Source organism: Amycolatopsis australiensis, from assembly GCF_900119165.1.
GTDB lineage: Bacteria > Actinomycetota > Actinomycetes > Mycobacteriales > Pseudonocardiaceae > Amycolatopsis > Amycolatopsis australiensis.
Map to the genome: position 1 here is coordinate 6028317 of NZ_FPJG01000006.1, position 56228 is coordinate 6084544.

Genomic DNA, 56228 nt, shown 5'->3' on the forward strand with positions numbered 1-56228 from the left:
CCAGCAGGTCCGCGGCCGCGACCGCGGCCAGCAGCCGGTTCTGCAGCGGGCCGGCGGGCACCACCCACAGCTCGTGCCGCCGCCCGGCCGCGTCCGAAGTGGACAGATCGGGCAGGCCGAGGCCGGCGCAGGCCCGTTCGACCTGCTCGGTCAGCAGGTCGCCGCCGGTGGCCGGGACGAGCATCGCCGCGCTCGTCGCGCAGCCCAGCCCGGCCAGCACCGCGGCGCGCTCGGCCACGACGTCGGCGTAGACGTCCTCGGTGTGCCGGACCCGCGCGGCGCCGTCGTCGGTCACCGCCGCCGGGTCGACCAGGCACAGCAGGCCCAGCGCCACACCGTCCGGGCCCTCGATCCGGTACGGCGCGACGATCTCGCGCACCGGCCGGTAGAACCGCCTGCGGAGCCGGTCGAGCACCGCCCGGGCGGCCGGGACCGCCGACGCCAGGTCGAGCCCGCGCGCCAGCGCCGCGGGCGTGCGGGCCGGGTGCTGCACGGCCAGGAGGCTGTCGGCGGCACCGGGCGCGGCCAGCGCGGCCACCACGCGGTCGGGTTCGGCGAATTCGTCGACGTCGGGGCCGGGCACCGCGTCGCGGACCACCCAGCCCCGCCCGATCGGCCGGATCCAGTCGCTCATCCTGCCCATCTTGCGGGATGACCGCTGTGACGGAAATTCGCTGGGGTGCGGCGGGCCCGGATGGAATGCTTAGGGCAGCAAAGTAGTTGACCCCGGTCATGACCGCCCCGAGGAGCACGCCGCCGATGACGACCACCGCCGCCACCAGCGTGAAAGGGGTCGGCTTCCGATCGGACCGCGGACCGGTGCTGATCGCGGTTATGCTCAGCACCGCGCTCGTCGCGCTGGACAGCACGATCATCGCGACCGCCGTCCCGTCGGTGGTGCGCGACCTCGGCGGGTTCTCGCAGTTCCCGTGGCTGTTCTCGATCTACCTGCTGACGCAGGCGGTCACCGTCCCGCTCTACGGCAAGTTCGCCGACGTGCTCGGCCGCCGTCCGGTGATGTTCTTCGGGATCGCGGCCTTCCTCGTCGGCTCGGTGCTGTGCGGCGCCGCGTGGAGCATGCCGGTGCTGATCGCGGCGCGGGCGGTGCAGGGCATCGGTGCGGGCGCGATCCAGCCGATGTCGATGACGGTGATCGGCGACCTGTACACGGTGGAGGAACGCGCGCGCGTGCAGGGCTACGTCGCGAGCGTGTGGGGCATGGCCTCGGTGGTCGGCCCGACGCTCGGCGGCGTGTTCGCCGAGTACCTGGACTGGCGGTGGATCTTCTTCATCAACCTGCCGCTCGGCGCGATCGCCGCGCTGATGCTGCACCGGAACTTCGCCGAAAAGGTGGAACGCAAGGTCCACAAGGTCGACTACACGGGCGCGGCGCTGCTGACGGTCGGCTGCTCGCTGGTGATCCTCGGCCTGCTCGAAGGCGGCGTCGCGTGGGCGTGGGGCTCGCTGCCGAGCGTGGCGATCTTCGCGGCCGGCGCGGTGCTGCTGGTGGCGTTCGTGCTGGCGGAGAAGCGCGCCGCCGAGCCGGTGCTGCCGCTGTGGGTGTTCACCCGCCGGATCCTGGTCGGCGGCAACCTGCTGGCGGTGGTGGTCGGCGCGGTCCTGATGGGGCTGACGTCGTACCTGCCGACGTACGCGCAGGGTGTCCTCGGCGCGGGCGCGCTGGTGGCCGGGTTCGCGGTGGCGGCGCTGACGGTCGGCTGGCCGATCGCGGCGTCCCTGGCCGGCAAGATCTACCTGCGCATCGGCTTCCGCGACACGGCGCTGATCGGCAGCGTGTTCGTCATCGCGGGCGGCGCGCTGGTGGCGATGCTGGGCGCGACGTCGACGATCTGGGCGGCGGCGGCCGCGGCGTTCGTCCTGGGGGTCGGGCTGGGCCTGACGTCGAGCCCGACGCTGGTGGCGGTCCAGTCGGTGGTGGGCTGGGACCGCCGTGGCGTGGTGACGGCGACGAACCTGTTCAGCAGGTCACTGGGCAGCGCGGTGGGCGCGGCGGTCTTCGGCGCGATCGCCAACGCGACGCTGGCCTCGCGCTTCGCGAGCCCGCCGGCGGAGGTGGCGGGCAAGCTGCCGCCCTCGGTGGACGCGACGAGCCTGGTGCTGGACGGTCACCCGGACAACTCCCCGGTGGCGGCGTTCGTCCGGAGCGCACTGGCGGAGGCGACGCATTACGTGTTCGTCGGGCTGCTCGTCGTGGCGGCTGTGTCGGTGGTTGCCCTGCTGCTCATGCCGCGGAAGACCGAGCAGCTGGAGTTCTAGGCTCGCGTGGCCGTACTGCCCGGCGCCAGGAGCCGGACGGCCACGCTGCGGCAGCGAACTCAGTTCTGCAGCGGCACCAGCTCGGCCTGGAACTTCTCCAGGAACGCGTCGAAGTCACCGTGCCCCGGCCGGATGACGAACTTCGACAGGCCCGCCTCGATGTGCTGCTCCACCAGCCTCCGCGCCTCCGGCCAGCTCGTCGCCACCAGGTCCGCCAGCGGCACCCCCGGCCGCCTGCGGGCCGCCGTCTCCGCCAGCTCGGGCGGGATTCCCTTGTCCGCCACCAGCAGGCTCAACCCGAAGTGGTCCTCCTCGATCTCCCGGCCCGCCTCCGCTGCCGCCCGCTGGATGGCGATGCGTGCCTGCCGGGCCTGGGACGGGGTGTGGAAGCTGCCCAGCCAGCCGTCCGCCAGGCGGCCCGTCCGGCGCAACGCCGCCGGGGCCGACCCGCCCAGCCAGACGTCCAGGCGCTTCGCCGGGCGCGGTCCCAGCGACACGTCCGACACCTGGAAGAACTCGCCGTCGAACGACACCGAGTCCTCCTCCAGCAGACGGCGCAGCAACGCCAGTGACTCGTCGAAGACCGCCGCGCGGCGGCCCGGCGGGACCGGGAACAGGTCGTGCTCCGCCTGGCGGGCCGGGCGGAGGCCGAACACCGGCAGCACCCGCTTCGGTGCCAGGCCGGCCAGCGTCAGCAGCTGCTTGGCCACCAGCACCGGGTGACGGCCGGGCAGGATCGCGACGCCCGTGCCGACCTTGAGCTTCGCCGTCCTCGCCAGCGCGTGCGCCATGCCGATCATCGGGTCGACCTCCGGCGAGTAGACCAGCTCGGACAGCCACAGCGAGTCGACACCGGCTTCCTCGAGCCGTTCCGCCAGCCCGGCGAACCCCGCCGGCCCGGTCCCCGTCGCCGGCGCGACGCCCAGCCTGATCTTCAGCACAGTGGCCCCCTTGCGAGTCGGTCCCCCTCCGACCACAACGCGCCGGGCGCGGCGGCATTCCTCAGGCGGTCGCGTCGATGACCCGGGTCAGCACGGCGTGCAGCGCCTCCAGCTCGGCGACGTCCATCCCGAGCGTCTGCACCACGCGGTACGGGATCTTCTCGGCCTCGGCCCGCAGCGCGCGGCCCTTCTCCGTCAGCTCGACCGTCAGCCGGCGCTCGTCCGACCGGCTGCGCGTGCGCGTGACGTACCCGAGCGCCTCGAGCCGCTTGAGCAGCGGGGAAAGCGTCGCCGGCTCGTGCCGCAACGTCGTGCCGAGGTCCTTCACCGACCGGGGCGACTTCTCCCACAGCGCCAGCATCACCAGGTACTGCGGGTGGGTGAGCCCGTGCGGCTCCAGCAGCGGCCGGTAGATGCCGATGACGCTGCGCGAAGCCACCGAAAGCGCGAAGCACACCTGCCGGTCCAGCTTCAGCGGGTCCTCGCCGAGGTCGATCATGTCGCGATCCTAACACTAAAGATTAGTGTCCTAATCATTAGTGTAATCTCGAATCTCGAGTGAAGGAGGACGCATGGAACGCCCCGGTCTCCTGCGCTGGTTCGGCTATGCCGTCGGCGTGAAGCTGCCGAGCCGCTACGCGGACTGGGCGCTGCACGACGCGACGTCGAAGCACTGGCGCGCCCGGTACGTGCTCCAGCGGTCGGTCGGCATCGTGCCGCTGTGCGCCGTGTGGCTGCTGCTGCCCGGCTCGATCTGGCTGCGCCTGTCGCTGGTCCTCATGGCGGCGCTCGTCGCGTACTTCTACTCCTGCGCGTACATGGAAGAGAGCGTCGAACACCGGCTCGGCCGCCAGGGCTTCCCGCACAACACCGGGCGCCGCATCCGGGCGGCGGCGGCCGAGGCGAAGAACGCCGAGGTCACCGCCCGCTACCTCGCGCGCTACCGGACCGGCGATTAGCTACAGTCGGGAGACGATGAGACGCAAGCTCCGGCCACCGATCCCGCCTCGCCACGGGCTGGAGCCCGCCCGGCTGAAACTGCCCGACGGCGAGTGGCCGACCCTGCTGGCGCACCTCGTCGACCGGTTGCCGCGGGTGACGCCCGGCCGCATCGAGCAGATGCTGCGCGAGGAGCGCATCCACGGCACCGACGGCCCGCTCGGCGTCGACACGCCCTACGCACCCGGCTCGTTCATCTGGTTCCACCGCGACCTGCCGGACGAGGTCCCGGTGCCGTTCGCGATCCGGGTCGTGCACCGCGACGAGCACCTGCTGGTCGCCGACAAGCCGCACTTCCTCGCGACCATCCCCCGCGGGCAGCACATCCTGGAGACGGCGCTCGTCCGGCTGCGGCGCGAGCTCGGCCTGCCGCACCTGTCCCCCGCGCACCGGCTGGACCGGGTCACCGCCGGGCTGGTGATGTTCGTGATCACCCCGGAGCTGCGCGGCAAGTACCAGACGCTGTTCCGCGACCGGCGGGTGCACAAGGAGTACGAGGCGATCGCGCCGTACGACCCGGCGCTCGACCTGCCGCGGACTTTGCGCAGCCGGATCGTCAAGGAACGCGGTGTGCTGGCCGCCCGCGAGGTCCCGGGCGAGCCGAACGCCGAAACCCGCGTCGAGCTGCTCGAACACCGCGCCGGGCTGGGCCGGTACCGGCTGGTGCCCGCGACCGGCCGGACGCACCAGCTGCGCGTGCACCTCAGCGGCCTCGGCATCCCCATCCTCGGCGACGACTTCTACCCCGAGCTGCGGGAGAAGCCGCTCGGCGACTTCACGAAGCCGTTGCAGCTGCTGGCCAAGGTCCTCGAGTTCGACGACCCGGTCACCGGGACCCACCGCCGGTTCACCAGCGGGCTGCGGCTGGCCGCCTGGGACGACCCCGTGGCGTGGGCGGCGTCCCCGGCGTGACCCCGGGGACGCCGCGCGCGTCACTTGTGCCAGAACTCGATGCCGCTCCACTCCACCGTGATCGGCCCCGCGCCGCTCGCGGTGCGGTAGCTGCCGAACTTGTCGTAGTAGCTGCCGCCCGGGCTGGCGACCGAGTCCTTCAGCGAGCCGTTGATGTACACCCTGTGCGTGCCGCCGACCTGGTTGATCGTGTTCACCCGCACGCTCGTGCCCACGGTCGCGCCGGTCGCGATCGTCTCGCCGCCGTGCACCGCGTAGAGCCGGCCGCCCTTCTCGACCGCCAGCAGGAAGAACGGCCCCGCGTCCGAGCCGTCCCGGAACGTCTGCTTCAGGCTGATCCGGCTGCCACCCATGCTGGTGATCTTGAACGAGCCCTCGAACTGGTGGGTGCCGCCGGTGTAGGTGTCGTACCGGCGTTCGGCCCGTTGCTCCCCGCTCGACGACGAGCACGTGAGCCGGAAGGTGAGGCCGGAGACCTGACCGCACCCCTTCTGCTGCGTCTTGTAGCCCGGCGAGTCCGGGATCCACGGACCGCTCCCGACCTGGGCTTCGGCGACCGGGGTGAGCACCGCGAGCCCCGTCGCGACCGCCGCGAGCACGCCCGCACCGCGAAGTCTGCGCACCGTCCAACCTCCTGTACTCCTCGAGGCGGCGGTGACCGGAAGGTCCAGACCTCTGTCCGGCGTGGGGATGACTGTACGAGTCCGGGCGGCTACGGACAAGTGCGCCGCAAAATTTCCCGGGAGCTGTCTGATCGGGGCCTCGCCGTTCGACAGATTCGTGTAAGCACGCAGCAACCACGGAGGAGCACCCCATGCGCACCCTGATCGCCACCGCCTTCGTCTCGCTGGACGGCGTCGTCGAAGCCCCCGGCGGGGAACCGGGCTACCGCAACGCCGGCTGGACGTTCAAGGACATCGAGTTCGATCCCGCCGCGTACGAGATCAAGGGCCGTGAGCAGCAGGAATCCGCGGCGATGCTGATGGGCCGGGTCAGCTACGAGGTGTTCGCGCCGGTGTGGCCGGGGATGACCGAGGAGTTCGCCGGCTACAACGCCATGCCGAAGTACGTCGTGTCGACGACGCTGGCCGAGGGGGACCTCGTGACCGACTGGGGCGAAATCACCGTCCTGCGGTCCCTCGACGACGTCGCCGCGCTCAAGGAGACCGACGGCGGCCCGATCATCGTCCACGGCAGCGCCACCCTGAACCGCGCACTGGCCGACGCCGGCCTGATCGACCGCTACCACCTGCTCGTCTTCCCGGTCCTGCTCGGCGCGGGCAAGCGGCTGTTCAGCGACGCGGACAAGGACAAGCAGCTGCTGAAGGTCGTCGAGAGCGAGACGTACTCCAACGGCATCCAGAAGCTCGTCTACGACGTGATTCACTAGAACAGGTGTTCGATCTTGGTGTAGACTGGGCCCCATGAACCCGGGTCTCCAGTCTTCGCTGTTCGGCACTCAGGGCTCGATCGCGCTGCGGCCGCTCGCGCCCGAGCGCACCGACCTGGGCTCGGGCGCGTGGGTCGACATCCAGCCCGGCTGGCTCGAGGGCGCCGACGAGCTGTTCGCGACGCTGGCCGAAGGCGTGCCGTGGCAGGCGGAGAAGCGGAAGATGTACGACCGCGTCGTCGCCGTGCCACGGCTGCTGAGCTACTACCGCGAGAACGTGCCGCTCCCCCATCCCGTGCTGGCCGCGGCCCGGGATGCGCTGAGCAAGCACTACTTGCGGGAGCTGCGGGAACCGTTCCGGACGGCCGGATTGTGCTACTACCGCGACGGCCGGGACAGCGTGGCTTGGCATGGTGATCGGATCGGGCGTGGGGCTCGTGAAGACACCATGGTCGCGATTCTGTCCGTGGGGGCGGCTCGGACGCTGGCGTTGCGTCCCCGGGGTGGCGGGAAGACCCTTGCCCGGCCCTTGGGGCATGGTGATCTGCTCGTCATGGGTGGTAGCTGTCAGCGGACTTGGGAGCACTCGGTTCCCAAGACTGCCAAGGCGGTCGGACCTCGGATCAGTGTTCAGTTCCGGCCTCGTGGGGTGAACTGATCGATCCGGGGCCCCGGGGGAATGCGGGATGGGATATCGGGGGTGGGTGCCGGTCCCGGAGGTCAAGCGCGGGAGCCGCTCGGTCAGTTCACCAGGACCGGGAGTTCGTCCAGGCCGTACACGATGGACACCTTGCGGAATGACAGCTTCTCCGGGGGTACCGCCAGGCGCAGGTTCGGGAAGCGGCTCACCAGTGCCGGGTAGGCCGTGCGCAGCTCCATTCTTGCCAGCTCTGCGCCGATGCAGCGGTGGATTCCGTAGCTGAACGCCAGGTGGGATGTCGGCTCGCGCGTTGCGTCGAACTTGTCCATCTCCCTGCCCAGCTTGGGGTCGCGGTCCGCTGCCGACAGCGACACCAGGACGATGTCGCCCTCCGCTATGTGTACTCCGCCTATCTCCATGTCCTCCTTGGCGAACCGCGGGAACGCCATCTGCACCACCGTCAGGTACCGCAGCAGCTCCTCGACGAAGCGGTGCACCGATTCCGCGTCGCCGCGGACCGCCTCCATCGCCTTCTCGTCGCGCAGCAGCACCAGCGCTCCCAGCGCCAGCATGCTCGCCGTCGTCTCCAGGCCTCCCGTCAGCACGCCGTCCGCCAGGCCCGCCAGCTCACGGTCGTCGATCTCGTCGCCGTGCTCCTTGATCAGCATGCCCAGCAGGCCGTCGCCCGGCTGCTCGCGCTGCTTCTTGACGATGTCCAGCAGGTACGTCAGCGACTCCGACATCGCCCCGAGCGACGCGCCCGCGCCGCCGAACAGGTCGAACCTCGCCGTGCTCAGCCGCTGGAAGTCCGCGCGGTCCTCGTACGAGACCCCCAGCAGCTCGCAGATCGTCAGCGACGGGATCGGCAGCGCGAACGCCTGCCACAGGTCGACCGGCCCCTCCGTCTTCGCCATCGCGTCCAGCTGCTCGGTGACGATCTCCTCGATGCGCGGCGTCAGCCTGCTCAGCCGGCGCATCGTGAACTCCGGCGTCAGCAGCTTGCGCAGCCGGGTGTGCACCGGCGGGTCCGCGAAGCCGAGGCCGCCCGGGTTCTGGTCGGCCGTCACGCCCGCGTTGCCCACCAGGTTGCCGAAGTCGCTGGAAAACCCGCTCGCCCGGCCCAGCACGGCCTTCGCCTCGTCGTACCCGGTGACCAGCCACGCGTTCATCCCGAACGGCAGATCGAGCTTGCCGATCGGCGCCTCGGCCCGGCGCGCGGCCATCTCCGGCACGGGGTCGAGACCGTCCCGCTTCAGCGGCAGCAGCGCCGATTCCGGCAGGATCGACGACATCTTCTCGAGGTCGAAGCCCTTTTTCGACTGCCGCGCGAGATACCGGCGGCCGACCCAGCCCAGGACCCGTGAGCGGAGACTCCCCATGCGTCCGACACTACCGCACTAGCCCGATCGGGTGAGGCACCCGAGACCGGACTCACCTCGCCGGGTCTGCGCGACGAAAAGTGGCGTGGGTCGTCGGACACCCGACGGTCGTCGAGGACGACGGGCGCCCATGCGTCCGGCTCGGAGCGAGGGCGAGGAAGGCCGCGATCCCGCGGGAACCCGGCTCGCCCCCACCGCCGAGCGCTGCCGCGGGCCGCGGTGTTCCGGCGCGTCACCTCCGCGGCGGGAACTCCCGGTTCTCCGTGATCCGCCCGTGCTCGGTCGCGACGTAGTGGAAGTACGGCCGGCCCAGGTCGTCCGGGCCGGCGAACGACGTGCGCGAGCTGCCGTCGGCTTCCGTGTTGATCCCGTTCGTCCGGGCCAGCACGCCCGACGACGTCAGCCACTCCCGCGACGCGCGGGCCGGGCGCCAGTTCCGGCCGTCGCCGGTCAGGTCGCCGAGGATCCGCGTCATCTCCACCGCGCCCGAGATGCGCAGGTTCTGGTCGTCGGTGATGTTCGCGGTGGCGTCGGTCGTCAGCGGGTAGGACCACGTGTGCCGGGCGGCCGTCCGGACCCTTCCCTCCACAGTGGACACCGATGTCTGCTGTCCCGCGTCGCCTTGGACCACGTGCTGGGTGAAGCCGCCGCCGATGACGTCGTCGCTGTTGCGGTAGTCGCGGGTCCGCTCGACGCGCGTGAAGACGCGGCCGGCCGACGTGTCGACGTAGCCTGCCGTGACGTCGTCGCGCTTCGCCGTGACAGTGACGTTCACGCCGCCCTCGATGTCCTTCACCGTCGTCTGCCGCGCCGGCGCCGCGGCGACGTCGTCCTGGGTCAGGGCGCCGGACGTGCGGGCCGCGTTTTCGTCGGTGTGCAGCAGCAGGGTCGGCACGACGGTGAACTCGCCGCCGATGTCCGGGAAGGAGAAGGAAATGTCGTGCGCGCCGCCGTCCACGAGCCGGCCCGCGAACGGCGTGACGTCGTAGGTTTCGGCCTGCAGGCTGAACGTGCCGATCGCGACGACCGGCCGCCACAGCTGCGGCACGATCCCGCCGGAGTAGATGTGCGGGAAGGTGAACGCGCTGCCCGCGGGTGTCCCGTCGATGGCGAAGTTCGCTTCGCGGTAAGGGCCCTTGCCGCACAGCCCGGCCGCCGGGTACTTCGCCGAGACCTCGTCGGGCACGTCGTCGAACCACTGCTCGTCGCAGGCGTGGCCTTCGAGGGTGACCTCGAGGTAGGCGCGGGTGATGTTGCGCGGCAGGTCTTTCGCGGTGAAGTGCACCGTGGGCGCCGCCGGGGTCGCGTCGGCGTGCCCGAAGCCGGCGACGTGGCCGGCGGTTTCGGGCGCCGGGTGCCGCCGGTCGGCCTGGTAGTAGGTCAGCGTCACGGTCTGGGTGTAGACGCCGGTGTAGACCGGCGAGTTGTAGTTCTCGATGCCGCCGTGGAACGGCTGCGGCGTGCGCAGCAACGCGGTGTAGGGGGTGAGGTCCTTGTCGAAGTGGTAGGTGATCGGGCGCGTGCCCTCGCCGCTGGGCTCCTCGGTGGTGCCCCACCAGACCTCGGTGCCGCCGATGCGCAGGTCGCCGATCCGGTCGTACTGGCGGCCGCCCACCGTCACGGTCTGGTCCATGACGACCTTCGCCCACGGGCCCGGGCAGGCCTCCGGCGGCGCCAGCGTGCCCTCGTAGAACCGCGGTGTGCCGTCGGGCGCGTTCGAGCGGAAGGCGTCGGCCAGCGTGACGCTGCAGTGCGGGGTGTCCGGCCGGGTCACCGCCGGCGCGGCGGTCACCGGGTCGTCGGTGTCGTGTTCGAGCACGGGATCGGCCGCGGCCACCGCCCCGGAGAGCAGCCACGCCAGCACCAGCGACACGACGAGCGTGAAGATCCGCACCCGGACTCCTCCCAGCGGCAGGCACACTGCCGCGAAGCCTAGTGCCGCGATCATCCGACGAACGGCGGGAATCCGGGGCTTCCGTCTCGGCACGGGGCACTCCGGCCGAACCTGCTCGCGACCCACGGCCGCCACAGCGGCTCGCGGCCGGCCGGGCGGAACCCGGCGGTGGCGCGGCCGGAGCTGACGCCGGTCGCCCCGATCGACGACGCCGGCCTGGCGGCGGCCCGCCAGCCCGGCGTCCGCCGGCGCCGGGCGCGGTCGACGACGCCGCTCCCACCGCGGAGCAAGGAGCGGCGCTGACCGCGTTCCCGCCGCGCCGGATCATGACGGTCACCGGATGCGGCGCATCGGCACCACGCCCGCGCAAGCCCCCGCACTGAAACGTTTCATACCCGTGGTAGGCTCACCCCCTTCTCAGCGAGGGGGTGCGGTGGTCGGCATCAAGGACGTCGCGAAGCGGGCGGGCGTCTCGATCGGCACGGTGTCCAATGTGGTCAACCGGCCGCACGTCGTCGCGGCGGCCACCCGGAACCGGGTGCTGTCGGTGATCGAAGAGCTCGGCTACGTCCGCGACGAGTCGGCGCGGCAGCTGCGGGCCGGCCGCAGCCGGATCATGGGCCTGCTGGTGCTCGACCTCGGCAACCCGTTCTTCGTCGACGTCGCCCGCGGCGCCGAGCAGGCCGCGCACGCCGAGGGCCTCAACATCATCACCTGCAACAGCGGGCAGCGCTCCGACCTCGAGGCCTCCTACCTGGCGATGTTCGCCGAACAGCGGGTCCGCGGCGTGCTGCTGAGCCCGGTGTCGACGTCCGGCGAGGCCCTGCGCGCCTTCCGCCGCAGCGGGACGCCGTACGTCTTCGTCGACCGCAAGGCACCCACGTCCGAGGCGAGCTCGGTCGCGGTGGACGACGTCGCGGGCGGCGCCCTCGCGGCCCGGCACCTCCTCGAAACCGGCCACCGGCACATCGCGTTCGTCAACGGCCCGGCGATCCTCGCCCAGTGCCGCGACCGCGAACAGGGCCTGCGCACGGCACTGGCAGGCTCGGCGGTGGAGCTGACGGTGCTGGAGGCGATCGGCCTCGACGTCGCCTCCGGCCGCGACGCCGGCGCGCGCCTGCTCGGCACGATCCCCCGCCCGACGGCGGTGTTCTGTGCGAACGACCTCCTGGCCCTGGGGGTGCTGCAGGCCATGGTCGGCGCGGGCGTGCGCGTCCCGGACGAGATGGCGATCGTCGGGTACGACGACATCGAGTTCGCCGGCGCCGCGGCGGTCCCGCTGACCTCGGTGCGCCAGCCGGCCCAGCGCCTCGGCCGCACGGCGGCGGAGCTGCTGCTGGCCGAAACCGGCGACACGGCGGCCGAGCGCCAGGCCGTGGTCTTCACCCCGGAGCTGGTCGTCCGCGAGTCGACCCGCGTCCGCCGCTAAACCGGTTGGGCCGCGCGCGGCTTTTCGGCAGACTGGCGATCATGGGGGCTGTGGGCGTGACGAACAGGTGGGTGCGGCTGCAGGCCGTGGCGGTGTCCGGTTCGTCGGCGGAAGGCCTGATGCTCGCGGCGCTGCCGCTGCTGGCCGTCTCCGTCACCACCGATCCGCGCGAGGTCTCACTGGTCGATGTGGCGGGCCAGGCGCCGTGGCTGCTGCTGTCGCTCTTCGCCGGGGTGCTCATCGACCGCGTGCGGCGGACCGCCGTGCTCGCCTGGGCCTACGCCGTGCAGGCCGCGGCCGCCGTCGCGCTCGCCGTCCTCGCCTCCGCCGGGCTGCTCAGCCTGCCCGCGCTGCTCGTGGTCGCGTTCGTCGTCACCTCGGCGCAGGTGCTCGGCGACGGTGCCAGCGGCGCGCTCGTCCCCGAACTCGTCGAGCCGGCCCGGCTGGCGCACGCCAACGCGCGGCTGCAGGTCATCGACCGCGGTGTCGTGCAGTTCGTGGTGCCGCCGCTGACCGGCTTCCTGGTCGCGGTCAGCGCCGGGGCGCCCGCGTGGCTCGCCGCGGTGTTCGCGCTCCTCGCGCTGGTGCTGGTGCGGCGGATCCGGTCGGAGTCGGTCGTCGCCGCGCGGACCCACCCGCTGCGGGACCTCTCCGCCGGCCTCCGGCACCTGGTCCGGACCCCGCTGCTGCGCTCGATCACGGCCAACGTCGCGCTCGGCTCGTTCGCGGCGAGCGCGGGCAACTCGATGTTCGTCCTCTACGCGACCCAGGTGCTGCACGTCGGCTCGGTCGGCTACGGCCTGCTGCTCGCCTGTCTCGCCTTCGGCTGGATCGCCTCGTCGTTCGTCGTGCAGAAGGTCGTGGACCGCATCGGCTACTCGTGGTCGATGCGGATCGGGCAGAGCTTCGGCGTGGTGGCGCAGCTGCTGATCGCCGTCCTGCCGCCGTGGCCGCCGGTGATCGCGGTCGTGCTGGTTTCGCTGACCGCGACCGTGCTGCTGTGGAACGTCTGCTCGCAGTCGAGCCGCCAGCGCTTCACCCCGGCGCCGCTGCTCGGCCGGGTGCTGACCAGCCACCGGGCGCTCGCCTGGGGCCTGACCCCGCTGGGCGCGCTGACCGGCGGACTGGTCGCGGCGCACTGGGGGCTGCGCGCGGTGTGGGTGGTGGCCGCGGCGGTCCAGGCGGTGAGCGCGGTGCTCGTGTGGCGGACCCTCTCCCCCGCGGCCTTCCGCCGCGCCGAGCTGGCAACGGCGGAAGCCCAGCAGGTCTGATGCCGGGTGGCGCGCCGGGTCGGGGCACCGGCGCGCCACCCGGACGCCTAACCGCCCAGCGCCAGCGCCACCGCACCCAGCAGCGCCGCGTCCTGGTCGAAGCGGGCCGACACCAGCTCCGGCGGGAACGGGACCGCGTGGGCCAGCCGGTCCGCCAGCGCCGGCAGCAGCACGTCGGCCGAACGCACCAGGCCGCCGCCCACGGCGATGCGCTGCGGGTCCAGCGCGATCGCCAGGTTGGCCACGTGCATCGACAGCTCGTCCAGTGCCGCCGTCACCAGCTCCTTGGCCTCGACGTTCTCCTTGGCCAGGGCGAACAGCTCGCCGGCGGTGACCGGGCGGCCGAGCAGTTCGCTCGCCCGGCCGCCCAGCCCACGCCCACCGACGGCTTCCTCGAGCGGCGCCGCTCCGCTCGCGAAACCCTCGGTGTCCTGCGGCGAGCGCAGGTTGTACCCGATCTCGCCCGCAGCTCCGTTGGCGCCGGTCAGCAACCGGCCGCCGATCAGCACCGCCGCCGCGATGCCGGTGCCCAGCGACAGGAACACCGCCGGGTCGGCCCCGTCCAGCGCGCCCCACCGCCATTCCGCCAGCGCCGCCGCCTTCGCGTCCGTGCCCACGGAGATCGGCACGTCCGGGAACTCGGCGGCGACCAGCTCCGCCAGGTGCAGCTCCTCCCAGCCCGGCACGTTCGGCGCGAGGAGGATCCGGTCCGGCAGCACGATCCCCGGGCTGACGACGCCGATCGCGGTGGGGGTGACGCCGGCGTCGGCCAGGAGCGCCCGCGCCCCGGCCAGCGCCCGCACCACCACCTGCTCGGCCCCCGCCTGCGCGTCGGTGTCCAGCCGGCGCGTGGCCAGCAGGTTCCCGTCGCGGCCGGCGAGCCCCAGCGCCACCTTCGTGCCGCCGAAGTCGATCCCGAGAATCCGTTCCCCGCTCACTCCGAATACCCTCCGGTCCCCCGCACCACGATCCGTCCCGTGGTGAACCCGTCGACGCTGACCACCGGCGACGCGCCCCGCAGATCGGACGGCCGGTAGGTGGCGGTGAGCGTCTGCGACTGGCCCGGCCACAGCGTGATGTCGTTGTCGTCCCAGGTCGCGTTCGCGAGCTGGTTGTCGCCCGGCGCTTCCCGCCCGTCCGGCGTGCCGCGCCGCACGTCGGCCCGGAGGAAGAACGCCGCGCCCGGCGTCTTCGCGGTGTTCGTGACCGTCACCGTGGTGACGAGCGTGCCGCCGGGTCCCGGCTTCGTCGTGGCGACCGCGCCGACCTGCGACTTCGGCAGGTTCTGCAGCGCCTGCAGGTTGGCGTACTGCGAGAGCGTCGCCTGCGGGTTGCCGAGCGTCTTGGCCCAGTCGACGACGTCCTTCTGCGTGGAGAGCCAGTAGACGTTCCGGTCGACGACCTTCCCGTCCTGCTTCACCTGCAGCTCGACGAAGTAGACCTGCGCGGGCGCCGGCGCCTTCGTCTCGGCGGGCACCTTCGGCTTCAGGACGCCGGTCTTGACGCCCTGGCTGCCCAGGCTGATGCCGGACGCCGTCCGGTCGTCCAGGACGTTGCCCGCGGTGTCGATGACGCGGGCCTGCACCGAGAGCCCGGACTGCGTCGCCGCGCCGAGGTTGTCCAGCGTGACCGTGCCGTCGTCGTAGCCGTAGATCGCGTGCAGCGGCTTGTTCGCCTTCTGCGCGCCGAAATAGGCGCCCGGCTGGTCGCCGTCGTCGTTGTAGAGCGACCACAGCAGCGTCGGCCAGCCCTTGTTGAGCTGCCAGTAGACGACGCCGGTCGACGGGTTGGCCCGGTCCGTCGAGTGGTCGAGGAACGCCTCGAACTGCGAGCGGGTGTTCTCGTAGTTCGCGATGTTCGCGAGGTCCACATAGGACTCCAGCGAGTTCCACTTCCCGTACCGCTGCTGGATGGACTGGTCGAGCGTGTACAGCGTGCCGAACGCGTAGCCGCCGTGCCCTGGCTCGAAGTTCGCGTGGTACTGGTTGTACGCCGGGTCCTGCCACAGCTTCGCCTGCTCGGCCGGGGACAGGAACCGCTTGATCGAGTCGAGCGTCGGCACGGTGTGCCCGGCGCTCTGCTCGCTCGCGAAGCCCCACGCGCCGCCCGCGTTGGTCCGGCTGTCGTCGGAGGCGTCGAAGTGCGAGCGGTCGTACCAGTACGACGGCGGCACCCAGTCGTACGGGCCTTCCTTCTCCCCCGAGTTGCCCAGCGTGGGCGTGCTCTTGTACTCCGCCGAGGCGATCACCGGGACCTGGAAGTCCTCCTGCGCGAACGCGGAGAGCACGGCGTGCTCCTGGTTCGGGAACGGCTCGTTGTCGCTCCAGCCGTAGTTGAACACGCTGGGGTGGTTGCGTTCGCGCTGCGCGATGCTCACCGACGAGTCGTGGATGATCCGCAGGTCCCGCTCGCCCAGCTGCCCGGCGGTGTCCGGCTGCCAGGCGTCGCAGCACAGGAACCCGCCGATCACCAGCAGGCCGGCGCGGTCGGCCTGCTCGTAGAAGTCCTGCGGCATGTCGTGACCTTCGAGCCGGACGCCGGACAGGCCCAGGTTCTTGATCAGCGCGAGCTGGTGGGCGGTGTCGGCGGAGTCGTAGCGCAGGAACAGGTCCGGCGCGAAGCCGCCGCCGCGGAACACGAAGTCCCGGCCGTTGATCGTGAACTGCCGGGCGCCCGCCGGCAGCGCCGCCGACTTCCCGACCAGGCGCGAGGTCACCGTGCGGATGCCGAAGGTGCTCTTCGACGACGTCGACAGCACGCCGTGCTGCGAGACCGCGGTGGTCAGCGTGTACAGCGGCTGGCCGCCCATCGAGTACGGCCACCACAGCTGCGGGTGCGCGATCTTCACCGGCGCGAAGGTCACCGTCCGCTTGGTGCCGGCCGGGATCGTCACGCGCTGCTGCACGACGATCGGCGCCCCGGCAGGCGGGGTGATCGTCGCGGCGACGTCGCCGGTCTGCCGGCTGGCCGCGTTGTTGGTGACGTCGACCTTCACCGTGAGCGAAGAGCTGGACAGGTCGGGCGCGTTGTCCTGCACGACATGCGCGTTCTCGCCGGTCAGCGCGTCCGAGACCTGCAGCGTCGGGGCGAACTGGATGCCGGTGTTGTTGTCCGGCGGGATCTGGCTCCAGTCGACCTGGTCGAGCGTGTACATCTTCGTCGGGTCGTTCGGGTACACCTTGATGGCGAGCGTGTTGCGGCCCGGCTTCACGAGGTCGCTGACGTCGAAGGTGTGCCCGGCGAAGGCACCGCTGACGACGTCGCGGGTGGCGACGAGCTTGCCGTTCACCCAGACATCGCCTTCGCCGACGATGCCCGGGATGGTCAGCTTCGCGTACTGGCCGGGCCGGATGTCGGGGGTGAAGTCGGTGCGGTACCACCACGGGTCCGAGAACGGCTTGGTGACGACCGGGCCGAGCTTGTCGACGTAGCCGAAGCACTGGCGCATCCGGTCGGAGACGAACACGTCCGGGCACTTGCCGTTCTGCAGCAGCGCGGTGATCTCGGTGCCGGGCGCGCCGGCGTCGTCCGGCTTGACGCGCAGCCAGCCGCCGGTGGCGTAACCCGGCGTCGAGACCTTGTCACCGCCGTCCTTGACGTTCGCGGTGGTAAGGACCTGCCACCCGGACTGGCCGATCGTGCTGAGGCCGTGCGGGCTCGCCGTTTCGGCCCGGACGTCCTGCGCGGCGGCGGGTCCGGCCACGCCGACGACCCCGGGCACCAGCAGCAGTGCCGCGAGCAACGCGAGTTTCCGGCTCATGCCGCCGTCCCTTCGGTGAAGGCTTCCTTGATCTCCTTGGGCCCGAACGGCCACGTGCGCTCGGCGCTGGCGTAGAGCAGGTACGCCACGACGCCGAGGATGATCCAGCCCACCGAGAGCGCCTTCGAAAGCCAGTCGGCCGAGAAGTAGATGTAGACCCAGCCGACGAGCGCGATGAGCGTCGGGACCGGGTAGAACCGCTGCCGGTACGGCCGCTTGAGGCCGGGCTGGCGGCGGCGCAGCACCACGATCGCGGCGACCTGCGCCAGCGACTGGATGATGACCAGCGTCGCGACGGCCGCGTTGATCACCGTGGTGAGGGTGAACAGCGAGCCGAGGATCGTGATGGCGCCCATGGTGAGCACGCCCGCGGTGGGCAGGTGCAGCTTCGGGTGCAGGTTGCCGAACATCGGCAGGAACACCTTGTCGCGCGCGGCTTCGAACGGCACGCGCGAGCCGCCGAGCAGGCCGGCGAACACCGAGCCGATCGCGGCGATGACGATGAGGACGGTGATCGCCTTGGCGGCGCCGGTGCCCCACACCTGCTCGAGCACCGACGAAGCAACCGACTTCGCTTCCTTCAGCTGCTCCAGCGGGATCGAGCCGAGCACGCCGACCTGCAGCAGGAAGTACAGGCCCATGATGCCGAGGATGGAGAAGATGATCGACCGCGGCAGCGTCCGGCCCGGGCTGCGGACCTCGCCGCCGAGGTAGGCCGTCGTGTTGTAGCCCAGGTAGTCGTAGATGGCGATGATCAGGCCGGCGCCGAGGCCGCCCCAGAACGTGCCGTCGCCGGCGGAGCTGAACGCACCGGGGGTGAAGGCGAACGCCTGCGTGGCGCTGAAGTGCGAGAACGCCGCGACGATCGTCGCGAGCACGGCGGCCAGCATGACCACGAACAGGACCGTGGTGAGCTTGGAGATCTGGCCGATCTTCCGGAACAGCGCGAGGATGATCACGAGCGTGATGCCGACACCGATGATCTTGCCCAGCGGTGTCGTGCCCGCGTCGTCGGTGACGCCGGGGATCAGGTAGCCGAGGTACTGGACGAGGCCGATGATGCCGGTGGACATGATCAGCGGGATGAAGAGCACCGCGCTCCACACGAACAGGAACGGCATCAGCCGCCCGGTGCGGTACTGGAACGCCTCGCGCAGGTAGAGGTAGGTGCCGCCGGCGCCCGGCATGGCGGCACCGAGCTCGGCCCAGATGAGCCCGTCGGCCAGCGCGACGATCGCCCCGATGATCCAGCCGAACATCGCCTGCGGGCCACCCATGGTGGCGACCATCGCGGGAATCGTGACGAACGGGCCGATACCGCACATCTGGGTCATGTTGATCGCGGTGGCCTGCAGCGGGCCGATCTTGCGTTCAAGGGCCGGTTGCGCGGGAACCGCGGCTCCGGGGTCCCCTGAACGAGTGGGTGAACTCACGACGTGCCTCCGTCCGGTAGTTAGTAAAGTTTCTTAACATAGAACGGCCGGAGCCGGAAGGGTTCCGGCGATAACCATGCGGCAACGCAGGAGGGCCAGTGGGGCAAAACGGGCCGCAGGTCGGAACTCCGGCGAACATGCGGGCGCTCAACCAGCGTCTGGTGCTCGACCGGTTGCGCGCACACGGCGAGGCCACGCGGCCGCAGATCGCGGCGGGCACGGGGTTGTCGAAGCCCACGGTGGGCCAGGCGCTCCTCGACCTCGAGCAGCATGGATTGGTCCGGACCACGGGCCGCAGCCTGGCCGGGGCCGGGCGTGCCGCGGTGGTCTACCGCGCGGCGCCGGACGCGGGACACGTCGTGGGCGTCGACATCGGACGGCGCGCCATCCGGATCGCCGTCGCCGACCTGGACGGCAGCATCGTCGCGCGGCTCGACGAGCCCAACCGGTGCCGCTCCGCGAGCGCACTGGTGCGCACGGTAAGCGAATCCGTCGGCCGCGCGGTGGCTTCGGCGGGCTTGGCCGCGCACGACGTCGTCGCGACGGTGGTGGGCACACCGGGCGTGCCGGACCCGGCGACCGGCACGGTCCACCGCGCGCCGAACCTGCCCGGCTGGGAGCGCCGCGGGCTGCTGCACGAGCTCGTCGCGGCGCTGGCCGGGTCGGGCGCGGACGTGGTGGTGGAGAACGACGCGAACCTGTGCGCGGTGGGCGAGCACGCGCTCGGGGCGGCGCTGGGCGTGGACGTCGTGGTGTGCCTGACGGTCGGGACGGGGATCGGGATGGGCCTGCTGGTGAACGGCCGCCTGTTCCGCGGCGCCCACGGCGCGGCGGGCGAGATCGCGGACCTGCCGTACGGCCCCCTCCCGGCGGCGGCACCGGCACGCCGGCCGGGCCCGATGGAGACGGCGGCGGCGGGCCAGGCGGTGGTGGCGGCCGCCCACGCACTGGGGCTGGCGAAGGCGCGTACGGCAAAGGACGTCTTCCGGCTGGCCCGCGCGGGCGACGACCGGGCGCTGCGGGTGGTGGCGGAGGAAGCGGAGAAGCTGGCGTACGTGGCGTCGGCGGTGACGGCGGTCCTGGACCCGCAGCTGATCGTGTTGGCGGGCGGGATCGGCGGCAACGCGGACCTGCTGGTCCCCCCGATGCGGCGGGCCCTGGCGGCGACGGTGCCATCGGTGCCGGAGATCGTGGCGGGTCAGCTGGGCGAGGACGCGGTACTGGCGGGCGCCATCGCGACGGCGTTGGAGACGGCGCGGGACCTGGTGTTCGACCGCCGGGGCCTCCCGCGAGCGGCGGGAGAGGGGTAGCTCGCGGGCTGTCGGGCACCGGACGCAGGCTGCGGCCTGGCGGACGGGAGCTGCGGATTTCCGCGCGGAGCCGCCACACCCCCGCGGCCCAGCGCACGCGAGCCGGGAACTTCGCCGCCGACCCGCCACCGCCCGCATCACGCGAGCCGCGACCTCAGCCGCCGAGCCGCCACACACCCCCGCCGCCCAGCGCACGCGAACCGGGAACTTCACCCGCCGCCGCCCGCATCACGCGAGCCGCGACCTCAGCCGCCGAGCCGCGCGCCGTCGCCTCGGCCGCCGGGGCTCAGTCCGATGGGCCCCGCAGCGTCAGCACCACGCGCAGCACGTGCTCCACCGCCGTCGGGAACGGGGCTCCTCGCAGCTCGCCGCGCTCCGCCAGGTTCGCCGCCGCGAACTCCAGCACGCGCTCCGGGCCGCCTCGGCGGACCACCAGTGCCGCCAGTTCCTCGAGGTCCAGGTCCGGGTGGTCCAGCCGGGTCAAGGCGAACTCGACGATCAGCTCCTCCGCCGTCATGTCCACCTCCGTCCCCCATCCTAGGCGCTTTCCTCTTAACACTTGATCGGCCGGACTGCGAGCCCCGATGCGGTGACGTCCGGGCCGATGGCAGGCACCGAAAGCAGGCAGGTTTAGGCCGTTTGGCGGGTATCGCCCGCAATCGGGTACAGCCGGGTGAAGATCCGCCGATCCGGACGATCCGGTCAGTCATGATGCAGGACCCCACCCGGCGGCGGATCGGAGGCGACAATGGGCGCGCATCGGCAGCAGACCCGGCCGGGGATCCGGCGCCCGCGGCACGCCCTGCCCGCCCGTTGGTGGCCGCCCGTCCTGCTGGCCGGCTCCGTGGCCGCCGTGATCCCCGGGGACACCGTCGGCGGGCTGCTGGCCGGCACGATCGTCCTCGTGGCCCTGACCGCGCTCGCCGCCGCGCGGCGGGCTCTCGGGCACGCCGCCGTGCGCGTCGATCTCATCCTCGCCGAGGAACTGGCGGCCGCGCCGGAGCGCTCCGGTTTGTCAACCCGCGGATAGTGTTGGTAAATCACCACTTTCGCCGCCCTACGTAAGTCGGCTCCGGGACGGCCGGGCAACGCGGTAGCTTCTCGACAGCGCGCGCAAATCCGGCAAATCCCCGTCCCCACGAGGAGTCTTCCGATGTCGAAAAAGTTCGCCCTGGCCGGCGCCGTCGCGCTCGCCCTGACCATGACCCCGCTCGCCGCCGGGACCGCGTCGGCCGCCACCGAGCAGCAAGCCGCGGTCACCACGGTCTACTACAGCACCGCGAACGCGCCGACGTTCCGCTCGGTGATCAACGCCGGCGCCGCCAACTGGAACAACAGCGTCACCAACGTCCGGCTGGTCGAGCGCAACTCCGGCGCCAGCCTGCGCTACACCGAGGGCAACGACCCCCGCGGCTCCTACGCTTCGACCAACGGGCACGGCAGCGGCACCATCTTCATCGACTACACCCAGGCCCGCCAGTACAACCCGACCCGCATCGCGGCCCACGAGACCGGCCACGCCCTCGGGCTGCCCGACCACTACTCGGGCCCGTGCTCGGAGCTGATGTCGGGCGGCGGCCCCGGCCCGTCGTGCACCAACGCCTTCCCGAACGCGACCGAGCGCGCCCGGGTGAACTCGCTGTGGGCCAACGGCCTCGTGGCGACGGACCAGCGGCGGGTCCACGAAACGATCTACGGCTTCTGATCGGTCCGCGCGCCGGTGGCCCCCGGGTCGCCGGCGCGCTCCGGTGGTTCTTCCGCCACGACGTCCTCGGCGAGCTGCCAGCCCCCGCGCCGGCGCAGCACCACCCCGTAGTACACCGCCGCCAGCACCACGATCGCCGCGGTGACGAGCAGGCTCGGCCGGCCCACCGCCGGGTCCAGCAGGTTCTGGTAGACCACGAACACCAGCACCGCCAGCGCCAGCACCGGCGCCACCGGGAACCACGGCATCCGGTACCGCGCGTGCGCGGTCGAGCCCGTGCGGCGGCCGATGATCGCGCCCAGGCACAGGGCCGCGTACACCGCCACGATCGACGTGCTCGTCACCACCAGCAGCAGCTGCGGGTCGACGTAGCACAGCAGCGCCGCCACCACCCCCGTCCCGGCCGTGGCCACCCACGGCGTGCCGAAGCGCGGGTGCACCGCGGCGAGCGCCCGGCTGACCGCGCCGGGCCACGCGCGGTCGCGGCCGCTGCTGAACACCAGCCGCGAGCTGATCAGCACGATCGCCAGCACCGCGTTCATGATCGCGAGCGCGACGGCGAGGCTGAGCACCGTGTCGAGCGTGCCGCCGCCGCGGGCGGAGATGAACGCCGACAGCATGTTCTCCGCGCCGAACAGCTGCCCGAGATCGGGCGCGCCCACCAGCACCGCCGTCACCGGGACCAGTTCGGCGACCACGGTGATGGCGAGCGCCATGAGGATCGCGCGGGCGATGCCGCGCGGCGCGTCCTGGGTCTCCTCGCCGAAGTACACCGCGGAGCCGTAGCCGTTGTAGGCGAACATCGCCACCGACGTCGCGATCGCGATGGCGCCGACCGTCGCCGGGCCGCCCCCGGCCGCCACCGGGTGGGCGAGCAGGTCGGTGACCGGCCGGGCCGGGTGCACCAGCCCGAGCGCGCCGACCACCACCAGCGCGAGGATCTCGATGGCGAGGAAGACGCCGGTGACCCACGCGTTGAGCTTGATGTCGAACACGCCGACCACGGCGGCCAGCACGCACGTCGCGGCCGCGACCGACGGCCCGGGCAGGCCGGGCCACAGCACGCCCAGGTAGGTGCCGACGCCGAGCGCGATCACCGCGACGATGAGCACCTGCGTGATGATCATCAGGCCCAGCACGGCGAAGCCGGGCAGCCGGCCCAGCGTGCGGGTCACGATCGCGTATTCGCCGCCCGCCAGCGGGAACGCCGAAGCGAGCTCCGCGTACACGAACGCCATGAACACGCCGACGACCGCGGCGGCCGCGAAGCTGTAGAACGCGCCGGTCCCGGCGCCGGTGAGCACGCCCGGCGCGATGATGAACACCGACGACGCGGGGCTGATGGCCGAGAGCGTGATGAGCAGGGTGCCGAGGGTGCGTAGACCGCGGCGCAGCGGCGGGGTGGTCACGAGCGGGCCTCCAGTTCTCTGAAGCTGCTTCGAATAACCAAGGTGAGCACGCATCAAAGGCCGTGTGAACAGCGAAGTCAAGCCCTTGCGTTTTTCGAAGATCGTTTGAACAATGAGGCCATGGCACGACCGAGCAGGGCTCCCGAGCGGCGGGCCGAGCTGATCGCGGTGGCGCGCCGGGCCGTCGTCGAGCGCGGGGTGCTCAACCTGCGGCTGCGCGACATCGCCGACGGCGCGGGCCTGTCTTCGGGCTCGGTGCTCTACTACTTCCCCACTCTCACCGACCTGCTGCAGGAGGTGCAGCAGGAGGCCGTCGAGCGGTTCTGCACCCAGCGCGAACAGGCGGCGCGGCACGGGGATCCGGCGCAGCGGCTGGTCGCCACGATCCGCAGCGGCCTGCCCACCGGCCCCGGCGACGAACTGTGCGTGCTGCTCTACGAGCTCGGCACGATCGCCCGGCGCGACCCCGCGTACGCCGCCCGGCACATCGCGCTGTACGAGCGGCAGGTGCGCGTCTACACCGGAATCCTCGAAGCCGGCGCCGCCACCGGCGAGTTCGCCCTCACCGCCGACGCCGTGGCGATCGCGCGCAACCTCGTCGCGCTCGAAGACGGCTACGGCCTGCACCTCACCCAGGCCGTGCCGACGCTAGACCGCGCCACCGCCGAAGCGATGCTGCTGTCCTACGCCCGCACCGCCACCGCCTGCGCACTGGAGGATCCGTCATGACCCGCGCCCGCGACCTGGGTGTCCCGCTGCCCGGCCGGCCCGGCACGCACAACGCGCTCACCGACGTCCCCGGCGTCGAAGTCGGCTACACGACGCTGGCCGAGGGCGAGTCGGTGCGCACCGGCGTCACCGCGATCCTGCCCCGCGGCCGCGCGGATTTCGCCGTGCCGTGCGCCGCGGGGACCTTTTCGCTCAACGGCAACGGCGAGATGACCGGGACCGCGTGGCTGGCCGAAACCGGGTCGCTGAGCCTGCCGGTGCTGATCACCAACACCCACGCCGTCGGGCCGTGCCACCGCGGCGTGATCGACTGGGTGGTGCGCGAACGGCCCGACGTCGCGGCGGAGTGGCTGCTGCCGGTGGTCGCCGAGACCTGGGACGGCTACCTCAACGACATCAACGCCCCCACCATCCACAGTGGACACGCGATCGCGGCGCTCGACGCCGCGCGCGGCGGCCCGGTCGCGGAGGGCTCGGTCGGCGGCGGCACGGGCATGACCTGCTACGGCTTCAAAGGCGGCACCGGCACGGCGTCCCGGCTGGTCGCCCACGGCGCGGACGAGTACACCGTCGGCGCGCTGGTGCAGGCCAACTTCGGCAGCCGCCGCGAGCTCACGATCGCCGGCTCGCCGGTGGGGCTCTCGCTGACGGCCGACAACCCGATGGAGGACTGGGCGGCGGCGCCGTCCGGCGCCGGCTCGGTGATCGTCGTGGTCGGGACGGACGCGCCGCTGCTGCCGGGCCAGTGCACGGCGCTCGCCCGCCGCGTCCCGCTGGGCCTGGCCCGCACCGGCACGACCGGCTCGCATTTTTCCGGCGACCTGTTCCTGGCCTTCAGCACGGCGAACCCGGGCGCGCTCACCAGCACGTTCCCGCGCACGGCCGAGGCGGAGTACGAGAGCCTGCGGTTCGTGCCGTGGGGCCGGATCGACCCGTTCTTCGAAGCGGTGGTGCAGGTGGTCGAGGAAGCGGTGCTCAACGCGCTGGCGGCCGGCCGCGAGACGGCAGGCCACCGCGGCCGCCGGGTACCCGGGGTGCCGGCCACCGCGTGGCCGCGCTGAGGACGCGCCGGCGGACGGCGGTGCGTCAGGCGGGCCCCCACGTCAGGAACCGGTAATGCAGCCCGGTCGACGACTCCTGCCACGCCCCCACGGCGTCCGGCTCGCGGCCGATCTCCGGCGCCCGCGTGTCGCCCTCGAACGTCTCGCGGATCTCGGTCACCACGATCCGGTCCGCGAAAGGCAGCGCCGCCCGGTAGACCGCCGCGCCGCCGATCACCCAGCCGTCGCCCGAAACCTCCGCGAGCGCCCGCGGCAGCTCCGCAAACGTCGCCACGCCGTCCTGCGGCGTCCGCGACAGCACGATGTTGCGCCGGCCCGGCAGCGGGCGGAACCGCGGCGGCAGCGACTCCCACGTGCGGCGGCCCATCAGGACCGTCGCGCCCGCGGTCAGCGTGCGGAAGTGCTTCAGGTCCTCCGGCAGGTGCCACGGGAGCGTGCCGTCGCGGCCGATGACGCCGTTCGCCGACTGGGCCCAGACCAGCCCGATCACACCGCCACCGGGGCCTTGATGCCGGGATGCGGGTCGTAGCCGTCCAGCGCGATGTGCTCGTAGGTGTAGTCGAACAGGCTGTCCGCCGGCTTCAGGCTCAGCGTCGGGAAAGGCCGTGCGTCGCGGGCGAGCTGGGTGCGGACCTGGTCGACGTGGTTGTCGTAGATGTGGCAGTCGCCGCCGGTCCAGACGAAGTCGCCCACGCCGAGGCCGGCCTGCTCGGCGATCATGTGCGTCAGCAGCGCGTAGCTGGCGATGTTGAACGGCACGCCCAGGAACAGGTCGGCGCTGCGCTGGTACAGCTGGCAGGACAGCTCCCCGCCGGCGACGTAGAACTGGAAGAACGCGTGGCACGGCGGCAGCGCCATCCGCGGGATGTCCGCGACGTTCCACGCCGACACGACGATCCGCCGCGAGTCCGGGTTTTCCCGCAGCGTGCGCAGCACCTCGGCGATCTGGTCGACGTGCCCGCCGTCCGGGGTCGGCCACGAGCGCCACTGGACGCCGTAGACCGGGCCGAGGTCGCCGTCCGGGCCGGCCCACTCGTCCCAGATCGTCACGCCGTGGTCCTGCAGCCACCGCACGTTCGAGTCGCCGCGCAGGAACCACAGCAGCTCGTAGGCGATCGAGCGGAAGTGGACCTTCTTCGTGGTGATCAGCGGGAAGCCGTCGGCCAGCCGGTAGCGCAGCTGGTGCCCGAAGACCGACCGCGTGCCCGTGCCGGTGCGGTCCGCCTTGCGGGCGCCGGTGCCGAGAACGTGGCGGAGCAGGTCTTCGTACTGCGTGTCGGGCATGCCCGGGAGCCTAGACGAGCCGCGGCGCCGCCCGTCAGCCGCGGCGGAGCAGCTTCGCCGGCCTCCGCCGCGGCCCGCGGGTCCGCAGCCGGCCGGCCACGGCGTCCGCCAGCAGCGCGCCGACCGTTTCGCGGGCGCACGCCTTGTTCGCCCCGATCCCACCCGACGGGCCGCGCTTGATCCAGCCCGCCACGTAGGTTCCCGCCTCGACGCGGCCGGCCACGTTCGGCACGGTCCCGGTCGCCTCGTCGAACGGCAGGCCCGGCACCGGCGCGCCGCGGAAGCCCGCCGCGCGCACGACCCGGCCGGCGCCGATCTCCACCTCGCCGTCCGGGCCGGTCACCCGGACGCCGCGGACCTCGGTGTCGCCGGTGAAGGCGACCGGGGCCGAGTGGAACCGCAGCACGATCCGGCGCACGCCGTCCGGCGGCGGCGCCGACCAGTCCACGGTCTCCCGCGGAATTCCCCGCAGCAGCGCGGCCTTGTCCTCGGGCGAGGCGGCGTCGATGGCCGCGGCGACCCTGGGGTCGTGCGCGTCCACGACGACGTTGCCGCGGGCGGCCAGTGCGAGCAGTTCGGGACGCGTGTACGCCGCTTCCGACGGGCCGCGGCGGGCCAGCAGCACGACCTCGCGCACCTCGCCCGACCGCAGCCGGGCCAGGGCGGCGGGCGCGATCGGTGTGCCGGCCAAGGCGTCCGGCTCGGCGGTCAGGATCCGCGCGATGTCGAGGGCCACGTTCCCGGTTCCCACCACGACCACCCGCTCGGCCGAGAGGTCGACGGCGTCCGGTGCGATGTCCGGGTGGCCGTTGTACCAGCCCACGACCGAAGCCGCCGGGAGGCTGCCGGGGAGGTCCTCCCCCGGCACGCCGAGCCGCCGGGCCTCCGTCGCCCCGACCGCGTAGATCACCGCGTCGTGCCGGCCGGCCAGTTCGGGCCCGGCCGCAACGCCGAGCCGCAGCCGCAGCCGCGGGTGGTCGTGGAACCGCGCGAACGTCTCGCCGATCTTCTTCGTCGACGGGTGGTCGGGCGCGACGCCGTAGCGGATCAGGCCGCCGGGCACCGGCAGCCGGTCGATCAGCGTGACGCGGGCGTTCGTGTGCAGCAGCAGGTCTTCGACGGCGTACATGCCCGCCGGACCCGTCCCGACGACCGCGACGTCCAGCGGCGCGAAGTCGCTCGGCAGGACCCGCTTGAACTCCGGCGGCGCCCACCGGTGGAAGTTGGGGGCCACGGCCGCCTCGGTGAGGACGTCCCGGTCCGCGTAGTACTGCGCGTTGATCTCCTCGTAGGCGCGCAGCGGCCCGGTCAGGTCGCCGGCCGGGAAGATCGCGTCGACCGGGCACGCGTCGGCGCAGGCGCCGCAGTCGATGCAGGTGCCCGGGTCGATGTAGAGCATTTCCGTGCGCCCGAAGTCCGGCTCGTCCGGCGTCGGGTGGATGCAGTTGACCGGGCAGACCGACACGCACGACGCGTCGGCGCAGCAGGTCTGGGTGATCGCGAAGGCCATGGCGTCAGATGAGGTCGGCGCGCTTGTAGAACCACAGCGCCGGCTTGGTCAGCAGCCCGGCGGAGTGCAGGAACTCCATCAGCCCGGAGCAGCTCGAGCGCAGCATCGACTTGTGGTGCTCGTTGGCCTTCGCCTCGCGCCGCGCGCGCTTGCCGTCGAGCCCGGCGTTCTCGTAGACCTTGGCGTTCACCATGCTGGTCACGATGAAGTACGACGCGATCGCGACGACCAGGCCGTTGATCTGGCGGCGCAGCCACCCGGCGCCTTCGAGCCGCTCGCGGGTCTCTTCGCGGGCGAACTTCATGTGCCGCGACTCTTCGACGACGTGGATGTTGTTGATGGTGCGCACGAACGGGACGACCCGCTCGTCGCGCATCCAGTCGCGCTGCATGACGTCGAGGACCTCTTCGGCGACGAGGATCGCCGCGTAGGCGGCCTCCCCGGTCGCGGTGGCCTTGAAGATCCGGCCCAGCTCGACGACGAACCGGCGCGGCCGGTAGGCGGGCGCGCGCAGCTTGGCGGCGCCGCGGGCGAACATGATCGAGTGACGGCACTCGTCGGCGATCTCCGTCAGCGCCCACTGGAAGGCCGGGTCGGTCGGGTCCTTGGCGTAGAAGTCGCGCAGCACCATCTGCTGCAGGATCATCTCGAACCAGATCCCGGTGCTGGCCACCGACGCCGCCTCCTGGCGGGTCAGCTCGCGCTGCTGCTCCGGCGTCATCTCGGCCCAGTAGGACGTGCCGTAGAGCGTGCTCCACTCGGGGCTGGCGCCGTGGAAGCCCGTGTCCAGCGGCGTCTCCCAGTCGACCTCCTTGACGGGGTCGTACGAGAGCTGCTCCGACGAGTCCAGCAGCCGGCGCGCCGTGGTCTCGCGGTCCGAAGACCCCACAGCCGCCGCTTCACGTTCGCTGACGCTGGTCATCGCCGACCTCCTTTTCAGGTGTTACCCGAGTTCACTGTTACCAACCGTAACACATACTCCGCGACCCGTCTTCCGGCAACTCAGTGAACATCCGTACACTCAGCTGGTGAACTCGGTGCGCACGACGGCAGGGCCGTTCGGCTCCGGGCTGCTCGGCCCGCTGGACCAGGACGCCGCCGCGTTGCGGCGGCGCGTCCAGCGGCTGCTGACCGCCGCCCTGATCGCCACCAACGTCATCGGCGCGCTCGTCGTCGTGGGGCTGGCCGCGCTGCTCATGCCCGCCCCCGGGATGTCGGGCGACCTCGTGCGCGTCACCGCGATCGCGGTGCCCGCCTACGTCGTCTCCGCGGTCGTCGTCGGGACGCTGTGGGGCACGCGCGGCGCGCTCCGGACGCTGCGCTGGGCCGCCGACGGCCGCCGGCCGACCGACGCCGAGCGGGCCGCCAGCCTGCGCGTGCCGCTGCGGCTCACCCTCGTGCAGGCCGTGCTGTGGGGTGTCGCGACGCTGCTGTTCGGCGGGCTGGCCGCGCTCGTGCAACCCGCCGTCGTGCTCACCGAGCTGCTCGTCGTCGCGTTCGCGGCGGTCGTCGTCTGCGCCATCGCGTACCTGTTCGGCGAGTTCTCGCTGCGGCCGTACGCGGCCCGGGCGCTCGCCGGCACCGCCCCGCCGCGTCCGCCCAACGGCGGTGTCAACCTGCGGATGCTGCTGTTCTGGTGCCTCGGCACCGGTGTCCCGGTGGCCGGGCTCGTGGTCACGGCGGTGCTGGCGTGGGTGCGCGGCGACGTCTCCACCACCAAGCTCGCCGTGTCGGTCATCGCGCTCGGCCTGGTCGTGCTGTGCTTCGGCCTGCTGGTCACGGTGTTCACCGCGCGCGCGGTGGTCAACCCGATCTCCTCGGTCCGGGACGCGCTGGGCCGCGTGCGGGCCGGCGACTTCGCCGTCACGATCCCGGTCTACGACGGCACCGAGCTGGGCCTGCTGCAGGCCGGGTTCAACGACATGGCGGCCGGGCTGGCCGAACGGGAACGGCTGCGCGACCTGTTCGGCAGGCACGTCGGCCACGAGGTCGCGATCGAGGCCATGCGGACGGCGACCGAGCTGGGTGGCTCGGTGCGCACGGTGTCGGTGCTGTTCGTCGACCTCGTCGGGTCGACGGCGCTGGCCGCGAGCCGTCCGCCCGAGGAGGTCGTCGGCCTGCTCAACCGGTTCTTCGCGGTGGTCGTCGACGAGGTCGGCCGGCACCACGGGCTGGTCAACAAGTTCGTCGGCGACGCCGCGCTGGCCGTCTTCGGCGCCCCGGCGCCGCTGGCGGACCACGCGACGTGCGCGCTGGCCGCCGCCCGCGCGATCACCCGGCGGCTGGCCGCCGAGGTGCCCGACGGCCCGGCGGGCCTCGGGGTCGCGACCGGCGACGCGGTCGCGGGCAACGTCGGCGACCCGCGCCGGTTCGAGTACACGGTGATCGGCGACCCGGTCAACGAAGCCGCCCGGCTGACCGAGCTGGCCAAGACCGCACCCGGCAGGCTCCTGGCCTCCTGGACGGCCGTCGAGGCCGCGTCGGCCGCGGAAGCGGAACAGTGGAAGGCCACCGAGGACGTGACGCTGCGCGGCCGCAGCCGCCCGACGACCCTGGCGGTCCCCCGCCCGGCGGGCGGCGCGTGACCGGCGGCTACGGCTTCCGCGGGTCGATGTGGATCTTCGGCCCCGGCCCGGCGCGGTACTGCCCGGCGAGCACGGCGCCGACCTCGTCGAGCCCGACCGTCGCCGCGACCAGCGGCCGGGGGTCGACGGCCCCGCTGCCGTAGGCGGCGATCGTGTCGGCCAGCCCCGGGGACGCCGACAGCACGCCGACCGCGGTGACGTCCTTCAGCACCAGCGCGCGCGTGTCGAGCAGGCTGGGACGGCCGGCGAGCCCGATGCCGACGACCCGCCCGGCCGGCTCGACGAGGTCCACGGCCAGCGCGGGAGCCTCGGCGGCGCCGGTGGCGTCGACGACGGCGTCGAACGGCAGGTCCGGGAGCGTCTCGCGGGTCCACACGTGCTCGAAGCCGAGGCTGCGGGCGAAGCTGCCGTCGCCGACGCCCATGAGGTGGACTTCGGCGCCCGCGGCGCGCAGGAACATCGCGGTCAGCAACCCGATCGTCCCGGGGCCGAGGACGAGGGCCCGGTCACCCGGTCCGGCACCGGTGGCCCGCGCCGCGCGCAGGGCGTTGCCGCCCGGCTCCACGAGGGCGCCGAGCACCGCGTCCACCTCGGCGGGCAGCGCGTGCAGCGACCACGCGGGAACGGCGAGCTGCTCGGCCAGCGCGCCGGGCCGCCCGCCGCGGATGCCGACCTCCTGCCGGTTCTCGCAGGTGTGCTGGTGGCCTTTCCGGCAGCGGCGGCAGGTCCGGTCCCCGAGCATGGTGTCGCCCATGACGCGGCGACCGAGCCAGGCGGGGTCCACGCCGGCCCCGACGGCGGAGACGGTGCCCGCCCACTCGTGCCCGAGCCGCATCGGGTAGGCGGAGTGCCCTTGGTGCAGGTAGGCCATCTCGCCGGTGAAGAACTCGACGTCGGTCCCGCAGACCCCGGCGCGTTCGACATCGACGACGACCTCCCCCACCGCCGCCCGCGGCGCCGGGACCTCCCGCACGGAACACTCCCGCGGTCCGGTGAGCACGAAGGCCCGCATGGTGGAAGACATGGCTGCATGCTCGCATCCGCACGCGGAATCCGGCCCGGCCGGGCGGCCGGACCGCCACCACGTGCCGGGCCGCAGGCCGAGCACCCGCGGCCGACGAGGCCCCCAGCGCCCCAATGCGGCCTTGGTTGCGTCTGACGCACCCAAGGCGGCCTTCGGTGCGTCTGACGCACCGAAGGCCGCCTTGGGGCGCTTCCTGCCACGCCGGCCGGGCGCGTCGGATGCCGCCTACCCGGCCGGCTGGTCGAGTCCAGGACGACCCGTGAGGACGTCGGACGCGAGCCGTCGGTGCGTCGCGAACAGCTCCAGGGCCGCGTCGCGGTCGCCGGCCCGCAGCGCGTCGGCCAGCTGCCGGTGCTCGGCCGGGATGCCCGCCAGGTAGCCCTCGGTTTCGACGCCGATGCGGGTCAGGAGGAACAGGTGTACCTGCGAACGGATCGCTTCCCACACCTCCCGCAGCCGCCGGTGGCCGGCCGCCGCGTAGACCGCGTCGTGGAATTCGAGGTCGGCGCGGACCATCTCGTGCGCGTCGGCCGCGCGCTCCATGCGCCCCACCGCCGCGTCGACGGCCGCCAGATCGGGCGCCCGGCCGATCACCAGCTCGACGGCCAGCCGTTCGAGCGCGGCCCGCAGGCTGTCCAGCTCGGCGACGTCCACTTCGGACAGTGCGGTGACCGTGGTGCCCCGGTGCCACTCGCCCCGCACCAGGCCCTCGCGTTCCAGCTTCAGCAGCGCCTCCCGCACCGGCCCGCGGCTGACCCCCAGTGCCTCGGCCAGCTCCAGCTCGCGCAGCTGGCTGCCGGGCGGGTAGACCCCGTCGAAGACGGCGTCGCGGATGCGGTCGGCGACTTCGTCCGCCAGCCCGCGGCGCCGCGCCGGCCTCACTTGCCCGCTCATGTCTCAATGTTAACATCCGGACATGACGCTCCCCCGCTTCCACCTCGCCATGCCGGTCGACGACCTGGCCGCCGCCCGCCGGTTCTACGGCGAGGTGCTGGGCCTCGACCAGGGCCGCAGCGCCGACACGTGGGTCGACTGGAACCTGCACGGCCACCAGTTCGTGACGCACCTGGCGCCGGCCGGGCCGCGGCAGGTCCACAACCCCGTCGACGGCCACGACGTGCCGGTCCCCCACTTCGGCCTCATCCTCACGATCGAGCAGTTCCACGAGCTCGCCGACCGGCTGCGGGCCGCGGGCACGAAGTTCGTCATCGAGCCGTACGTCCGCTTCGCCGGCGAGCCCGGGGAGCAGTGGACGATGTTCCTGCTCGATCCGGCCGGGAACGCCCTGGAGTTCAAGGCCTTCGCCGACGACTCGCAGGTCTTCGCCGCCTAGCCCGGCGCCGGCCTCCCCCGGGGTTGCGCTGAGGTTGCCGAGCCCCCGGTCCCGCGGGTTACCGTTGACCCGGCCCAGGAGGTGGCGGTGGACGAAGGAGTCTGCGCGGTCCGGCCCGGCATCGACGTCGCCGGGCATGCCCGGCTGCTCGCCGGCGTCCACGACGCCGTTCTCGCCGGGCGGCCGCCACGCGTTGCTCCGCGCCGGCTCGTCGAACGCTCCTGGCGGCGGGTTGCCGCGCAGGGCGTCGATCCCGATCGGCCGCCCGCGCCCGATCCCGTCGGTGCCGCCGAGGTCGAACGGCGGCGGACCACCTGCCGGCTCCACGAAGTCCTGCCCGAACTCCGGGGCGCGCTGACCTCCGTCGCCGAGGACGCGCACCACCTCATGGTCGTCACCGATGCCGACGGCGTCGTCCTCTGGCGGGAAGGGGCGCGCCGCGTGCGGCACCGCGCCGACTCGCTCGGGTTCACCGAGGGCGCCATCTGGTCGGAGCCGGCCATCGGCAGCAACGCGATCGGCACGGCGCTGGCCGAGGCCGCTCCCGTCCAGATGTTCGCCGCCGAGCACTTCGTGCGCTCGCACCACACCTGGACGTGCACCGCCTACCCCGTGCACGACCCGCGGACCGGCGACCTGCTCGGCATCGTCGACGTCAGCGGCCCGGCCGAGACCGTCCACCCGATGACCGTCGCCCTGGTCGGCACGGCCGTGCGGCTCGCCGAGACCGTCCTGCGCCAGCGCCACGAAGCCCGGCTCGAAGCCCTCCGGCAGCTCTCCGGCTCGCTGCTCGCCGGCGTCGGCGGGGCCGGGCTCGTCGTCGACGACCACGGCTGGGTCGCCGCCCAGAGCGGGGTCTGCGGGATCGACCGCGTCGCCGCGCCCCGGCACGGCGTCCCCGTCGCGGTCCGCGGCATCGGGGCGTGCGAACCGGAACCGGTGCCCGGCGGCTGGCTGCTGCGGCCCAGCCACCGCGAGACCCTGAGGCTGACCCTCGACCTGGACCCGCCGCGCGCGATCGTCGAAGGCTCCGCCCGGTGGACGCACCCGCTCGGCCGCCGGCAGGCGGAGCTGCTGCGGCTGATCGCGGCCGCCGGACCGGCCGGGGTACCGGCCGCGCAGCTGTCGGAGACCCTCTACGGCGACCGCACGCACCTGGTCACCGTGCGCGCGGAGCTCTCGCGGCTGCGCAAGCTCGTCGGCGGGCTGCTGCTGGGCCGCCCGTACCGGATCGCGCCCGGCGTCGAGGTCGTGCTGATGCAACCTTAGGGCAACCCTTACCCGCTGCCGGGCCGCTGTTGTTTGCTGCGCTCAACGCGCCGCCGACGACGACGGTGCCCGAGACGGGGAGGTCCGCTCATGACCCAGACCCTCGAACCGGCCGCGGCCCTCGATGCCCGGCAGCGCGTCGACGGCTGGCTCGCCGACTTCGAGGCCGCGCTGGCGGCCCGTGACGCCGACCGGGCCGCGGCGCTGTTCGCGACGACGTCGTTCTGGCGGGACCTCGTCGCGTTCACCTGGAACCTCAAGACCGTCGAAAACCGCGACGGCGTCAAGGACCTCCTGCTGGCCACCATGGACCGCACCGACGCGTCCGGCTTCCACACCACCGAGGAGCCGACCGAGAACGACGGCGTCGTCGAGGCGTGGATCGGCTTCGAGACGGCGGTCGGCCGCGCCCGCGGTCACCTGCGCCTCACCGACGAAGGCGCGTTCACGCTGCTCACCACGCTGTACGAGCTGAAGGGCCACGAGGAGCCACAGGGCACGCGGCGGCCGATGGGCGCCGAGCACGGCATCAACCGCGAGCGCGTCACCTGGGCCGAGGCCCGGCAGGCGGAGCTGGCGGAGCTGGGCACCACGCGGCAGCCGTACGTCGTCGTCATCGGCGGCGGCCAGGGCGGGATCGCGCTCGGGGCCCGGCTGCGGCAGCTCGGCGTACCGCACGTGGTCGTCGACCGGCACGCGCGGCCCGGCGACCAGTGGCGCGGCCGCTACAAGTCGCTGTGCCTGCACGACCCCGTCTGGTACGACCACCTGCCCTACCTCGACTTCCCGCGCAACTGGCCGGTCTTCGCGCCGAAGGACAAGATCGCCGACTGGCTGGAGATGTACACGAAGGTCATGGAGGTGAACTACTGGTCGTCGACGACGTGCCGGCGCGCTTCCTACGACGAAGACACCAAGGAATGGACCGTCGTCCTCGACCGCGACGGCGAAGAGGTCGTCCTCCGGCCGAAGCAGCTGGTGCTGGCGACGGGCATGTCGGGCAAGCCGAACGTCCCGGTGCTGCCGGGCCAGGACCGCTTCCGCGGCGAGCAGCACCACAGCTCGCAGCACCCCGGGCCGGACGCCTACCGCGGCAAGAAGGCGGTCGTCATCGGGTCGAACAACTCGGCGTTCGACATCTGCGGCGCGCTGTGGGAGGTGGGCGCCGACGTCACGATGGTGCAGCGCAGCTCGACGCACATCGTGAAGTCCGACTCGCTGATGGACCTGGGTCTCGGTGACCTGTACTCCGAGCGCGCGCTGGCCGCCGGGATGACGACCCAGAAGGCCGACCTGACCTTCGCCTCGCTCCCCTACCGGATCATGCACACGTTCCAGCAGCCGGTGTACGCGGCGATCCGGGAACGCGACCGGGAGTTCTACGACCGGCTCGAAGCCGCGGGCTTCCGGCACGACTGGGGTGACGACGACTCCGGGCTGTTCATGAAGTACCTGCGCCGCGGCTCCGGCTACTACATCGACGTCGGCGCGGCGGACCTGGTGGCCAACGGCGACGTCAAGCTGGCGCACGGCCAGGTCACCGAGCTGACCGAGCACTCCGTGATCCTGGAGGACGGCACCGAGCTCGAAGCCGACCTCGTCGTCTACGCGACCGGCTACGGCTCGATGAACGGCTGGGCGGCCGACCTGATCAGCCAGGAGGTCGCCGACAAGGTCGGCAAGGTGTGGGGCCTGGGCTCGGGCACGACCAAGGACCCGGGCCCGTGGGAGGGCGAGCAGCGGAACATGTGGAAGCCCACCCGGCAGGAGGGCCTCTGGTTCCACGGCGGCAACCTGCACCAGTCGCGGCACTACTCGCTCTACCTGGCCCTGCAGCTGAAGGCCCGGGCGGAAGGCATCCCGACGCCGGTGTACGGGCTGCAGGAGGTGCACCACCTCGCCTAGCATCCGAGCGCGCGCCCGGGATCGCCGAACAGCAGGGCGGTCCCGTGCGCGCGCTTGAAGTACAGGTGGGCGTCGTGTTCCCAGGTGATGGCGATGCCGCCGTGCAGCTGGATCATCTCCGCCGCCGCGTGCGAAAACGCTTCGCCGCACACGACTTTCGCGGTCATGACCGCTTCGGGGTCACCGTCCACAATGGCCGCATACAGCGCCGACCTGGCGGCCTCGACGTGGACGTGCACGTCGGCCATCCGGTGCTTGAGCGCCTGGAACGACCCGATCGGGCGGCCGAACTGGCGGCGCTGTTTCGTGTACCCCACCGTCAGTTCCAGCGCGCGGGCGGCCGCGCCGACCTGCTCGGCGGCCACGGCGACCACCGCCGTGTCGAGCAGCCGCCGCAGCTGCAAGGCGAAGCCGCCGGTGTCGAGCCGCCGGGCCGGCGTGGCGGCGAAGTCCACGACGGCGAGCCGCCGGGTCGGGTCGAGCGTCGTGACGCGTTCGCGCCGGACGCCGTCGAGCGGCACCTCGAACAGGCCGGCGCCGTCGGCCGTGCGGGCCACGGCGAGGAGGACGTCCGCCAGGTCGCCGTCGAGCACGTAGTGGGCGCGGCCGTCGAGCCCGGCGGGCGACGCGGTCAGACCGGGCGAGAAGTCGGCGTCGGACCAGGCCAGTGCGGCGAGTGTCGTGCCCGCGGCGATGCCGGGCAGCAGCCGCTCGCAGGCTTCGTCGTTGCCCGTGCGCAGCAGGGCTTCGCCGCAGAGCACCGCCGAGCCCAGCATCGGCGCGGGCGTCAGCGTCCGGCCGAGTTCCTGCAGGACGACGCACGCCTCGGCGAGTCCCGCGCCCGCACCGCCGTAGTGCTCCGGGATCGCGAGCGCGGCGACACCGATCTGCTCGCACAGCGTCGACCAGAGCTTGTCGTCGTAGCCGAGCGGCGACTCCATCGCGGCCCGCACCGCCGCCGGCCCCGACCGCCGGGTCAGCAGAGCCCGGACGGCGTCCCGCAGCGCGGCGGCTTCCCCGGTTTCCAGCGGATCGGTCATCGCAGGACCCGCGCGCGGTGGTACGCCCCGGTGCCCCAGGCGCCGGCCAGGGCCCGCACCTTCGTCAGCCGCAGCCCCAGGTCGTGTTCGGCGGTGTAGCCGATGGCGCCGTGGACCTGCAGCGCCGTCCGCGCGGCGAGGTACGCCGCGTCACCGGCCATGACCTTCGCCGCCGAGACGTCGCGGGTGAAGGTGTCCCGGGCGACGGCCGCGCCGTGGAGCAGCGGGCGGGCCAGCTCGAGCCGCGTGACGACGTCGGCGAGCAGGTGCTTGATCGCCTGGTACTCGCCGATGGCCCGGCCGTACTGGCTGCGTTGCCTGGCGTAGGCGACGGAGGCGTCGAGCAGCCATTGCCCCGCGCCGAGCAGCTGGGCGGCAACGGCGAGGACGCCGAGGTCGAACGGGCGTGCCGCCGTCGCCGTCGCCGCGCCGGTGACCCGGAACAGCCGCCGGGCCGGGTCGATCGAGCGGACGACCTCACGGTCCGCGCCGGCGACCTCGGCACCGGTGAGGTCCAGCACCACGCCGGCGACGTCGGCGTCCAGCGCCAAGGGGACTTCCGGTGGCGCGACGACCGTGACCAGCAGGTCGCCCTCGGCGAGGGCCGTGAGCCGCTCGCCGGTCAGCAGCGCCGGGGCGACCGCCGCCGACTCGGCGAGCGGCCCCGGCACGGCGTGGTAGCCGAGCGCTTCGAAGGCGACCACCAGGTCGACCGGCGACGCGCCGAGCCCGCCGTGCTCCTCGGGCACGAGCAGCGCCGGGACGCCGAGATCGGCGAGGGCGCGCCAGAGCTTGAGGCCGCGGTCGTGCTCCCCCGCCGCCCAGGCCCGGGCGGCGGCCGCGGTGTCCGCCCCGCCCAGCAGCTCGTGCAGCGTCGCGGCGAACTGCCGTTGCTCCGGCGAGAGCTGGAACCTCATCGGCGTGCCTCCCTCGGGAGCTTCAGCAGCCGTTCGGCGATCGTGTTCCGCTGGATCTGGTCGGTGCCGCCGTAGATCGGGCCGGCGAGGGAGAACAGGTAACCGTCCACCCAGGCCTGCTCGGTCTCCGCGAGCGGGCCGAGCACGTCGAGCGCGGTCTCGTGGAGTTCGACGTCCAGGTGCGACCAGAACAGCTTGTTCACGCTCGACTCGGGCCCCAGCCGACCGCCGTCCTCGAGGCGGCTCACGGTGCCGAACGTGTAGAGCTGGTACGCCCGTGCCCCGATCCACGCATCGGCCACCCTGTCCCTTGTGGACTCCGGGCGGCCGTGGTCACGCCACAGCGAGACGAGGCGGCCGGCGGCCGCGAGGAACCGGCCGGGGCTGCGCAGCGAGAGCCCGCGTTCGTTGTTCGCCGTCGTCATCGCCACCCGCCAGCCCTGCCCCACCTCCCCGATCACGTCCTCGTCGGGCACGAACACCTCGTCGAAGAAGATCTCCGCGAACCCCGGCTCACCGTCCAGCTGCGGGATCGGCCGGACCGTCACGCCGTCGGCGCGCAGGTCGGCCATGAAATAGGTCAAGCCGTGATGCCGCTGCGCGTCCGGGTCGGTGCGGAACAGCCCGAACGCGCGATCGGCGAACGCCGCCCGCGAACTCCACGTCTTCTGCCCCGACAGCAACCAGCCCCCGGCGGTACGCACCGCCGTGCTGCGCAACGCCGCGATGTCGCTGCCCGCCTCGGGTTCCGACCACGCCTGCGCCCACACCTGCGCACCAGTGGCCATCGCGGGCAGGATCCGGTCACACTGCTCCGGCGTGCCGTGCGCGAACAACGTCGGCGCCAGCATGAAGATCCCGTTCTGCGACACCCGGCCCGGAGCCCCCGCCGCGTAGTACTCCTCCTCGAACAGCAGCCACTGCAGCATCGACGCGTCCCGCCCGTGGTACTCCCGCGGCCACGACACCACCGACCACCGCGCCTCCGCCAGCTCCGCCTCCCACTCGCGGTGCGCCGCGAAGCCTGCGGCGGTGTCCATCGACGGCAACACCCGCACGTGCTCGGCCAGCCACGCCCGCGCCTCGTCCCGGAACGCGGCCGACGCCTCGTCGATGTCGAGATCCATCACGCCCCCTTGCCCGCGTCCCGCATCGACCGCGCCGACTGCCCACCCAGCGAGTCCTCCGAAGTCTCCGCGTTGTGCGCGTGCGCGAAGTGGTGCAACCCGAACACCGAGTCCATTCCGGACCGCAGCCCCATGAGGTCCTCGGCCTGGTTGACCGCCTTCTTCGCCAGCGCCAGCCCGAACTGCGGCATCCCGCCGATCTTCTCGGCCAGCTCCAGGGTGCGCTGCTCCAGCTCGGCGCGCGGCACGATCCGCGTCACCATGCCCCACTCCTTCGCCTGCTGGACGGTGAACCGCTCGCCGGTGAACAGAACTTCCTTGGCCGCCCGCGGCCCGAGCACCCACGGGTGCGCGAAGTACTCGACCCCCGGAATCCCCATCCGCACCACCGGATCCGCGAAAAACGCGTCGTCCGACGCCACGATCAGGTCACACACCCACGCCAGCATCAGCCCGCCGGCGATGCACGCCCCCTGCACACTCGCGATCATCGGCTTCGGGATCTCCCGCCAGCGGCGGCACATGCCGAGGTACACCTCCGACTCGCGGGCGAACCGCCGGTCACCCCCGGCGCGGTCGGTGTGGTCCCACCACAGCACCGCCCGCCGGTCGAAACTGACGTCCGCGTCCCGGCCCGGGCTGCCGATGTCGTGGCCGGCGGAGAAGTGCTTTCCCGCGCCCGCCAGCACGATCACCTTCACCTCCGCGTCGTTCACCGCGGTCGTGAAGGCGTCGTCGAGGGCGTAGGTCATGGCCGAGTTCTGGGCGTTGCGGTAGTCCGGCCGGTTCATCGTCACCACCGCGACCGGGCCGCGCCGCTCGTAGCGGACCACCGGTTCACTCATGCGCTCTCCTCGGTCAGCAGCCGCTTCAGCACCTTGCCGGAAGCGTTGCGGGGCAGCTCGTCCCGGAACTCGACGAACCGCGGGGTCTTGTAGTTGGCGAGCCGCTCGCGGCAGAACGCGACGACCGCGTCCGCGGTCAGCCCGCTGCCGACGACGAAGGCCTTGCCGACTTCGCCCAGCCGCTCGTCCGGGACGCCGACCACGGCGACGTCGCGGACCCCGGCCAGTTCGGTGAGCGCGTGCTCGACCTCGGCCGGGTAGACGTTGAAGCCGCCGCAGATGTACATGTCCTTGAGCCGTCCGGTGATCGTCAGGTTCCCGCCGGGGTCCAGCTCGCCGACGTCGCCGGTGTGCAGCCAGCCGTCCTCGTCGACGGCCCGCGCGGTCGCCTCCGGGTCGTCGAGGTAGCCGAGCATCACGTTCGGGCCGCGGACCACGATCTCGCCCGGCGACCCCTGGATCGCGACCTCGAACTCCGCGGTCGCGCGGCCGGAGGTCCTCGCGACGAGCTCGGCGTCGTCGCCCGGGCGGCACATCGTCACCACCACGGCTTCGGTCAGGCCGTAGGCCGTGAGAACCGTCTCGAACCCCAGCTCGGAGCGCATCCGGCGGACCAGCGAAGCGGGCACCGTCGCCGCCCCGGTGACCGCCAGCCGCAGGGACGACAGGTCGCCGCGGCGCTCGCGCAGCAGGGACTGGAAGATCGTCGGGGCGCCGGGCAAGATCGAGATGCGTTCGCGCTCGATCAGGTCGAGGGCCGCGCCGGTGTCGAACACCGCCTGCGGCACGATCGTCGCCCCGGTCAGCAGCCCCACGAGGATGCCGGCCTTGTAGCCGAAGCTGTGGAAGAACGGGTTGATCACCAGGTACCGGTCGCCGGCGGTGACCCGGCCGCAGTCCGCCCACGCGGCCGCGACGCCGACCGCCTGGCGGTGGGCCGACAGCACGCCCTTGGCGCGGCCGCTGGTGCCGGAGGTGAACAGGATGTCGCTGACGTCGTCCGGTGCGACGGCGTCGGCGCGCGCCTCCGCTTCCACCGCCGTGACCTGCTCGGACAGCGCGAGGAACTCTTCCCAGCCGAGAGTGCCGGCGACCGGCCGGTGCGGCTGTTCCAGCGGCACCCGGACGACGGTGCGCAGGCCCGGCAGCTCGGCGCCGGTCGCGAGGATGGCCGCGTGGCGGTCGGTGCCGAGGAAGTCCGCGGCGACGACGAGCGCCTTGGCGCGGCTGCGGGCGAGCAGGTCGACCGTCTCGGCGGCGGTGAACCGCGTGTTGACCGGCACCAGCGTCGCACCCGCGTAGAGCGCGCCCAGCGCCGCCAGGACCCAGTGGTGGGTGTTGGGCAGGTTGATCGCGACGCGGTCGCCCAGCTCGACACCGCGGGCCGCGAAGGCACGGGCGACCGCCTGAACACGTTCCAGAAGGTCGTCGAAACCGAGCCGGAGGCCGCCGTCGACGAGCGCCTCCGCGGAGCCGAACTTCGCGGCGGCGTCCCGGACGACGGCCGGGATCGTGCGCTGTCCCACCGCACCCTCCTCTGGACCAGCAAACTAGAACGTGTTCTCATTACCCTAGGTGCCGGACCGGCCCGGCAGCAAGGAGGCGTGCGTGGAACCGACGCGATTCCGCCGCGAGGTCGCGGGCTGGCTCGCGGACAACCTGACCGGCGAGTTCGCGCGGCTGCGCGGCCTGGGCGGGCCGGGCCGCGAGCACGAGGAGTTCGACCTGCGCCTCGCCTGGGAGCGGCACCTGGCCGCGGCGGGCTGGACCTGCGTCGGCTGGCCCGTCGAGTTCGGCGGGCGTGGCCTGTCCTTGGCCGAGCAGGTCGCCTTCCACGAGGAGTACGCCGCCTCCGGCGCCCCCGCGCGGGTGAACCACATCGGTGAGCAGCTGCTCGGCCCGACGCTCATCGCCTTCGGCACGCCCGAGCAGCAAAAACGGTTCCTGCCCAAGATCGTCGAGGTCGAAGAACTGTGGTGCCAGGGCTACTCCGAGCCCGGTGCCGGCTCCGACCTCGCCGCCGTCTCGACCTCGGCGGTCCTCCGTGACGGCGAGTGGATCGTCGACGGCCAGAAGATCTGGACCTCGCTGGCGCACATGGCCGACTGGTGTTTCGTCGTCGCCCGCACCGAACCGGGGTCCCGGCGCCACCACGGGCTCTCCTACCTGCTCGTCCCCCTGCGCCAGGACGGGGTCACGGTCCGGCCGATCCGGCAGCTGACCGGGACGTCGGAGTTCAACGAGGTCTTCTTCGACGACGCCCGCACGGACGCGAGCCTGGTCGTCGGCGAGCCCGGTGAGGGCTGGCAGATCGCCATGGCCACGCTCGGCTTCGAACGCGGCGTCTCCACCCTCGGCCAGCAGATCGGCTTCCGCCGCGAACTCGACGCCATCGTCGCCGACGCCAAACGCTTCGGCACCTACGACGATCCGCTACTGCGCCACGACCTCATCCGCGCCCGGATCGGCCTGCGCGTCCTGCGGGCTCACGCGTTGCGGACGCTCGGGAAACCCGCCGGGCCGGAGGTGGCCGTCGGCAAGCTGCTGTGGGCGCAGTGGCACCGCGGGCTCGGTGAGCTGGCCGTGCGCGCCCGCGGCGCCCGCTCGCTCGTCGCCGGGGGCGCCGAACCGGACGACGCGCAGCGGCTCTACCTGTTCACCCGCGCCGACACGATCTACGGCGGCTCCGACGAGATCGAACGGAACATCATCGCCGAGCGCGTGCTCGGCCTGCCCCGGGAGGCCCGACCGTGATCCCGCAGTACCCGCCCGGCCACGACCTCCTCCACGGCAAGGTCGTCGTGGTCACCGCCGCCGCCGGCACCGGCATCGGCTCCGCCGTCGCCCGCCGGTGTCTCGAAGAGGGCGCCGGCGTCGTGATCAGCGACTGGCACGAACGCCGCTTGAGCGAGAAGGCGGCCGAACTGGGCGACCTGGGCAAGGTCCACGCCATCCCGTGCGACGTCACGCAGGAAGACCAGGTCCAGGCGCTGATCGACGGCGCGGCCGGCCATTTCGGCCGGATCGACGTCATGGTCAACAACGCCGGGCTCGGCGGCACCAAGTCCGTGCTCGACATGACCGACGACGACTGGTCGCGCGTCCTCGACATCACCCTCACCGGCACCTTCCGCTGCACCCGCGCGGCCCTGCGCCAGTTCGTCGCCCAGGGCGGCGGCGGCACGATCGTCAACAACGCCTCCGTGATCGGCTGGCGCGCCCAAGCGGGGCAGGCCCACTACGCCGCCGCCAAAGCCGGAGTCATGGCCCTGACCCGCTGCTCGGCCCTCGACGCGGCCGAACATGGCGTCCGGATCAACGCCGTCGCCCCGAGCCTGGCCATGCACCCGTTCCTCGCCAAGGTCACCAGCGGCGAACTCCTGGCCGACCTGACCAAGCGGGAAGCCTTCGGCCGCGCCGCCGAGCCGTGGGAAGTCGCCAACGTCATGGTTTTCCTCGCCAGCGACTACGCCTCCTACCTGACCGGCGAAGTCGTCTCCGTCAGCAGCCAGCACCCCTAGGAGCGGGTCGTGTCCGAAGCCTTCATCCTCGACGCCGTCCGCACGCCCGCCGGCCGGCGCGGCGGCGCCCTGTCCGGGTGGCATTCCGCCGACCTCGGCGCGCACGTCATCAAGGCGGTCGTCGAGCGCGCCGGGGTCGACCCGGACCTCGTCGACGACGTCATCCTCGGCTGCACCGACACGCTCGGCCCCCAGTCCGGCAACATCGCGCGCACCGCGTGGCTGGCGGCCGGGTTCGGCGACCACGTGCCCGGCGTGACCGTCGACCGGCAGTGCGGGTCGAGCCAGCAGGCCGTGCACTTCGCCGCCCAGGCGGTCCTGTCCGGCACGCAGGACCTGGTGCTGGCCGGCGGGGTGCAGAACATGAGCCGCATCCCGATCAGCGCGGCGATGCTGGCCGGGCGCGAGTACGGCTTCGCCGACCCGTTCTCCGGGTCGAAGGGCTGGCAGGAGCGCTACGGCAGCGTCGAGGTGTCACAGTTCCGCAGTGCGGAGATGATCGCCGAACACTGGGCCATCAGCCGGGAGGCGATGGAGGAGTACGCGCTGCGCAGCCACCGACGAGCCGTCGCGGCCATCGACGAAGGCCGGTTCGACGCGGAGATCGTGCCGGTCGACGGCTTCCGGCACGACGAAGGCCCGCGCCGGGACACGAGCCTGGAGCGCATGCGCGGCCTGAAGCCGCTGAGCGAGGGTTCACGCCTGACGGCGGCGGTGGCCAGCCAGATCTCCGACGGCGCGAGCGCGGCGCTGGTGGCGTCTTCGTCGTTCGTCGAGGAACACGGCCTGACCCCGCGGGCCCGCGTGCACCACCTTTCGGTCCGGGCGGCGGATCCGGTGTGGATGCTGACCGGGCCGATCCCCGCCACGGCCCACGCGCTGCGGAAAGCCGGGCTCACCGTGACGGACATCGACCTGTTCGAAGTCAACGAGGCGTTCGCGAGCGTGGTGCTGGCGTGGCTGGACGAGACGGGCGCGGACCCCGAGCGCGTCAACGTCAACGGCGGCGGGATCGCGCTCGGCCACCCGATCGGGGCGACCGGGACGAAGCTCCTCGCGACGCTCCTGCACGAGCTGGAGCGCCGCGAGGGCCGCTACGGCCTGCAGACGATGTGCGAAGGCGGCGGCACCGCCAACGTCACCATCATCGAGCGGCTGTAGCTCACGCCAGGGCGCGCAGCTTCGGCAGCACGTCCTCGGAGAACTGGGTCAGGAAGCGTTCCTGGTCGTGGCCCGGGCCGTGGAAGACGAGGTGGTTGAGGCCCGCGTCCAGGTACGGCTTGATCTGCGCCACCGCCTCGTCGGGGTCGGACGCCACGATCCAGCGCTTGGCGACCTGCTCGATCGGCAGCTCGTCGGCCAGCCGCTCCATCTCCTCGGCCGAGGAGACGCTGTGCTTCTGCTCCGCCGACAGCGACAGCGGCGCCCAGAACCGGGTGTTTTCCAGCGCCTGCTCCGGGTCGCGGTCGTAGGACATCTTGATCTCGATCGTCCGGTCGATGCCCTCGGCGTCCCGCGACGCCGCCTCCGCGCCTTCCTTCACCGCCGGGATCAGCTTCTCGGTGTAGAGGTCCATGCCCTTGCCCGAGGTGCAGATGAACCCGTCGCCCGAGCGGCCCGCGTACTTCGCGACCACCGGGCCACCCGCCGCGACGTACACCGGCACCGGCTGCTCCGGCCGGTCGTAGATCTTCGCGTTGACCAGCTTGTAGTAGTCGCCATCGAAGTTGACGTCGTCGCTGGTCCACAGTTCGCGCATCAGCTTGATCGACTCACGCAGCCGGGCGAAGCGCTCCTTGAACTCCGGCCACTCCCGCCCCGACACCGCGATCTCGTTGAGCGCCTCGCCGGTACCCACCCCCAGGATCACTCGGCCGTTCGACAGCAGCGACATCGTCGCGAACGCCTGCGCGATCACCGCCGGGTTGTACCGGAACGTCGGGGTCAGCACGCTCGTGCCGATCTGCACCCGCTTCGTGCGCTCGGCCACCGCCGGCATCCAGGCCAGCGCGAACGGCGCGTGCCCGCCCTCGTGCCGCCAGGGCAGGAAGTGGTCGGACACCCACACCGAGTCGAGACCCACCTCTTCGGCGCGCACGGCGTACTCCACCAGCTCCCGCGGCCCGAACTGCTCCGCGGACGCCTTGTAACCGACCTTCAGCGCCACCCTCGCTCATCCTCCCGTTTCCCGGCCGAGGCGGCGCAGGATCTCACCCGCCTCGGCCACCGTGCCCGCGACGATCTCGGCCACCGTGGGCAGGTCGTGGATCATGCCCACCACCTGCCCCGACGCTAGCACTCCCGCGTCCGTGCGGCCGTCGACCAGCCCGGCGCGCAACAGCATCGGGGTGTTGGCCGCCATGACCACCTGGCTCCACGTCAGGGCATTGCCGTGCTTCATCGCGAGGCCTTCCTTGACCATCGCAACCGGGGACAGCCCGGTGATATTCCGGAAGCGCAGCGCGTTGCGGGCGGCCTGCGCGAGACCGCGGACCCGGCCGGTCCGTTCGAGCTTCTCGACGAGGTCGGTGCGCAGGACCCGGTGCGGCAGGCCGTCGACGCGCCGGGTGACGACGGTCCCGGTGAGGCCCTGCTCGAGGTAGAGGCGCTTGACGTCGGCGGGGACCGTGCTCTCCTTGCTGAGCAGGAACCGGGTGCCCATCGCGACCCCCGCCGCGCCGTAGGCGAGGGCGGCGGCGAGCCCGCGGCCGTCGAAGAACCCGCCGGCGGCGACGACCGGGATGCCGACGGCGTCCAGCACCGAGGGCAGCAGCAGCGTGGTCGCCACGCCCCCGGTGTGCCCGCCGCCTTCGCCGCCTTGGACGATGACGGCGTCCGCGCCCCAGGCCGCGACCTTCTCGGCGTGCCGCGCGGCACCGACCGACGGGATCACGACGACCCCGTGGTCGCGCAGCTTCGCGATCATCTCCTTGCGCGGCGCGAGCGCGAAGGACGCCACCTTGACGCCCTCGCGGATCAGCAGGTCGACGCGGTCGCCGGCGTCGCCCGCGTCGGCGCGGAGGTTCACCCCGAACGGCTTGGCGGTCCGCTGCTTCACCTCGGCGATCGCCGCTTCCAGCTCGCCGAACGTCATGGTCGCCGAGGCCAGGATGCCGAGACCGCCCGCTTCGGCGGTCGCCGAGACGAGCCGCGGGCCGGCGACCCAGCCCATCCCGGTCTGCACGACCGGGTGCTCGACGCCGGTGAGCCGGGTCAGCGCCGTCTTCACGCGGGAACTTCCTTGTCGCGCGAACCCCGGGGGTCGAGTACTGCACGGATGAGCCGCAGTTCCTCGTCGGTGGGCTCCCGGCTGGTCCCGGTACCGGTGAAGTCGAGTTCGAACGTCGTCGCGGCCGCCACCTCGTCGCGGGTGACGCCGGGGTGCAGCGACAGCGCCCGCATCGCGTGGCCGGGACCGCCGAAGTCGAACACGCCGAGGTCGGTCACCACGCGGTGGACGTCGTGGTACTTCCCGGCCGACGGCCCGGCCTTGGCGGCGTTGTCGTAGCCGACACCGGACACGACGTCCACGGTGTCCACGAACACCCGCGTGGAGTGGCGCGGCACCCAGTAGCTGGTGCGGTGGTTGACCGTGTTGCCCGGCGCGCCGCGCACGCCGAGGAGCTGCTTCTTCGGGTGCGCGTGGTCGCCGATGGCCGAGATGTTCTGGTTGCCGTACCGGTCGATCTGGTTCGCGCCCATCACGACGTGCCGCCGTCCGTGCGGCACGATCGTGTCCAGCATCTTCCGGAACGGCTGCCAGCCTTCCACGACGCCGCCGGTGGTGACGAGGTACGCCTCGCCGTCGGACATCAGCAGGTCCGGCTCGAACGTCAGCCGGGCGAGTTTCGCGCCCAGCTGCGGGATCAGGCCCATCGGGCTCGCGACGATCTCGCCGTCACCGCGGAACAGCTCGGCCACCGCCACGACGGCGATCTCGGCCCGGGTCGCGCTCATGCCGCCTCCGCGGTGAACTTGTCCACTTCGGACAGATAGGTGCGCTCGTCGCCGGACAGGAACCGGTCCACGAACCCCGGCCACGCCGCCGGGTCCTTGGCGCACGACGCGTAGTGCCGCTGGAACCGCTCGTCCCGGCCGTAGTCCGGCACCGCCGTGGTGAAGTGCGCGCCGCGCGGCGCCTCGACCACGCCGTCCACGCTGCCCCGGTTGAGCAGCAGCGACTGCACCGGCCCGCCCGCCGTCAGCTCCGCCGTGTCCACGACTTTTTCCACCGACACGAACCGCTTCCCGGCCGCCAGGCAGAACAGGTCGTCGAAGTACGGGTCCGGGCCGAGGTACTGCGCGTTGCCGCGCGCGTCGGCGCGATTCAGGTGCACGAGCGCGACGTCGAGGTGCTGCGCGGGCACCGCGACCAGTTCTTCGTTGTCGGCGTACGGCGAGCGGACGGTCCGCAGGTCCGGGTTGACGCGCATGACTTCCGAGCCGAGCCCGGCGCGCAGCGGCAGGAACGGAAGCCGTTGCGCCGCCGCGGAAAGCGCCGCGGCGAACATGCCCTCGTCGTACTCCGTGACCGCGATGCTGCCCGTTTCGCGGGCCCGGCCGAACCACGGGTCGAACGGGATCGAGTCGAGCGTCACGAACCCGAACACGACCCGCTTGACCTTGCCGGCGGCGCAGAGCAGACCGACGTCCGGGCCGCCGTACGAGACGACGGTCAGGTCTTTCACCGGGGTGCGGAGGATCGCGCGGACCAGCGCCATCGGCTTGCGCCGTGAACCCCAGCCGCCGATCCCGATGGTCATGCCGTCCGTCAGCTCGGCCGCCACCTCGTCGGCGGTGGTGCGCTTATCGGCCATTCAAGAACTCCTCGCGGGCTTCGTCGGACGCGCCGAGCAAGTTCAGCTCGAAGGTGAACCCCTGCTCGAACCGGTAGCTGCGGTGCACCTGCTGGGTGTCGATGCCGTTCAGCGCCTCTTTCGCCGCCCGGATGACCCGCGGGTCCTTCTTCGCGATGTCGCGGGCGACGGCCATCGCCGCGTCGTCCAGCTCCGCGCGCGGCACGACCTGGTAGACGGAACCGTGCGCGTGCAGCTCGGCGGCGGTGATGGTCCGGGCGGTGAAGTACAGCGTGCGCATGAGGTGCTGCGGCACCAGCCGGGCGAGGTGGGTCGCCGCGCCCAGTGCCCCGCGTTCGACTTCCGGCACGCCGAACGTCGCGTCGTCGGCGGCGATGATCACGTCGGCGTTGCCGGCCAGGCCGATCCCGCCGCCGAGGCAGAACCCGTGCACCGCCGCGACCACCGGCACCGCGCAGTCGTAAACCGCGCCGAACGCCGCGTGACAGCCGCGGTTCGCGCCGACGAGCGCGTCATATCCTGCGCTGCGCTGGATTTCCTTGATGTCCACACCCGCGTTGAAGCCGCGCCCTTCCGCGCGGAGGACCACGACGTGGACGTCCGGGTCACGGCCCGCTCGCGTGATCGCGTCGGCGAGGTCGAACCAGCCCTGCACGGGCAGCGCGTTGACCGGCGGGAAGTCGACGGTGACGACCTCGACGTGACCGTCGCGCTTCGGGAGAATCGCCATCAGCTCGCTCCGTAGACGGGTTCGGGTTCCGGGGCGCGTTCGAGCAGGCCGGCCACGACCGGGCCGAGCTCGGCCGGCTCCCAGCGGTTTTTCTTGTCCACGGCCGGGCCGTGCCGCCAGCCCTGCGCCAGGGCCACCTTGCCGCCCTCGACCTCGAAGACGCGGCCGGTGACGTGCGCGGACTCCGCACTGCCCAGCCAGACGACCAGCGGCGAGACGTTCTCCGGTGCCATCGCGTCGAACCCGTCGTCCGGCCGGGCCATGGTTTCGGCGAACACGCCTTCGGTCATCCGGGTCCGCGCGGCCGGCGCGATGGCGTTCACGGTGACGCCGTAGCGGGCCAGCTCGGCGGCCGCCACGACGGTCAACCCCGCGATCCCCGCCTTCGCCGCCGAGTAGTTGCCCTGCCCGACGCTGCCGAGCAGGCCCGCGCCCGAACTGGTGTTGATCACGCGCGCGTCCGGCGCCCGCCCGGCCTTCGCCTCGGACCGCCAATGCTGCGCCGCGTGCCGCAGCGGCGCGAAGTGGCCTTTGAGGTGCACGCGGATCACCGCGTCCCACTCGTCCTCGCCGAGGTTGACCAGCATCCGGTCGCGGACGAAACCGGCGTTGTTGACCAGGACGTCCAAGCGGCCGAAGTGCTCCAGCGCCGTGCCGATCAGGGCCTCGGCTCCGGCCCAGTCGGCGATGTCGCCGGTGTGCGCGGCCGCTTTCCCGCCTCGGTCCTCGATCTCCGCGACGACCTGCGCGGTGGTGTCCGCGTCCACGTCGTTGACCACGACCGGCGCGCCTTCGGCGGCGAACGCGAGCGCGTGCGCGCGCCCGATGCCGCGGCCGGCGCCCGTCACCACGACCACCCGGTCCTGGCACAACCCGCTCACGAATCCTCCCGATGGTTGACGTCCGCCGCCGCCAGGAACGCCGGCACCTCTCCCCCGCCGTGCACGCGCAAGGTCGCGCCGGAGACGTAGGAAGCCAGGCCCGAGGCCAGGAAGGCGGCGCAGTGCCCGACTTCTTCGGGCTCGGCCGGCCGTCCCAGCGGCACGGTCCTGCCGACCGCCTCGACGGCGGCCTCACTGCCGTAGTGCAGGTGGGACTGCTCGGTGCGCACCATCCCGACGTCGAGCGCGTTGACCCGCACCTTCGGCGCCCACTCGACGGCGAGGCTGGCGGTCAGGTTGTCGAGCCCGGCCTTCGCCGCGCCGTAGGCGGCCGTCCCCGGGGACGCGCGCGTGCCGCTCACGCTGGAGATCATCACGATCGAGCCACCGCCGTCCTGGCGTTGCATGACGGCGTTGGCATGTTGCGCGACCAGCAGCGGGGCGAGCAGGTTGAGCTGGACGACCTTCTCGTGCAACCGCGGCGAGGCGTCGGCCGCGGGGGCGTAGGGCGCCCCGCCGGCGTTGTTGACGACGACGTCCAGACGTCCGTGGCGCGCGACGATCCCTTCGACGAGCGCGGCGACCTGGGCCTCGTCCCGCACGTCGCAGGCGGCGAACTCGGCTTCGGTGGGAACGGCGCGCCGAGCGCAGGTGACGACGTGGGCACCGTGGGCGAGGAAGACGGAGGTGATGCCCCGGCCCACGCCACGGACACCCCCGGTGACCAGCACGACGGCGCCGTCGAGGCCCAGATCGGTCTTCACGTCACAAAACTAGAACACGTTCTCGCTTTGGGCAAGGTTGTTGGGTTGGTGGCCGAGTGTGGCGCGAGAACCTGTTCGCATGGAGCGGTGGACTGTGGTGCAGCGCGACCGAAGTGCCGGGCCTGGCAGCGCCGCTCAGCCGCGGGCGAAGTGCCCGCCGTGCAGCGCCGCCCAGTCGAGGCCGACCGCTCGCCCCGATCGCGCTCACCCACCGCGGCCGCGAAGCGCCGCCGACCAACCTGCACCACCGCGCAGGCCGACCGGCCGCCGCGCCCACCCCCCTCACGCGCCCCGAGACCGCAGCGCCGAAGCGCGCAGCGCCGCCTGCATCGCGAACCGCGCCTCCGGATTCTCCAGCCGCTCCCCGAACGCCTGCTTCAGCTGCCGCACGCGGTAGCGGACCGTCTGCGGGTGCACCGACAGATCCACCGCGATCTTCTCCGAATTGCCGCCGTTCTCCAGCCACGACAGCAACGTCTCCCCCAGCCTCCGCCGGGTGCGGTCCGGGAACTGGGCCAGCGGGGCCAGCTCGTGGCGGGCCACCTGGTCGGCCAGCGGCACGTCGCAGAGCAGCCACAACGTCGTCAGGTGCTCCGCGCACCACGTCACCGGGACGTCCGGCAGCACGCCCTGCGCCACCAGCCGCAGGCTCGTCCGCGCCCAGCGCAGGGAATGCGCCGCCGCGGCCGGGGGGACCGGTGGGCCGACCGCCGCCCGGCCGCCGAAGTGCGTCCCCGCTTCCACCGGCGCCGGTACCAGCAGGTACGGGTGTGGCGGTTCCACGTCGGCCAGCACCTCCGGGCCCCACGCCGGAGTCACCGGTGGCTCGAGGGCCACCGCCGCCACCTCGCGCGGGACCACCCAGCCGGCCGCCGCCGCCAGTTCGGCCAGGACGCTGTCCGTCACCGCCACCGGGCCCGTCATCAGCCGCAGCAACCGGCGGCGCAGGGCCGGCCGGGCGCCGTCCGGCTCCGCCTGTGCCTCCCGGTACCCGCGGATCGACATCCGGGCCAGCTCGTCGGCGTAGCCGAACAGCATTTCCGCCAGCCGCGCCATCACCGCCGACGACAGCCGGTGCCGCCGGCCCAGCCGCATGATCCAGCGCCAGCCCGCGCGGGTGCCGGCGCGGTAGGCCGCCTGCAGGTCGTCCAGGGTCCGGCCTTCGCGGGCTTCGCCGGCACCGAGGCGCCGGCACGTCTCGTACAGCCGGTCCCGCGGCGCCAGCGGGTCCTCGACCAGGTCCACGAACAGCGCCACGGCGCACTCGACGCCGTGGCGGGTGACGCGCCCGTAGGAGCCTGGCCGGGCGTACACCGGGACCGCCCGCCACACCTCCCGGACGATCCAGTCCACCAACGCGGGTACCGCCGGACGCATCAGCGCGGCCAGGTCCGCGCGTCCGAACGCCTCCGGCGGCATCGGAACGGGTTGCCGTGCACTGTCGCCGGGCACCAGGTTTCCTCCACCGGGAAGAGGGACCGAGCATGCTTTACCAGACAGTAAAGCAGGGGGACCGTACAGTACACCTCCATGAGCCGGCCGAGTTCCCCTGATCGATCCAGCACGCGCCGCAGCCCGGCCGCCCGGCCCACCGACGACGAACTGCTCGACGCCGCCCGCGCCGTGTTCGCCGAGCGCGGCTACGCCCAGGCGACCATGGGGCTCATCGCCGAGCGCGCCGACTCCACCAAGCCGACCCTCTACGCCCACTTCGGCGACAAGGCGGCCCTCTTCCGCGCCACGGTGACCCGCGAGGTCGCCGCGCTGCGGGCCTGGGTGCTCTCCGCCTACGAGACGGCGAGCGGGCGGCCGTTGGAGGAGCGCGTCCGGCTGTCGGTGATGGCCATGTTCGGCTACGCCGGCGCGCATCCGGACAGCTTCCGGATGCTGTTCGACTCGGCCGTCGACGAGATGTCGAACGAGCGGCGCGCGCTGGCCGACACGATCACCGCGCACGTCGCCGACCGGGTCCGCGAGCACCTGCTCGCCCACGGCCGCACGCCCGGCGCCGGCGCGGACCTGCTCGCCGCGATGATGGTGGGACTCGTCGGCCGGGCCGCGATGCACGTCTCCCATTCGCCCGGCGCCGACCCGATCGCCGCGGGCGAGCTGGCGACCGGGTTCGTGATGGCCGCCCTGCGCGGCCTGGACCCCGCCCTGCTGGACCACGTCGACGCCGGGCAGTGCGCCCGCTGAGCGTCCACAGCGGACCGATTAGCACGGGCGCGACAATTCTCCAGCACGGGGAAAAGGCCCTCTTGCCCCGGAAGTGAATCGCTGCGACGCTGCGGTCAACCCGCAGGAATCCGATTCCGGAAAGCGCTTGCCGGAAATCCTGTTCGCCGCCACCAGAGGTGTGATCAGCCATGAGTCGCGTCCCCGGGAACCGCCTGCTCTCCGCCGCCACCACCGTCGGCCTCGCCGCGCTCGGCCTCGCCGTCGCCACCGCGCCGCCGGCGTCCGCCGCGCCGTGCGCCGACGTCGACGTCCCGGTCGCGCGCGGCACGGGCGAACCCGGCACGCTCGGCGTCATCGTCGGCGACCCGGTCTACCAGGCCGTGCAGAACCGGCTGCGGCCACGGTCGACGAGCAGCTACCGGGTCGGCTACCCGGCCGACCTCGGCGAGCCCGCGTCGGTGCAGAAAGGCAACACCGACCTCGTCAACCACGTGAAGACGCAGGCGGCGGCCTGCCCGCAGCAGCGGTTCGTGCTGGTCGGTTACTCGCAGGGCGCCAACGTGGTCGACAACTCGATCGGCATCAGCAGCGCCGGCGCCGTCGTCGGCGGCCCGATCGTCGCCACGATCCCGGACGAGCTGGCCCCGCGGATCGCCGCCGTACTCCTGTTCGGCAACCCGATCCGCGCGATCGGCCGCCAGGTCACCGGGACCTACCAGAGCCGCACCGAGGACTACTGCGCGTCAGGCGACCCGATCTGCCAACCGGGCGGCCTCGACATTCTCGCCCACCTCAGCTACGGCGCCGACGCCGCCGACGCGGCGGGCTTCGCGGCAAGCCAGTTCTGAACGTCAGCAGTTGGCGGGGGCCGGGTCGCCGGCGAAGCGTTTGACGATCCACTGGTGGGCGTCGGCGTTGCCGGCGAGGATGCCCGTGGCGTGATCGGCGACGTAGGTCTGCCACTGCTCACGGACCCCGGCCGCGCAGTAGGTCCGGTGCAGCGCCTCCGCCTGCGGGGTGTTGACGATCTCGTCGATGCTCGCGTGGTACTGGAACACCGGCACCCGCGGCGGGTGCGCGCCCAGCTTGTTCTCCGCCAGCCGCGCCCGCCACTGCGGGGTGTCCAGCGGGCTGGCCGTCGTGTAGTCGCTGATCCTCTTGAACGAATAATTCAGCAGCAGTTCCGCGACACAGGCGTTCTTCTTCGCGTCCGCCAATTGCTGCCGCCCGGTGTCGTTGAGGAAGGAATCGAGTTTCAGATCCGGATAGGCGGCGTCGAGCCCGACCGCGGCGAACGCCAGGAACCCGAAACCGACATAACCGTCCAGGCCCTTCGCGACCTCGGTCAGATCGGCCGGGACGCCACCCGCGACGACGCCCACGACGTTCAGCTCCGGCGCGTAAGCCGGCTGCTTCTCCCCCGCCCACATCGAGGCGCCGCCGCCCTGCGAGTAGCCCTGGAAGATCACCTTCGCGGTCTTGGCCAGCCGCGCGGCGGGCAGGTTCTGCGCCGCGCGCACCGAGTCGATGACGGCGGGGCCTTCGGACTGGCCGGTGATGTACGTCGGCACGGTCGCCGGCGAATAGCCCTCGTAGTCGGTCACCGCGACGGCATACCCGCTGGACAGCGAGTCGTTGATGGCCGGCTGGTCGTAGAGGGTGCCGCGTTCCATCGCCTTGGACGCCGTGCACTTGAACGCCGGCCCCTGCGTGCCGACGGCGTACCCGACGATCGGCGCCGCGGCCGGGTCTGCGCCTTTCGGCACCAGGATCGTCCCGGTCACCGCGTCCGGGTGGCCCTGCGCGTCGGTCGACAGGTACATGACCTGCCAGGCGTCGGCGTTGGCGACGTTCAGCAACGGCACCGACGGCCGCCAGCGCAGCACGTCGCCGGGCTTCCCGGCGGGCAGCGGCGACGGCGGCGTGTAGAACGAGTCGTCGAACGGCCCGGGCAGGATCGGCGCCGCCGCCGCGCCGGCCGGCGGGCTCGCGGCCACCACACCCAGCGCCGTCAAGGAGACGGCCAGCAGCGCGGGCAGCATGCGTCGCCAGTGGACAGGCTTCACCACAACCTCCTACAGGGAACGGGATCCGCTCAGGCCGGGAGGCCGAGCGCGCCGGCCAGGACCGGCCACGAGTTGTGCAGCGCCCGCTGCCAGTACGGCCAGCTGTGCGTGCCCGGCCCGTAGAAGTCGACGGTCGCCGGGATGCCGGCCTGCCGCAGCCGGTCGGTGAAGCTCCGCGACGACAGCAGGGCCGACGGTTCCAGCACGTCGGACTGGCCGGGCGGGTCGAGCGGACCGGTCTGCCCGTTGCCGCAGGAGATGTAGAGCGCCGTGCCGCGCAGCGCGTCGACGTGGTCGTACGGGTTGTGCGCGGACCAGATCGGCCGCATCCCGAAGGAATCACCCCAGAGCGTGAGGTAGTCGAAGATCCCGGCGCGGGCGAGAATGCCGATGATCCACACCGGGATCCCGGGGTACAGCGTGTTCGGCACGCCGCTGTAGGACGCCGCCGCGCCGAACATGCCCGGGTGCTGGAACGCGTAGGCGAGCGCGCCGTACCCGCCGATCGACAGCCCGGCGACCGCCCGCCGCGTGCCGCCGCGGTAGCCGCGTTCGACGATCTGCCGGACCTCGGCGGTGTGGAACGTGTCCCAGTCGGGCGTGTTCTTCAGCCCGAAGTTCCACCATTTCGTGTACATCCCGGCCGGTCCGTCCGTCGGCATCACGACGAGCGCGTCCTTGCCCGCGGTGAACGCCTTGACGTCGGTGAACTGGTCCCACGAGCGGTAGTCGACGGGTTCGCAGCAGCCATGCAGCAGGAGCAGCACCGGCCAGGTCCGGCCCGGCTGCGCGGACCAGCCGGACGGCACGATCAGCCGGACCATGCCGGTCGTGCCCAGTGCCGGCGAATCGATCTTCAGGTCGGCGGTCCGGGCGTCCAGCCACGTCTCCTCGACGACCTTCGCGCCGTCGTCGGCCACGGCGGCGCTCGCCTGTGCGGCGGTGACGCCACTGGCGGCCAGGACCACGACGGCCAGCATCAGCAGGGTGGCACGCATCGACGTCTCCTTCACAGCGGGATGTTTCCGTGCTTCCTGGCCGGCAGGGTCTGGCGCTTGGTGCGCAGCGTCCGCAGGGCGCGCGCGACGTGCAGCCGGGTCTGCGACGGCGTGACGACCTGGTCGATGTAGCCGCGTTCGGCGGCCAGGTACGGGCCGGTGTGGCGCTCGCGGTACTCGTCGGTGAGCCGCCGCCGCGCGGCCGCCCGGCGCTCGGGCGGGAGCGCGGCCAGCTTCCGCCGGTGCAGCACCTCGACCGCGCCTTCGGCGCCCATCACCGCGATCTCTGCGGTGGGCCAGGCCAGCGTGACGTCGGCGCCGAGGTGCTTGGATCCCATCACCGCGTAGCCGCCGCCGTAGGCCTTGCGGACCACGACGGTCACCTTCGGCACCGTGGCTTCGGAATAGGCGTAGATCAGCTTGGCGCCGCGGCGGATGATGCCGCCGCGTTCCTGGCCGGTGCCCGGCAGGTACCCGGGGACGTCGGCCAGCGTGAGCAGCGGGATCGAGAAGGCGTCGCAGAAGCGCACGAACCGCGCGGCCTTCTCCGACGCGTCGATGTCGAGCACGCCGGCCTGGTGGCGCGGCTGGTTCGCCACGACCCCCACGGTGCGGCCCTGGACGCGGCCGAACGCGCAGATCATGTTGGCCGCGAAGGCGCTGTGCACTTCGGTGAACTCGCCGTCGTCGACCAGGCGGGCGATCAGCTCCGTCATGTCGTAGGTCCGGTTCGGCGCGTCGGGCACCAGCCGGTCGAGCTCGAGGTCGGCCGGGGTGAGGACGGGACTGGTGTCGTCGGCGTACTCCGGGGCCGGGTCCAGGTTGTTCGCGGGCAGGTAGCCGAGCAGGGTCTGCACCCAGGCGATGGCGTCGTGCTCGCCGGCGGCCCGGTGGT

The 56228-nt window shown here is 72.5% G+C and carries 55 protein-coding genes (2 of these 55 cut by a window edge); 22 read left to right on the top strand and 33 right to left on the bottom strand.

Annotation, left to right across the window (positions count from 1 at the left end; genetic code table 11):
* Positions 1-634: the 5' portion of a DUF1015 family protein gene (locus BT341_RS29465; protein WP_072482247.1), read on the bottom strand. It extends 539 nt beyond the left edge of the window; only the first 634 of its 1173 coding nucleotides appear in the window; its start codon is at positions 632-634; its stop codon lies beyond the left edge, outside the window.
* 125 nt (positions 635-759) lie between these two features.
* Here BT341_RS29465 and BT341_RS29470 point away from each other — a divergent pair, with 125 nt between their 5' ends.
* The gene (locus tag BT341_RS29470) at positions 760-2277 is read left to right on the top strand and encodes an MDR family MFS transporter (protein ID WP_072479373.1); all 1518 of its coding nucleotides are present in this window, start codon (positions 760-762) and stop codon (positions 2275-2277) included.
* Positions 2278-2336: 59 nt separating this feature from the next.
* Here BT341_RS29470 and BT341_RS29475 read toward each other — a convergent pair whose 3' ends face one another.
* Positions 2337-3218 carry a TIGR03854 family LLM class F420-dependent oxidoreductase gene (locus BT341_RS29475; RefSeq protein WP_072479374.1) on the bottom strand — a complete coding sequence of 294 codons (882 nt, stop codon included), beginning with the start codon at positions 3216-3218 and terminating at the stop codon, positions 2337-2339.
* A gap of 61 nt (positions 3219-3279) precedes the next feature.
* On the bottom strand, positions 3280-3717 hold the full coding sequence (locus tag BT341_RS29480) for a MarR family winged helix-turn-helix transcriptional regulator (protein WP_072479375.1): 438 nt from the start codon (positions 3715-3717) through the stop codon (positions 3280-3282).
* 73 nt (positions 3718-3790) lie between these two features.
* On the opposite strand from BT341_RS29480, the gene BT341_RS29485 reads away from it, so the two are divergent.
* Both BT341_RS29485 and BT341_RS29490 read left to right on the top strand, forming a co-directional pair.
* A complete protein-coding gene (locus tag BT341_RS29485; RefSeq protein ID WP_072479376.1) occupies positions 3791-4177 on the top strand; it encodes a DUF5313 domain-containing protein in 387 nt (128 codons plus the stop codon).
* A 16-nt stretch (positions 4178-4193) separates the two neighbouring features.
* Entirely contained in the window at positions 4194-5129 is a 936-nt protein-coding gene (locus BT341_RS29490) for an RluA family pseudouridine synthase (RefSeq protein ID WP_072479377.1), read from the top strand.
* Between the two features lie 20 nt (positions 5130-5149).
* On the opposite strand, the gene BT341_RS29495 is transcribed toward BT341_RS29490, so the two are convergent.
* A complete protein-coding gene (locus BT341_RS29495) occupies positions 5150-5728 on the bottom strand; it encodes a hypothetical protein (protein WP_072479378.1) in 579 nt (192 codons plus the stop codon).
* 215 nt (positions 5729-5943) lie between these two features.
* Between BT341_RS29495 and BT341_RS29500 the strand changes: the two genes are divergently transcribed.
* Positions 5944-6519: a dihydrofolate reductase family protein gene (locus BT341_RS29500; RefSeq protein WP_072479379.1), complete on the top strand. Its 576-nt coding sequence runs from the start codon at positions 5944-5946 to the stop codon at positions 6517-6519.
* A gap of 34 nt (positions 6520-6553) precedes the next feature.
* Positions 6554-7177: an alpha-ketoglutarate-dependent dioxygenase AlkB gene (locus BT341_RS29505; protein WP_072479380.1), complete on the top strand. Its 624-nt coding sequence runs from the start codon at positions 6554-6556 to the stop codon at positions 7175-7177.
* 83 nt (positions 7178-7260) lie between these two features.
* On the opposite strand, the gene BT341_RS29510 is transcribed toward BT341_RS29505, so the two are convergent.
* Together BT341_RS29510 and BT341_RS29515 are read right to left on the bottom strand one after the other, a co-directional pair.
* Complete coding sequence (locus tag BT341_RS29510; RefSeq protein ID WP_072479381.1) at positions 7261-8538, bottom strand: cytochrome P450; 1278 nt, start codon at positions 8536-8538, stop codon at positions 7261-7263.
* 232 nt (positions 8539-8770) lie between these two features.
* A complete protein-coding gene (locus BT341_RS29515; protein WP_072479382.1) occupies positions 8771-10432 on the bottom strand; it encodes a peptide-N4-asparagine amidase in 1662 nt (553 codons plus the stop codon).
* Between the two features lie 168 nt (positions 10433-10600).
* On the opposite strand from BT341_RS29515, the gene BT341_RS47410 reads away from it, so the two are divergent.
* The 3 genes from BT341_RS47410 to BT341_RS29525 all read left to right on the top strand — a co-directional run bounded on the left by BT341_RS47410 (position 10601) and on the right by BT341_RS29525 (position 13132).
* Positions 10601-10735, top strand: a complete 135-nt coding sequence (locus tag BT341_RS47410; protein WP_281256013.1) for a hypothetical protein — start codon at positions 10601-10603, stop codon at positions 10733-10735.
* 130 nt (positions 10736-10865) lie between these two features.
* On the top strand, positions 10866-11861 hold the full coding sequence (locus BT341_RS29520) for a LacI family DNA-binding transcriptional regulator (protein ID WP_072479383.1): 996 nt from the start codon (positions 10866-10868) through the stop codon (positions 11859-11861).
* Between the two features lie 41 nt (positions 11862-11902).
* The gene (locus BT341_RS29525; RefSeq protein ID WP_177328919.1) at positions 11903-13132 is read left to right on the top strand and encodes an MFS transporter; all 1230 of its coding nucleotides are present in this window, start codon (positions 11903-11905) and stop codon (positions 13130-13132) included.
* Positions 13133-13179: 47 nt separating this feature from the next.
* Here BT341_RS29525 and BT341_RS29530 read toward each other — a convergent pair whose 3' ends face one another.
* The 3 genes from BT341_RS29530 to BT341_RS29540 are packed head-to-tail and all read right to left on the bottom strand — an operon-like array spanning position 13180 to position 18325.
* Complete coding sequence (locus BT341_RS29530) at positions 13180-14070, bottom strand: ROK family protein (protein ID WP_072479384.1); 891 nt, start codon at positions 14068-14070, stop codon at positions 13180-13182.
* Positions 14067-16892 carry a glycosyl hydrolase 2 galactose-binding domain-containing protein gene (locus BT341_RS29535; RefSeq protein WP_072479385.1) on the bottom strand — a complete coding sequence of 942 codons (2826 nt, stop codon included), beginning with the start codon at positions 16890-16892 and terminating at the stop codon, positions 14067-14069. The genes BT341_RS29530 and BT341_RS29535 overlap by 4 nt, the downstream gene beginning before the upstream one ends.
* Positions 16889-18325, bottom strand: a complete 1437-nt coding sequence (locus BT341_RS29540; RefSeq protein ID WP_072479386.1) for an APC family permease — start codon at positions 18323-18325, stop codon at positions 16889-16891. Before BT341_RS29540 ends, BT341_RS29535 begins: the two co-directional genes overlap by 4 nt.
* Before the next feature lie 137 nt (positions 18326-18462).
* Between BT341_RS29540 and BT341_RS29545 the strand changes: the two genes are divergently transcribed.
* Entirely contained in the window at positions 18463-19635 is a 1173-nt protein-coding gene (locus BT341_RS29545; RefSeq protein ID WP_072482249.1) for an ROK family transcriptional regulator, read from the top strand.
* Positions 19636-19921: 286 nt separating this feature from the next.
* Here the strand turns inward: BT341_RS29545 and BT341_RS29550 are convergent, their stop codons facing one another.
* Positions 19922-20152, bottom strand: coding sequence for a hypothetical protein (locus tag BT341_RS29550; RefSeq protein WP_072479387.1), 231 nt, complete (start codon positions 20150-20152; stop codon positions 19922-19924).
* A 231-nt stretch (positions 20153-20383) separates the two neighbouring features.
* Here BT341_RS29550 and BT341_RS29555 point away from each other — a divergent pair, with 231 nt between their 5' ends.
* Together BT341_RS29555 and BT341_RS29560 are read left to right on the top strand one after the other, a co-directional pair.
* Complete coding sequence (locus BT341_RS29555) at positions 20384-20665, top strand: hypothetical protein (RefSeq protein ID WP_072479388.1); 282 nt, start codon at positions 20384-20386, stop codon at positions 20663-20665.
* Positions 20666-20788: 123 nt separating this feature from the next.
* Positions 20789-21340, top strand: a complete 552-nt coding sequence (locus BT341_RS29560) for a snapalysin family zinc-dependent metalloprotease (RefSeq protein WP_072479389.1) — start codon at positions 20789-20791, stop codon at positions 21338-21340.
* On the opposite strand, the gene BT341_RS29565 is transcribed toward BT341_RS29560, so the two are convergent.
* Entirely contained in the window at positions 21328-22749 is a 1422-nt protein-coding gene (locus BT341_RS29565) for an APC family permease (protein ID WP_072479390.1), read from the bottom strand. The two genes, BT341_RS29560 and BT341_RS29565, sit on opposite strands and share 13 nt — an antisense overlap.
* A gap of 120 nt (positions 22750-22869) precedes the next feature.
* On the opposite strand from BT341_RS29565, the gene BT341_RS29570 reads away from it, so the two are divergent.
* The gene (locus BT341_RS29570) at positions 22870-23478 is read left to right on the top strand and encodes a TetR/AcrR family transcriptional regulator (protein WP_072479391.1); all 609 of its coding nucleotides are present in this window, start codon (positions 22870-22872) and stop codon (positions 23476-23478) included.
* Positions 23475-24539: a DmpA family aminopeptidase gene (locus tag BT341_RS29575; protein ID WP_072479392.1), complete on the top strand. Its 1065-nt coding sequence runs from the start codon at positions 23475-23477 to the stop codon at positions 24537-24539. Before BT341_RS29570 ends, BT341_RS29575 begins: the two co-directional genes overlap by 4 nt.
* A 25-nt stretch (positions 24540-24564) precedes the next feature.
* Here the strand turns inward: BT341_RS29575 and BT341_RS29580 are convergent, their stop codons facing one another.
* From BT341_RS29580 to BT341_RS29595, 4 genes are read right to left on the bottom strand one after another with little or no spacing between them, the layout of a single operon-like run.
* Positions 24565-25029, bottom strand: a complete 465-nt coding sequence (locus BT341_RS29580; protein ID WP_072479393.1) for a dihydrofolate reductase — start codon at positions 25027-25029, stop codon at positions 24565-24567.
* On the bottom strand, positions 25026-25823 hold the full coding sequence (locus BT341_RS29585) for a thymidylate synthase (RefSeq protein WP_072479394.1): 798 nt from the start codon (positions 25821-25823) through the stop codon (positions 25026-25028). The genes BT341_RS29580 and BT341_RS29585 overlap by 4 nt, the downstream gene beginning before the upstream one ends.
* 34 nt (positions 25824-25857) lie before the next feature.
* Positions 25858-27333 carry an FAD-dependent oxidoreductase gene (locus tag BT341_RS29590; RefSeq protein ID WP_072479395.1) on the bottom strand — a complete coding sequence of 492 codons (1476 nt, stop codon included), beginning with the start codon at positions 27331-27333 and terminating at the stop codon, positions 25858-25860.
* Between the two features lie 4 nt (positions 27334-27337).
* On the bottom strand, positions 27338-28255 hold the full coding sequence (locus BT341_RS29595) for an AurF N-oxygenase family protein (RefSeq protein WP_072479396.1): 918 nt from the start codon (positions 28253-28255) through the stop codon (positions 27338-27340).
* Between the two features lie 106 nt (positions 28256-28361).
* Between BT341_RS29595 and BT341_RS29600 the strand changes: the two genes are divergently transcribed.
* Positions 28362-29918 (top strand): adenylate/guanylate cyclase domain-containing protein, encoded by a 1557-nt coding sequence (locus BT341_RS29600; RefSeq protein ID WP_072479397.1) that lies wholly within the window; start codon positions 28362-28364, stop codon positions 29916-29918.
* A 7-nt stretch (positions 29919-29925) separates the two neighbouring features.
* On the opposite strand, the gene BT341_RS29605 is transcribed toward BT341_RS29600, so the two are convergent.
* Both BT341_RS29605 and BT341_RS29610 read right to left on the bottom strand, forming a co-directional pair.
* On the bottom strand, positions 29926-30942 hold the full coding sequence (locus tag BT341_RS29605; protein WP_072479398.1) for a zinc-dependent alcohol dehydrogenase: 1017 nt from the start codon (positions 30940-30942) through the stop codon (positions 29926-29928).
* A gap of 225 nt (positions 30943-31167) precedes the next feature.
* A complete protein-coding gene (locus BT341_RS29610; RefSeq protein ID WP_072479399.1) occupies positions 31168-31836 on the bottom strand; it encodes a GntR family transcriptional regulator in 669 nt (222 codons plus the stop codon).
* A gap of 22 nt (positions 31837-31858) precedes the next feature.
* Here BT341_RS29610 and BT341_RS29615 point away from each other — a divergent pair, with 22 nt between their 5' ends.
* The 3 genes from BT341_RS29615 (at position 31859) to BT341_RS29625 (ending at position 35449) form a co-directional block, all read left to right on the top strand.
* Entirely contained in the window at positions 31859-32275 is a 417-nt protein-coding gene (locus tag BT341_RS29615; protein ID WP_072479400.1) for a VOC family protein, read from the top strand.
* An 87-nt stretch (positions 32276-32362) separates the two neighbouring features.
* Positions 32363-33544 (top strand): GAF domain-containing protein, encoded by a 1182-nt coding sequence (locus BT341_RS29620; protein ID WP_218177781.1) that lies wholly within the window; start codon positions 32363-32365, stop codon positions 33542-33544.
* A 90-nt stretch (positions 33545-33634) separates the two neighbouring features.
* The gene (locus BT341_RS29625; protein ID WP_072479402.1) at positions 33635-35449 is read left to right on the top strand and encodes a flavin-containing monooxygenase; all 1815 of its coding nucleotides are present in this window, start codon (positions 33635-33637) and stop codon (positions 35447-35449) included.
* Here the strand turns inward: BT341_RS29625 and BT341_RS29630 are convergent.
* The 5 genes from BT341_RS29630 to BT341_RS29650 are packed head-to-tail and all read right to left on the bottom strand — an operon-like array spanning position 35446 to position 40904.
* The gene (locus BT341_RS29630) at positions 35446-36489 is read right to left on the bottom strand and encodes an acyl-CoA dehydrogenase family protein (protein WP_072479403.1); all 1044 of its coding nucleotides are present in this window, start codon (positions 36487-36489) and stop codon (positions 35446-35448) included. The two genes, BT341_RS29625 and BT341_RS29630, sit on opposite strands and share 4 nt — an antisense overlap.
* Complete coding sequence (locus tag BT341_RS29635; protein ID WP_072479404.1) at positions 36486-37406, bottom strand: acyl-CoA dehydrogenase family protein; 921 nt, start codon at positions 37404-37406, stop codon at positions 36486-36488. The genes BT341_RS29630 and BT341_RS29635 overlap by 4 nt, the downstream gene beginning before the upstream one ends.
* Positions 37403-38533 (bottom strand): acyl-CoA dehydrogenase family protein, encoded by a 1131-nt coding sequence (locus tag BT341_RS29640; protein ID WP_072479405.1) that lies wholly within the window; start codon positions 38531-38533, stop codon positions 37403-37405. The genes BT341_RS29635 and BT341_RS29640 overlap by 4 nt, the downstream gene beginning before the upstream one ends.
* On the bottom strand, positions 38533-39378 hold the full coding sequence (locus BT341_RS29645) for an enoyl-CoA hydratase (RefSeq protein WP_072479406.1): 846 nt from the start codon (positions 39376-39378) through the stop codon (positions 38533-38535). The genes BT341_RS29640 and BT341_RS29645 overlap by 1 nt, the downstream gene beginning before the upstream one ends.
* Entirely contained in the window at positions 39375-40904 is a 1530-nt protein-coding gene (locus BT341_RS29650; RefSeq protein WP_072479407.1) for a FadD3 family acyl-CoA ligase, read from the bottom strand. Before BT341_RS29650 ends, BT341_RS29645 begins: the two co-directional genes overlap by 4 nt.
* An 82-nt stretch (positions 40905-40986) precedes the next feature.
* Here BT341_RS29650 and BT341_RS29655 point away from each other — a divergent pair, with 82 nt between their 5' ends.
* From BT341_RS29655 to BT341_RS29665, 3 genes are read left to right on the top strand one after another with little or no spacing between them, the layout of a single operon-like run.
* Positions 40987-42132, top strand: coding sequence for an acyl-CoA dehydrogenase family protein (locus BT341_RS29655; RefSeq protein WP_072479408.1), 1146 nt, complete (start codon positions 40987-40989; stop codon positions 42130-42132).
* Entirely contained in the window at positions 42129-42899 is a 771-nt protein-coding gene (locus BT341_RS29660) for an SDR family oxidoreductase (RefSeq protein WP_072479409.1), read from the top strand. Before BT341_RS29655 ends, BT341_RS29660 begins: the two co-directional genes overlap by 4 nt.
* Before the next feature lie 9 nt (positions 42900-42908).
* Entirely contained in the window at positions 42909-44060 is a 1152-nt protein-coding gene (locus BT341_RS29665; RefSeq protein ID WP_072479410.1) for an acetyl-CoA C-acetyltransferase, read from the top strand.
* 1 nt (position 44061) lies between these two features.
* On the opposite strand, the gene fgd is transcribed toward BT341_RS29665, so the two are convergent.
* From fgd to BT341_RS29705, 8 genes are all read right to left on the bottom strand, one after another.
* Positions 44062-45066: a glucose-6-phosphate dehydrogenase (coenzyme-F420) gene (gene fgd / locus BT341_RS29670; protein ID WP_072479411.1), complete on the bottom strand. Its 1005-nt coding sequence runs from the start codon at positions 45064-45066 to the stop codon at positions 44062-44064.
* A 6-nt stretch (positions 45067-45072) separates the two neighbouring features.
* A complete protein-coding gene (locus BT341_RS29675; RefSeq protein WP_072479412.1) occupies positions 45073-46128 on the bottom strand; it encodes an NAD(P)H-dependent flavin oxidoreductase in 1056 nt (351 codons plus the stop codon).
* Positions 46125-46856, bottom strand: coding sequence for a CoA-transferase subunit beta (locus BT341_RS29680; protein WP_072479413.1), 732 nt, complete (start codon positions 46854-46856; stop codon positions 46125-46127). The genes BT341_RS29675 and BT341_RS29680 overlap by 4 nt, the downstream gene beginning before the upstream one ends.
* Entirely contained in the window at positions 46853-47716 is an 864-nt protein-coding gene (locus BT341_RS29685; protein WP_072479414.1) for a CoA transferase subunit A, read from the bottom strand. The genes BT341_RS29680 and BT341_RS29685 overlap by 4 nt, the downstream gene beginning before the upstream one ends.
* Positions 47706-48446 carry an enoyl-CoA hydratase family protein gene (locus BT341_RS29690; RefSeq protein WP_072479415.1) on the bottom strand — a complete coding sequence of 247 codons (741 nt, stop codon included), beginning with the start codon at positions 48444-48446 and terminating at the stop codon, positions 47706-47708. Before BT341_RS29690 ends, BT341_RS29685 begins: the two co-directional genes overlap by 11 nt.
* Complete coding sequence (locus BT341_RS29695) at positions 48446-49327, bottom strand: SDR family oxidoreductase (protein WP_072479416.1); 882 nt, start codon at positions 49325-49327, stop codon at positions 48446-48448. Before BT341_RS29695 ends, BT341_RS29690 begins: the two co-directional genes overlap by 1 nt.
* Positions 49324-50091: an SDR family oxidoreductase gene (locus tag BT341_RS29700; RefSeq protein ID WP_072479417.1), complete on the bottom strand. Its 768-nt coding sequence runs from the start codon at positions 50089-50091 to the stop codon at positions 49324-49326. The genes BT341_RS29695 and BT341_RS29700 overlap by 4 nt, the downstream gene beginning before the upstream one ends.
* A 282-nt stretch (positions 50092-50373) precedes the next feature.
* Positions 50374-51543 carry a helix-turn-helix domain-containing protein gene (locus BT341_RS29705; RefSeq protein WP_245805148.1) on the bottom strand — a complete coding sequence of 390 codons (1170 nt, stop codon included), beginning with the start codon at positions 51541-51543 and terminating at the stop codon, positions 50374-50376.
* A gap of 78 nt (positions 51544-51621) precedes the next feature.
* On the opposite strand from BT341_RS29705, the gene BT341_RS29710 reads away from it, so the two are divergent.
* Both BT341_RS29710 and BT341_RS29715 read left to right on the top strand, forming a co-directional pair.
* A complete protein-coding gene (locus BT341_RS29710) occupies positions 51622-52287 on the top strand; it encodes a TetR/AcrR family transcriptional regulator (RefSeq protein WP_072479418.1) in 666 nt (221 codons plus the stop codon).
* 170 nt (positions 52288-52457) lie between these two features.
* Positions 52458-53117: a cutinase family protein gene (locus BT341_RS29715; protein WP_072479419.1), complete on the top strand. Its 660-nt coding sequence runs from the start codon at positions 52458-52460 to the stop codon at positions 53115-53117.
* A 3-nt stretch (positions 53118-53120) separates the two neighbouring features.
* On the opposite strand, the gene BT341_RS29720 is transcribed toward BT341_RS29715, so the two are convergent.
* The 3 genes in view from BT341_RS29720 to BT341_RS29730 are tightly spaced (at most 53 nt apart) and all read right to left on the bottom strand, a layout consistent with a single transcriptional unit that may run on beyond the window.
* Positions 53121-54311, bottom strand: a complete 1191-nt coding sequence (locus BT341_RS29720) for a lipase family protein (RefSeq protein ID WP_072479420.1) — start codon at positions 54309-54311, stop codon at positions 53121-53123.
* Between the two features lie 53 nt (positions 54312-54364).
* Positions 54365-55333: an alpha/beta hydrolase gene (locus tag BT341_RS29725; RefSeq protein ID WP_072482251.1), complete on the bottom strand. Its 969-nt coding sequence runs from the start codon at positions 55331-55333 to the stop codon at positions 54365-54367.
* A gap of 11 nt (positions 55334-55344) precedes the next feature.
* Positions 55345-56228, bottom strand: the 3' portion of a protein-coding gene (locus tag BT341_RS29730; RefSeq protein WP_072479421.1) for an acyl-CoA carboxylase subunit beta. Its footprint extends 694 nt past the window's final position; the window shows 884 of its 1578 coding nt (coding positions 695-1578); the start codon falls outside the window, past its right edge; it ends in the stop codon at positions 55345-55347.

Coding starts and splice junctions, on each gene's coding strand:
- BT341_RS29470 (WP_072479373.1), top strand. CDS start 760: ATGACGACCACCGCCGCCACCAGCGTGAAAGGGGTCGGCTTCCGATCG.
- BT341_RS29535 (WP_072479385.1), bottom strand. CDS start 16,892: ATGAGCCGGAAACTCGCGTTGCTCGCGGCACTGCTGCTGGTGCCCGGG.
- BT341_RS29725 (WP_072482251.1), bottom strand. CDS start 55,333: ATGCGTGCCACCCTGCTGATGCTGGCCGTCGTGGTCCTGGCCGCCAGT.
- BT341_RS29505 (WP_072479380.1), top strand. CDS start 6,554: ATGAACCCGGGTCTCCAGTCTTCGCTGTTCGGCACTCAGGGCTCGATC.
- BT341_RS29525 (WP_177328919.1), top strand. CDS start 11,903: ATGGGGGCTGTGGGCGTGACGAACAGGTGGGTGCGGCTGCAGGCCGTG.
- BT341_RS29510 (WP_072479381.1), bottom strand. CDS start 8,538: ATGGGGAGTCTCCGCTCACGGGTCCTGGGCTGGGTCGGCCGCCGGTAT.
- BT341_RS29550 (WP_072479387.1), bottom strand. CDS start 20,152: ATGACGGCGGAGGAGCTGATCGTCGAGTTCGCCTTGACCCGGCTGGAC.
- BT341_RS29605 (WP_072479398.1), bottom strand. CDS start 30,942: ATGTCTTCCACCATGCGGGCCTTCGTGCTCACCGGACCGCGGGAGTGT.
- BT341_RS29715 (WP_072479419.1), top strand. CDS start 52,458: ATGAGTCGCGTCCCCGGGAACCGCCTGCTCTCCGCCGCCACCACCGTC.
- BT341_RS29555 (WP_072479388.1), top strand. CDS start 20,384: ATGGGCGCGCATCGGCAGCAGACCCGGCCGGGGATCCGGCGCCCGCGG.
- BT341_RS29615 (WP_072479400.1), top strand. CDS start 31,859: ATGACGCTCCCCCGCTTCCACCTCGCCATGCCGGTCGACGACCTGGCC.
- BT341_RS29545 (WP_072482249.1), top strand. CDS start 18,463: ATGCGGGCGCTCAACCAGCGTCTGGTGCTCGACCGGTTGCGCGCACAC.
- BT341_RS29500 (WP_072479379.1), top strand. CDS start 5,944: ATGCGCACCCTGATCGCCACCGCCTTCGTCTCGCTGGACGGCGTCGTC.
- BT341_RS29590 (WP_072479395.1), bottom strand. CDS start 27,333: ATGGCCTTCGCGATCACCCAGACCTGCTGCGCCGACGCGTCGTGCGTG.
- BT341_RS29575 (WP_072479392.1), top strand. CDS start 23,475: ATGACCCGCGCCCGCGACCTGGGTGTCCCGCTGCCCGGCCGGCCCGGC.
- BT341_RS29490 (WP_072479377.1), top strand. CDS start 4,194: ATGAGACGCAAGCTCCGGCCACCGATCCCGCCTCGCCACGGGCTGGAG.
- BT341_RS29610 (WP_072479399.1), bottom strand. CDS start 31,836: ATGAGCGGGCAAGTGAGGCCGGCGCGGCGCCGCGGGCTGGCGGACGAA.
- BT341_RS29585 (WP_072479394.1), bottom strand. CDS start 25,823: ATGCCCGACACGCAGTACGAAGACCTGCTCCGCCACGTTCTCGGCACC.
- BT341_RS29635 (WP_072479404.1), bottom strand. CDS start 37,406: ATGAGGTTCCAGCTCTCGCCGGAGCAACGGCAGTTCGCCGCGACGCTG.
- BT341_RS29560 (WP_072479389.1), top strand. CDS start 20,789: ATGTCGAAAAAGTTCGCCCTGGCCGGCGCCGTCGCGCTCGCCCTGACC.
- BT341_RS29640 (WP_072479405.1), bottom strand. CDS start 38,533: ATGGATCTCGACATCGACGAGGCGTCGGCCGCGTTCCGGGACGAGGCG.
- BT341_RS29685 (WP_072479414.1), bottom strand. CDS start 47,716: ATGGCCGATAAGCGCACCACCGCCGACGAGGTGGCGGCCGAGCTGACG.
- BT341_RS29625 (WP_072479402.1), top strand. CDS start 33,635: ATGACCCAGACCCTCGAACCGGCCGCGGCCCTCGATGCCCGGCAGCGC.
- BT341_RS29485 (WP_072479376.1), top strand. CDS start 3,791: ATGGAACGCCCCGGTCTCCTGCGCTGGTTCGGCTATGCCGTCGGCGTG.
- BT341_RS29690 (WP_072479415.1), bottom strand. CDS start 48,446: ATGGCGATTCTCCCGAAGCGCGACGGTCACGTCGAGGTCGTCACCGTC.
- BT341_RS29480 (WP_072479375.1), bottom strand. CDS start 3,717: ATGATCGACCTCGGCGAGGACCCGCTGAAGCTGGACCGGCAGGTGTGC.
- BT341_RS29595 (WP_072479396.1), bottom strand. CDS start 28,255: ATGACCAGCGTCAGCGAACGTGAAGCGGCGGCTGTGGGGTCTTCGGAC.
- BT341_RS29630 (WP_072479403.1), bottom strand. CDS start 36,489: ATGACCGATCCGCTGGAAACCGGGGAAGCCGCCGCGCTGCGGGACGCC.
- BT341_RS29720 (WP_072479420.1), bottom strand. CDS start 54,311: ATGCTGCCCGCGCTGCTGGCCGTCTCCTTGACGGCGCTGGGTGTGGTG.
- BT341_RS29570 (WP_072479391.1), top strand. CDS start 22,870: ATGGCACGACCGAGCAGGGCTCCCGAGCGGCGGGCCGAGCTGATCGCG.
- BT341_RS29710 (WP_072479418.1), top strand. CDS start 51,622: ATGAGCCGGCCGAGTTCCCCTGATCGATCCAGCACGCGCCGCAGCCCG.
- BT341_RS29645 (WP_072479406.1), bottom strand. CDS start 39,378: ATGAGTGAACCGGTGGTCCGCTACGAGCGGCGCGGCCCGGTCGCGGTG.
- BT341_RS29680 (WP_072479413.1), bottom strand. CDS start 46,856: ATGAGCGCGACCCGGGCCGAGATCGCCGTCGTGGCGGTGGCCGAGCTG.